Source organism: Paenibacillus sp. F4 (genome assembly GCF_002894905.1).
In the GTDB taxonomy this organism is placed as follows: Bacteria; Bacillota; Bacilli; order Paenibacillales; family Paenibacillaceae; genus Paenibacillus; species Paenibacillus polymyxa_B.
This window is the reverse complement of sequence record NZ_POVS01000008.1, coordinates 171,595-215,912: the sequence shown is the minus strand read 5'-3', so window position 1 is coordinate 215,912 and position 44,318 is coordinate 171,595. Positions and strand designations below refer to the sequence as shown.

General features: G+C 46.0%; 52 protein-coding genes (1 of these 52 running past the window's edge). 5 read left to right on the top strand and 47 right to left on the bottom strand.

Annotated elements, in window-relative coordinates:
- Window positions 1-136: 136 nt before the first annotated feature.
- From C1T21_RS06935 to C1T21_RS06880, 12 genes are all read right to left on the bottom strand, one after another.
- Window positions 137-1,144, bottom strand: coding sequence for an HRDC domain-containing protein (locus tag C1T21_RS06935; protein WP_103047728.1), 1,008 nt, complete (start codon window positions 1,142-1,144; stop codon window positions 137-139).
- Window positions 1,145-1,310: 166 nt separating this feature from the next.
- On the bottom strand, window positions 1,311-2,189 hold the full coding sequence (locus C1T21_RS06930; RefSeq protein ID WP_103047727.1) for an ROK family protein: 879 nt from the start codon (window positions 2,187-2,189) through the stop codon (window positions 1,311-1,313).
- 225 nt (window positions 2,190-2,414) lie between these two features.
- A complete protein-coding gene (locus tag C1T21_RS06925; RefSeq protein ID WP_013309415.1) occupies window positions 2,415-3,311 on the bottom strand; it encodes a 5'-3' exonuclease in 897 nt (298 codons plus the stop codon).
- A 75-nt stretch (window positions 3,312-3,386) separates the two neighbouring features.
- Window positions 3,387-3,749 carry an arsenate reductase family protein gene (locus C1T21_RS06920; protein WP_103047726.1) on the bottom strand — a complete coding sequence of 121 codons (363 nt, stop codon included), beginning with the start codon at window positions 3,747-3,749 and terminating at the stop codon, window positions 3,387-3,389.
- Window positions 3,750-3,792: 43 nt separating this feature from the next.
- A complete protein-coding gene (locus C1T21_RS06915) occupies window positions 3,793-4,752 on the bottom strand; it encodes an RluA family pseudouridine synthase (RefSeq protein ID WP_103047725.1) in 960 nt (319 codons plus the stop codon).
- Window positions 4,753-4,773: 21 nt separating this feature from the next.
- The gene (locus tag C1T21_RS06910) at window positions 4,774-5,337 is read right to left on the bottom strand and encodes a cob(I)yrinic acid a,c-diamide adenosyltransferase (RefSeq protein WP_061829140.1); all 564 of its coding nucleotides are present in this window, start codon (window positions 5,335-5,337) and stop codon (window positions 4,774-4,776) included.
- 18 nt (window positions 5,338-5,355) lie between these two features.
- Window positions 5,356-5,925, bottom strand: coding sequence for a type 2 periplasmic-binding domain-containing protein (locus tag C1T21_RS06905; RefSeq protein ID WP_069291480.1), 570 nt, complete (start codon window positions 5,923-5,925; stop codon window positions 5,356-5,358).
- Window positions 5,926-6,026: 101 nt separating this feature from the next.
- Window positions 6,027-6,233 carry an aspartyl-phosphate phosphatase Spo0E family protein gene (locus C1T21_RS06900; protein ID WP_061829138.1) on the bottom strand — a complete coding sequence of 69 codons (207 nt, stop codon included), beginning with the start codon at window positions 6,231-6,233 and terminating at the stop codon, window positions 6,027-6,029.
- A gap of 114 nt (window positions 6,234-6,347) precedes the next feature.
- Complete coding sequence (locus tag C1T21_RS06895) at window positions 6,348-7,559, bottom strand: aminotransferase class I/II-fold pyridoxal phosphate-dependent enzyme (RefSeq protein ID WP_061829137.1); 1,212 nt, start codon at window positions 7,557-7,559, stop codon at window positions 6,348-6,350.
- Window positions 7,560-7,571: 12 nt separating this feature from the next.
- Window positions 7,572-8,072: an Lrp/AsnC family transcriptional regulator gene (locus C1T21_RS06890; protein ID WP_013370105.1), complete on the bottom strand. Its 501-nt coding sequence runs from the start codon at window positions 8,070-8,072 to the stop codon at window positions 7,572-7,574.
- A gap of 142 nt (window positions 8,073-8,214) precedes the next feature.
- Window positions 8,215-8,601 (bottom strand): spore coat protein, encoded by a 387-nt coding sequence (locus tag C1T21_RS06885; protein WP_029516490.1) that lies wholly within the window; start codon window positions 8,599-8,601, stop codon window positions 8,215-8,217.
- Between the two features lie 31 nt (window positions 8,602-8,632).
- Window positions 8,633-8,869 carry a hypothetical protein gene (locus C1T21_RS06880; RefSeq protein WP_061829136.1) on the bottom strand — a complete coding sequence of 79 codons (237 nt, stop codon included), beginning with the start codon at window positions 8,867-8,869 and terminating at the stop codon, window positions 8,633-8,635.
- Between the two features lie 113 nt (window positions 8,870-8,982).
- Here C1T21_RS06880 and C1T21_RS06875 point away from each other — a divergent pair, with 113 nt between their 5' ends.
- Entirely contained in the window at window positions 8,983-10,221 is a 1,239-nt protein-coding gene (locus C1T21_RS06875; protein WP_103047724.1) for an NAD(P)/FAD-dependent oxidoreductase, read from the top strand.
- A 71-nt stretch (window positions 10,222-10,292) separates the two neighbouring features.
- On the opposite strand, the gene C1T21_RS06870 is transcribed toward C1T21_RS06875, so the two are convergent.
- From C1T21_RS06870 to C1T21_RS06855, 4 genes are all read right to left on the bottom strand, one after another.
- On the bottom strand, window positions 10,293-11,546 hold the full coding sequence (locus C1T21_RS06870) for an MFS transporter (protein WP_103047723.1): 1,254 nt from the start codon (window positions 11,544-11,546) through the stop codon (window positions 10,293-10,295).
- Between the two features lie 118 nt (window positions 11,547-11,664).
- Window positions 11,665-12,372, bottom strand: coding sequence for a hypothetical protein (locus tag C1T21_RS06865; protein ID WP_103047722.1), 708 nt, complete (start codon window positions 12,370-12,372; stop codon window positions 11,665-11,667).
- A 54-nt stretch (window positions 12,373-12,426) separates the two neighbouring features.
- A complete protein-coding gene (locus C1T21_RS06860) occupies window positions 12,427-12,840 on the bottom strand; it encodes a DUF350 domain-containing protein (protein WP_103047721.1) in 414 nt (137 codons plus the stop codon).
- Between the two features lie 58 nt (window positions 12,841-12,898).
- A complete protein-coding gene (locus C1T21_RS06855; protein ID WP_103047720.1) occupies window positions 12,899-15,268 on the bottom strand; it encodes an endonuclease MutS2 in 2,370 nt (789 codons plus the stop codon).
- A 152-nt stretch (window positions 15,269-15,420) separates the two neighbouring features.
- Here C1T21_RS06855 and C1T21_RS06850 point away from each other — a divergent pair, with 152 nt between their 5' ends.
- Window positions 15,421-15,780: a phage holin family protein gene (locus C1T21_RS06850; RefSeq protein WP_023987773.1), complete on the top strand. Its 360-nt coding sequence runs from the start codon at window positions 15,421-15,423 to the stop codon at window positions 15,778-15,780.
- Window positions 15,781-15,930: 150 nt separating this feature from the next.
- Here the strand turns inward: C1T21_RS06850 and C1T21_RS06845 are convergent, their stop codons facing one another.
- From C1T21_RS06845 to C1T21_RS06805, 12 genes are all read right to left on the bottom strand, one after another.
- Entirely contained in the window at window positions 15,931-17,955 is a 2,025-nt protein-coding gene (locus C1T21_RS06845) for a DNA repair protein (protein WP_103047719.1), read from the bottom strand.
- A gap of 209 nt (window positions 17,956-18,164) precedes the next feature.
- Complete coding sequence (gene pheT, locus C1T21_RS06840; RefSeq protein WP_103047718.1) at window positions 18,165-20,612, bottom strand: phenylalanine--tRNA ligase subunit beta; 2,448 nt, start codon at window positions 20,610-20,612, stop codon at window positions 18,165-18,167.
- A gap of 28 nt (window positions 20,613-20,640) precedes the next feature.
- Window positions 20,641-21,672, bottom strand: coding sequence for a phenylalanine--tRNA ligase subunit alpha (gene pheS, locus C1T21_RS06835; RefSeq protein ID WP_269321413.1), 1,032 nt, complete (start codon window positions 21,670-21,672; stop codon window positions 20,641-20,643).
- 111 nt (window positions 21,673-21,783) lie between these two features.
- Entirely contained in the window at window positions 21,784-21,909 is a 126-nt protein-coding gene (locus tag C1T21_RS27815; RefSeq protein ID WP_258012388.1) for a hypothetical protein, read from the bottom strand.
- A gap of 213 nt (window positions 21,910-22,122) precedes the next feature.
- Window positions 22,123-23,973, bottom strand: a complete 1,851-nt coding sequence (gene abc-f, locus C1T21_RS06830) for a ribosomal protection-like ABC-F family protein (RefSeq protein ID WP_103047734.1) — start codon at window positions 23,971-23,973, stop codon at window positions 22,123-22,125.
- Between the two features lie 365 nt (window positions 23,974-24,338).
- Window positions 24,339-25,340, bottom strand: coding sequence for a polysaccharide lyase family 1 protein (locus C1T21_RS06825; protein WP_258012389.1), 1,002 nt, complete (start codon window positions 25,338-25,340; stop codon window positions 24,339-24,341).
- A gap of 477 nt (window positions 25,341-25,817) precedes the next feature.
- Window positions 25,818-25,988, bottom strand: a complete 171-nt coding sequence (locus C1T21_RS27260; RefSeq protein WP_180984564.1) for a hypothetical protein — start codon at window positions 25,986-25,988, stop codon at window positions 25,818-25,820.
- A gap of 265 nt (window positions 25,989-26,253) precedes the next feature.
- Complete coding sequence (locus C1T21_RS06820; protein ID WP_103047716.1) at window positions 26,254-26,976, bottom strand: hypothetical protein; 723 nt, start codon at window positions 26,974-26,976, stop codon at window positions 26,254-26,256.
- 10 nt (window positions 26,977-26,986) lie between these two features.
- Window positions 26,987-27,112 carry a hypothetical protein gene (locus C1T21_RS27810; protein WP_258012387.1) on the bottom strand — a complete coding sequence of 42 codons (126 nt, stop codon included), beginning with the start codon at window positions 27,110-27,112 and terminating at the stop codon, window positions 26,987-26,989.
- Complete coding sequence (locus tag C1T21_RS28430; RefSeq protein WP_180984563.1) at window positions 27,109-27,633, bottom strand: accessory gene regulator ArgB-like protein; 525 nt, start codon at window positions 27,631-27,633, stop codon at window positions 27,109-27,111. Before C1T21_RS28430 ends, C1T21_RS27810 begins: the two co-directional genes overlap by 4 nt.
- Window positions 27,584-28,297: a hypothetical protein gene (locus C1T21_RS06810; protein WP_103047714.1), complete on the bottom strand. Its 714-nt coding sequence runs from the start codon at window positions 28,295-28,297 to the stop codon at window positions 27,584-27,586. The genes C1T21_RS28430 and C1T21_RS06810 overlap by 50 nt, the downstream gene beginning before the upstream one ends.
- Window positions 28,298-28,362: 65 nt before the next feature.
- On the bottom strand, window positions 28,363-28,698 hold the full coding sequence (locus C1T21_RS06805; RefSeq protein ID WP_103047713.1) for a YolD-like family protein: 336 nt from the start codon (window positions 28,696-28,698) through the stop codon (window positions 28,363-28,365).
- Between the two features lie 160 nt (window positions 28,699-28,858).
- Here C1T21_RS06805 and C1T21_RS06800 point away from each other — a divergent pair, with 160 nt between their 5' ends.
- Entirely contained in the window at window positions 28,859-29,494 is a 636-nt protein-coding gene (locus C1T21_RS06800) for a hypothetical protein (protein WP_103047712.1), read from the top strand.
- Window positions 29,495-29,951: 457 nt separating this feature from the next.
- Here the strand turns inward: C1T21_RS06800 and C1T21_RS27255 are convergent, their stop codons facing one another.
- Window positions 29,952-30,113, bottom strand: coding sequence for a hypothetical protein (locus C1T21_RS27255; protein WP_167438774.1), 162 nt, complete (start codon window positions 30,111-30,113; stop codon window positions 29,952-29,954).
- A 121-nt stretch (window positions 30,114-30,234) separates the two neighbouring features.
- On the opposite strand from C1T21_RS27255, the gene C1T21_RS27250 reads away from it, so the two are divergent.
- Window positions 30,235-30,372 carry a hypothetical protein gene (locus C1T21_RS27250; protein ID WP_180984562.1) on the top strand — a complete coding sequence of 46 codons (138 nt, stop codon included), beginning with the start codon at window positions 30,235-30,237 and terminating at the stop codon, window positions 30,370-30,372.
- A 108-nt stretch (window positions 30,373-30,480) separates the two neighbouring features.
- Window positions 30,481-30,606, top strand: a complete 126-nt coding sequence (locus C1T21_RS27805; protein WP_258012385.1) for a hypothetical protein — start codon at window positions 30,481-30,483, stop codon at window positions 30,604-30,606.
- Between the two features lie 177 nt (window positions 30,607-30,783).
- On the opposite strand, the gene C1T21_RS06795 is transcribed toward C1T21_RS27805, so the two are convergent.
- The 18 genes from C1T21_RS06795 to C1T21_RS06710 all read right to left on the bottom strand — a co-directional run.
- Window positions 30,784-31,401, bottom strand: coding sequence for a glycoside hydrolase family protein (locus tag C1T21_RS06795; protein ID WP_103047711.1), 618 nt, complete (start codon window positions 31,399-31,401; stop codon window positions 30,784-30,786).
- Complete coding sequence (locus C1T21_RS06790; protein ID WP_103047710.1) at window positions 31,401-31,667, bottom strand: phage holin family protein; 267 nt, start codon at window positions 31,665-31,667, stop codon at window positions 31,401-31,403. The genes C1T21_RS06795 and C1T21_RS06790 overlap by 1 nt, the downstream gene beginning before the upstream one ends.
- 1 nt (window position 31,668) lies before the next feature.
- Window positions 31,669-31,968, bottom strand: coding sequence for a hemolysin XhlA family protein (locus tag C1T21_RS06785; protein WP_258012384.1), 300 nt, complete (start codon window positions 31,966-31,968; stop codon window positions 31,669-31,671).
- 79 nt (window positions 31,969-32,047) lie between these two features.
- On the bottom strand, window positions 32,048-32,251 hold the full coding sequence (locus C1T21_RS06780; protein ID WP_103047709.1) for a hypothetical protein: 204 nt from the start codon (window positions 32,249-32,251) through the stop codon (window positions 32,048-32,050).
- 16 nt (window positions 32,252-32,267) lie between these two features.
- Entirely contained in the window at window positions 32,268-32,747 is a 480-nt protein-coding gene (locus C1T21_RS06775; RefSeq protein WP_103047708.1) for a hypothetical protein, read from the bottom strand.
- Window positions 32,748-32,760: 13 nt separating this feature from the next.
- A complete protein-coding gene (locus C1T21_RS06770; RefSeq protein ID WP_103047707.1) occupies window positions 32,761-35,340 on the bottom strand; it encodes a hypothetical protein in 2,580 nt (859 codons plus the stop codon).
- A gap of 14 nt (window positions 35,341-35,354) precedes the next feature.
- Complete coding sequence (locus C1T21_RS06765; protein ID WP_103047706.1) at window positions 35,355-35,996, bottom strand: hypothetical protein; 642 nt, start codon at window positions 35,994-35,996, stop codon at window positions 35,355-35,357.
- Window positions 35,980-37,167 (bottom strand): baseplate J/gp47 family protein, encoded by a 1,188-nt coding sequence (locus C1T21_RS06760; RefSeq protein ID WP_103047705.1) that lies wholly within the window; start codon window positions 37,165-37,167, stop codon window positions 35,980-35,982. Before C1T21_RS06760 ends, C1T21_RS06765 begins: the two co-directional genes overlap by 17 nt.
- On the bottom strand, window positions 37,157-37,525 hold the full coding sequence (locus C1T21_RS06755) for a DUF2634 domain-containing protein (RefSeq protein ID WP_103047704.1): 369 nt from the start codon (window positions 37,523-37,525) through the stop codon (window positions 37,157-37,159). The genes C1T21_RS06760 and C1T21_RS06755 overlap by 11 nt, the downstream gene beginning before the upstream one ends.
- Before the next feature lie 13 nt (window positions 37,526-37,538).
- Window positions 37,539-37,934, bottom strand: coding sequence for a Gp138 family membrane-puncturing spike protein (locus C1T21_RS06750; RefSeq protein ID WP_103047703.1), 396 nt, complete (start codon window positions 37,932-37,934; stop codon window positions 37,539-37,541).
- A complete protein-coding gene (locus C1T21_RS06745; protein ID WP_103047702.1) occupies window positions 37,931-38,719 on the bottom strand; it encodes a phage protein in 789 nt (262 codons plus the stop codon). The genes C1T21_RS06750 and C1T21_RS06745 overlap by 4 nt, the downstream gene beginning before the upstream one ends.
- A complete protein-coding gene (locus C1T21_RS06740; RefSeq protein ID WP_103047701.1) occupies window positions 38,712-39,044 on the bottom strand; it encodes a phage baseplate plug family protein in 333 nt (110 codons plus the stop codon). Before C1T21_RS06740 ends, C1T21_RS06745 begins: the two co-directional genes overlap by 8 nt.
- An 8-nt stretch (window positions 39,045-39,052) precedes the next feature.
- Window positions 39,053-39,592, bottom strand: coding sequence for a phage baseplate protein (locus C1T21_RS06735; RefSeq protein WP_103047700.1), 540 nt, complete (start codon window positions 39,590-39,592; stop codon window positions 39,053-39,055).
- Window positions 39,592-42,018: a phage tail tape measure protein gene (locus C1T21_RS06730; protein WP_103047699.1), complete on the bottom strand. Its 2,427-nt coding sequence runs from the start codon at window positions 42,016-42,018 to the stop codon at window positions 39,592-39,594. Before C1T21_RS06730 ends, C1T21_RS06735 begins: the two co-directional genes overlap by 1 nt.
- Window positions 42,019-42,208: 190 nt before the next feature.
- Window positions 42,209-42,514, bottom strand: coding sequence for a hypothetical protein (locus C1T21_RS06725; RefSeq protein WP_103047698.1), 306 nt, complete (start codon window positions 42,512-42,514; stop codon window positions 42,209-42,211).
- 33 nt (window positions 42,515-42,547) lie between these two features.
- Window positions 42,548-42,946 carry a phage structural protein gene (locus C1T21_RS06720; protein ID WP_103047697.1) on the bottom strand — a complete coding sequence of 133 codons (399 nt, stop codon included), beginning with the start codon at window positions 42,944-42,946 and terminating at the stop codon, window positions 42,548-42,550.
- A 13-nt stretch (window positions 42,947-42,959) separates the two neighbouring features.
- Window positions 42,960-43,961 (bottom strand): DUF3383 family protein, encoded by a 1,002-nt coding sequence (locus C1T21_RS06715; protein WP_103047696.1) that lies wholly within the window; start codon window positions 43,959-43,961, stop codon window positions 42,960-42,962.
- Window positions 43,962-43,974: 13 nt separating this feature from the next.
- Window positions 43,975-44,318 carry the 3' portion of a phage neck terminator protein gene (locus C1T21_RS06710; protein WP_103047695.1) on the bottom strand. 139 nt of this gene lie beyond the right edge of the window, so only the last 344 of its 483 coding nucleotides appear in the window; its start codon lies beyond the right edge, outside the window; the stop codon is at window positions 43,975-43,977.

Genomic DNA, 44,318 nt, shown 5'->3' with positions numbered 1-44,318 from the left:
AACTGGCTGCTTAGAACTTGAAAGGTGTTTTGATCCCTGTCTCAGAAACAGGGGGCAGTCCCACTGGCTGCTGCTTTTTTAGTTTGTTGGAACCGAATGTACTTTAATACTTTAACTTTATCCAATCGGTTCTATATTATCCAACATGTCGGTCGGGTACCTCCTGATGGCGAAATCGTATACGGATCAGACGCAGACGCTCATAAATTTGATCCAGTCCTGTTTCCGTCGCTTTTTCTTCCCCATACACTTTCAGCATGATGGGCTTGAGCAGCGTATCCCCCAACTCTTCATAAGCAGACCATATGGCTGCCTGCTCCTCCTCAGATACATTCACCAATTCCTTGCGGATCAGCTTCTCCATATCAATTCCATCCCTATCCAAATGCTCGATAGCTTCAATCATCTCTCTACGATGCAAACCTGTCTTCATTCCGATATGCTCCAGTGAAAGACCGTCAGAAATACCTTCGATAATCGTTCTAGTCAGGCTGAATTTATTCAGCTCCTGCCTGTACTGGTTCTCTTTTTGTTTGTACAGCCATGACAAAAAAACTTCTTCTTCCAGCGTCTCTGTTACCCAGTTCAACGGAAATGGTGTAGTCCGGTCATTTTGTGTCGTAATAGCCAATAGCTCCGTCCCATATTGCGACACCTTACCCTGACCCATACCAGGTAGCTCCAACAATTCTTCTTCGGTATGGGGAAGATAGACGCTAATGAGTCGAAGTAGCCGATTCGTAGCGATAAAATAAGGTGCTTTTCGCTCAGTTGCTGCCTTTTGCCGTCTCCACATCGTCAACTGCTCATACACATCATCACGTGGAAACAAATCACAATAGCAATACAGCTTTTGCAGCGTTTGTCCACGTCCTGATGATCCTTCTTGCTCATGAAAAACGCCATGGATTAAGGGCCTGTAGCCCTCAGCCATCTTGAGCGCCAGCTCATGACGGTATACATGCAGTAATTCCTGCCACAAGCTGCCCTCATACCAAAGGTCGTCCATATTTTCATCCGGGACATGGTTTGTGCTCCAGCCTGCACTCCATCCCCCTTCATGTTGCCCAATCCATACCTGAGCAAAGTCCTCATAGCCCTGTTCATTCCGTTTGGACAAGCGATTTAAAAATACAATCTCCATGATTTCTTCCTCCCTCATATCGTTGAATTACAGTCCCGCACAACACAAAAACGCAAAAAAAAGCACCCATCCTGCGTATTCGCAAGAAAGGTGCTTCCCTTTTTGAGCCGTACTATGCTGTTGCCTATATGATAACCGTACCTTGGAGCGCCGTCAACCATAAATTCTAATGATTCAGCTTTTCCTTTGCCAATGCCAGAGCACCGCACAATCCAGCATTGTCACCCAATCCCGGAGATACGATATATTGCTCAATATCTGTTGTCAGACTCGAATGCTGTACGTATCCGTTCAAAAGTTCTTGTAGCTTGGTACGAATGAGCGGGAACAATTGGTCTTGCTTCATCACTCCCCCGCCCATAATAATTTTTTGCGGTGAAAGGATTAATACATAGCTCATTAAAGCCTGTGCCAGATAGTACGCTTCCATTTCCCAGGCTGGGTGGTCAACAGAAAGCTCATGTCCTTTAACCTTCCATCTTTTTTCGAGCGCAGGACCTGCTGCCAGTCCCTCCAAACAATCTCCGTGATAAGGACATGTCCCCTCATAAGTATCTTCTGGGTGACGACGTACCAGAATATGCCCCATTTCCGGGTGGGATAATCCATGTATCAGCTTTCCACCAACCAAAGCACCCGCCCCGATGCCTGTACCTATCGTAATATACAGACAGTTGTCCAATCCTTTGGCGGCACCCCAAATAGACTCACCAAGTGCTGCTCCATTCACATCCGTGTCAAACCCCATAGGCACATCAAAATGCTCTTTAAGTTTGCCCATCAGATTGTAATTTCCCCAATGCGGCTTTGGCGTTGTTGTAATATAGCCATATGTATCACTGCCTTCGATAGGATCAATCGGCCCGAACGAGCCTACACCCAGCGCTTCAATGCCCTTGCCTTCAAAAAATGCGATGACATTCTCCATAGTTTCTGTTGGGGTGGTCGTTGGAAAGCTCGCACGCTCCAGTACCTCCCCCCGTTCGTTGCCAATTCCACATACAAATTTGGTACCGCCTGCCTCAATTGCTCCCAATACTGTCATAGCTGCTGCTGTCCCCTTTCAATCATAGTCCGGTTCTCTCTCACTATATTCACCTGAAATGTGCCCGAGGTCAATCCCCTTATCGCAATTGTATATAATCCTTCACATGACTATGTAACTCCGTTGACATAACGGTATACAAATAAGGACACTAACGCATCAAGCGTCAGCATCCCTATATAACTTACATTACCTGAATTGTACATACGAAGCCTAGCAGCTTCATTATGATCCGGTTGCGACACCCATCAATGTACACAAGCTTTTCATTTCAAGCTGCTCAAACTTGTCTACAATTTGCACGTGATCCAGCGTCAGCAGACAGCTATCCAAAGCACATGCTACAGGTACACCACAGTGAATTTCAGCAAGTTTGCGTGAAAGATGCAGCATATCCAAATCACTCTCAATTTTTTTGCGGACCGATGGTGTTAATTGATCCAAATTCTCCAGAATACCTTCAATGGAGTCGTATTCCTGCACCAGCTTGAGTGCCGTTTTCTCACCAATACCTCGTACTCCTGGATAATTATCGCTTGCATCCCCCATCAGACCTTTAAGGTCCACCACTTGGCGCGGCTTAAGCCCTTTTTCAGTCAGCAGGGTCTCCGGGGTGTATACCATATAATTGCCGTGCCCTTTTTTCATAATAATGACCCGTGTCCGCTCATCCACCAATTGAAGTAAATCATGATCTCCCGAGAGAATCATTACATCCATGTCCTCATTTTGCGAATAATGGCGTGCAAGCGTACCGATACAATCATCGGCTTCAAAGCCTTCCGCTCCAATGTTGGGAATGCCGAGGCTGTCCGTCACTTCACGAATTAATGTAAATTGGGGAATCAAATCATCTGGTGCGTCGGCTCGGTTTCCCTTATACGCAGCAAAATGTTCCCCACGGAATGTCGTGCCGCCCATGTCCCAGCAGCAAATGACATGTGTAGGATTAAACGTTTGGACTGCATCCCAAAAATATCGAATAAAACCATATATGGCGTTCGTTGGCACCCCAGCTTTTGTACGACGGATATAACCGTTTGCGGCGGTTGCATAATAAGCGCGAAATAGTAGGGCCATGCCGTCAACCAGCATTACGGATTGTTCATTGCGTTGTGTCACAGATTGTATTGCTCCCATTCATCATAATATTTAACCCCCACAGTATAACATATCGTGAGGGGAAATTGGGCGTTACTAAGCTCCCCATGTCCCCTCAAAAGTTTCCTCTTTGAAACCTACCGTTACTTTGTTCCCGTCTGTAACAATCGGACGTTTAATTAATCTTCCATTCGAGGATAAAAGCGAGATTTGCTCTTCACGGCTCATGTCTCCAAGCTTATCTTTCAGCTTTAACTCTTTGTACACCTCGCCGCTCGTATTGAAAAACTTTTTCAGCTCCAGCCCGCTTTTACTAATCAAATCTTCCAATTCCTCCGGGCCGGGCGGTTGTTCAAAAATAGGAATCAGTTCCGTCTCATGTCCCTTGTTTTGCAGCCATTTCACTGCATTACGGCAGGTACTGCATTTAGAATACTGATATACTTTCAGTTGGCTCATCGTTAGAATAACCTCCACTTGGTTTCAATCGCTTATTTATATTTTATTCTGGATGATATTGCGCTCTTAATAGCTCCTGCATTTCAGCCATATCTTCAGGCAGCGGAGCATAGAACTTCAGCCGCTCCCCGGTTACAGGATGCTCCAAGGACAGCTCTGAGGCATGCAGAGCCTGTCGAGGCATCTTGGCATCAAGCTGATCATATCGCTCACGTTGCGCAGCGTCATCGGGTGTAATCCGATACATTTTATCTCCGATCAACGGACAACCGATATAAGTCATATGCACTCGAATTTGGTGCGTACGCCCGGATTCCAACTTTAGCCCAATGCGACTTCCCCCGTTCCACACTTCCTCCAGCTTATACAGCGTAAGGGCAGGATAACCATCCGGGGTCACCATACGTAAATGCGGATCATCCGGGTTGCGGTCAATCGGTCCGTCTACCTTTCCTTCCTGCAGCTCAGGCCGTCCATGCACCAGAGCTGTATAGCGCTTATCCACCGTTCCCGCAATCATTTGCTCAGAAATATGCTGGTGTACATACGGATTTTTGGCTACTACCAGCACACCCGTCGTCTCCTGATCAAGACGATGAACAGGACGAAACCGGAACAACTCTCCCTTGGCCTGCCAATAATGCACAACCCCATTAGCCAGTGTTCCTGTGTAATGACCGTGAGTCGGATGGACAATCATGCCCGCCGCCTTGTTCACCACTAACAGATGTTCATCCTCAAACAATATCTCAAAAGGAATGGGTTCAGGTAAAATATCATCAGAACGCTCGCGCTCCATACGAATTTCTACTCGATCCCCGGACTTCACCTTTACGCTGATGTACACACGTGTCCCGTTCAGCATAATACCTTGCTCGGTCAGCTTGAGTTTGGATATTAACTTTCGAGAAATGTTCATACGTTTTTGTAAAATAGTCTTCAACAGCATGCCCTCCTCCTCAGGAGGGATCGTATATACGATAGGTTCATAATACAAGCTCATCACAAATTCCCGGTTGCCTCCTTATTTGCGGAACACTTTTTTGCTGCGCACATATTCGACATCGGGCACACCCTGACGGACATTCGCTGTACGAGCAACGGCAAAGAAATAATCAGAAAGGCGGTTCAAATACCGACGTACCGCCGGATTAATGTCCGTATGTTTACCTAGTGTTACAGCACGGCGTTCCGCGCGTCGGCAAACCGTACGGCAAACATGAAGCGTTGAGGATAATGTGCTACCACCCGGTATAATAAAACGCTCCACCTTCGGATTTTCCTCCTGACATGCATCAATCCAGCCTTCCAGACGCTCTGCCAGCTCGTCTTTCACCTTATATTTGCTTTCACTAATTTTAACAAACGCCAAATCCGAACCACAATCAAACAGCTCCTGCTGTATTTCTTCCAATTGAGTCCGAATATCCGTAAACTCTTCCCCTTCGGCAAAGCTAATCGCTTGTCCTACAAAGCTGTTCAGCTCGTCAATTGTACCGTATGCCTCCACACGATCATCATCTTTGGACACTCGACCGCCGATCACAGAAGTTTGTCCTTCATCACCTGTTCTGGTATAAATCCCCATTTTATTCTATCTCCTTTATCATTCCGTAAGTGCTTTCAGCACCTTGATGGCTTCTTCCTTATTGCTTGTACGAGGCGGCACGGTAGCAAATAATGTTTTGGAGTTATATTTTAGCTCCTTAAACATCTTCATCTGCTCCACCGGAATTCCGAACAAATGAGTTTCCTTGCTTACATCTGATCCTTCTTCCTCCTGCCCCTTCTTCTTAAATACGCCGCCCTCGAACACGCCCCGAGCGTACGTCTTCTTGTCAAAAGCATCATCTAACGGCAGATTCGAGCCATTCTGTCCATACAGCTTCATGTCTTCTTCCGGCAAAAGAAACAGATCATGCTCCCCGGCCGCATATTCTACAACCAGCTTCTGCTGGTTATACAGCGGACTGACTGAAATCTCAATAGTCGGAGCCTGTTCGCCCAGCTTATCCTTAAGCTTTTGTGCCAGCTCTTCACGGATGACTGAAGCATCCCCTTTATCCATAATAAAAATGGAGAAGCTGTCCTTGTCCCGTCCCCCACATCCAGCCAATAATACAAGTGCAAGCATTCCGATGATCCATGGCGATAGCCTTTTTAGCCCTGCTCTCATATGTACGCCCCCTCTTCCATGCCATTAATATATCATAAGTTGTGAACGCAAAAAAAGAAGGCCCGACGGCCTTCTTCTTACATTTGGCTGACTTCACACGGTTAAACCTTGCATTCCGTACCATACAGCTTCATATATTCATTGATTTTCAAATCGAGCTTGCAACTGATCTGGATAACAAGATCAGAGGTGAAGGACTGCTCTTCCTGAAACGTCCGCATCATCTCATTGCGCAGGAACAAAATTTCATCTTCCAGGGAAATGTCGTATCCTATTGAACTAGACGAATTATATCCAACATATGACATGAGCATTCCTCCTACAATTGAAAAATTGAACTTCCTGCTTCCGATTTCAAATTATAGCATAGAAATTTAGAAATAAAAGACTATTTTTTATGAATTACCCATAAAAAAATAATTTTAACCTTCTTTTCTTACTTTTTCTACAAAATGACCAATCCGATCCAGTGCCTCCGTCAGCTGAGCAACAGAAGTCGCGTATGAGCAACGAAGATAGCCTTCGCCTCCCAAACCGAACACATTACCCGGTACAGCCGCAACTTTAGCCTCTGCCAAAAGACGCTGTGCAAATTCATCTGAGCTGAGTCCCGTGCTTTGAATACTAGGGAAAACGTAAAAAGCACCTCTTGGCTCATGGCACTCCAGGCCGATTTCCCGGAACCCTTCAACCATCAGGCGGCGACGCTGATTATAGGCTTCTACCATACGATCTTTCTCACCCAAACCATTCCGCAAGCCTTCCAGTGCCGCAACTTGCCCCATAGAAGGCGCGCACATTACGGTGTACTGATGGATTTTGAGCATAGCGGCAATCAGATCTGGATGCCCGCATGTATATCCAATACGCCAGCCTGTCATGGCGAAGGCTTTGGAAAAACCACTGACGAGAATCGTACGATCCATCATACCAGGCATAGCGGCAAAACTGACATGCTTCTCTCCATAATTCAATTCAGCATAAATTTCATCAGAAATGACGATCAAATCATGTTTTTCCACGACTTCGGCAATCGGAAGCCAATCTTCATAAGTCATCGTAGCCCCAGTCGGATTGCTCGGATAGCATAAAATCAACACCTTGGATTTAGGTGTAATTTTTGCCTCCAGTGCCTCAGCCGTCAGCTTGAATTCATCCTTAGCAAATGTTTCAATACCTACTGGAATCCCGCCTCCAATCGAAGTGATTGGAGAATATGAAATGTAGCACGGCTCGGGCACGAGAATTTCGTCGCCAGGTACAATTAACGCACGCAAAGCAAGATCAATCGCCTCGCTTCCCCCAACGGTTACGATAATCTCATTTTTGGGATCATAACGGACTTCAAATTGCTCATTCAGATAATCACTAATCGCTTCACGCAGTTCTGGCGTTCCCGCATTAGACGTGTAGCTGGTAAAACCTCGCTCCAATGAATAGACACAGGCTTCCCGCATATGCCAAGGGGTTGTAAAATCCGGTTCGCCTACACCAAGGGTAATAATATCCTTGTTGCCACCCACCAAGTCAAAAAACTTACGAATACCCGAAGATGGGATCTCGCGCACCAACGGGGACAAATAGGAACTCATGGCTTTGTTACTGTCGGTAAATGCTTCTGTTTTGAGATTCATCATGATCTTCCTTTACGGCGAAATCATCAGACGATTATCTTCCTGATGGTCCTCAAAGATAATTCCGTCCTGCTTGTATTTTTTAAGCGTAAAATTAGTCTTGGTAGACAAGACCGAATCAATAGGCGACAGTTTTTCCGACACAAAATTAGCGACCTCACGGAGATTGCGGCCTTCAACCTCTACCAGCAAATCGTATGCTCCGGACATGAGATAGACCGATTTAACTTGCGGATACAAATAAATCCGTTCAGCAATCCCTTCAAAGCCTCTTCCACGCTCGGGTGTAATCTGTACTTCGATCAAAGCGGTAACCTTTTCGTCGTCGACTTTGTCCCAATTGACTACAGCGGCGTATTTGACGATCACATGTTGGTCTTCGAGCTCTTTAATTGAGGTTCGAACATCCTGCTCGTCAACCCCCAGCATAGTAGCCAATAGAGTCGGTGTTCTTCTTGCATCTTCTTTTAACAATTCCAGCACTTTTAATTTCAATTCATTCAGCTCTGTCATTCTACATAGGCCTCCATCGAAAGAGATTACTATACATCATACAATACGCACTTTAAACCTGCAAAGAAAAACCGTCCACTCCGGTAAACCCGGCAGATGGACGGCTGTTATGGGAATCTGCTTCAAAAACGGAAAATCCCGTTTACATATAATAAGGGTTGTTTTGATGAGTAGACTGGCCTTGCTGGTGCATAGATTGACCATATACTCCCGCAGATGCCGACTTTTGCTGAATGAACTGTTGGCATTCTTGTTGGGTCTTGCGAGCTTCTTGAATCTGTTTGTCCAAATCGATGCGCAGTGCTTTAGTCGGAGTGGCATACATATTGTTTTGGCTCATCAGATGATACAAATCACCTTGCAGACGCAATGTATCATTCGTAAGGTCGGTGAACATCTGACGCACAGACGGACAATTGGATTCTGTCGTCGCCGTTGTGTACTCGCGCACTGTACGTTTCATATCAGCAAGAATGGTATAGAGCAAATCTTCTTCGGGCATAAATGACATATTATTTTGTGAATACATTCTGTCAAACCTCCTTTATTGTAAATCCAAATTACTGCTGCGGTTGCATTGGGGCAAGCTGCTGATGCTGTTGAAGAGCATTAGAAAGCAGATTCAAGTGGTGCTCATGAGTTCTTGCCAGTTGCAAACAGGCTTGTTGGATGGCTGGGTGCTGAATAGAAGCCGCTGTCGCCGCACTTTGTTTGAGTAGTAGTTCTTCATTGGAAATGGAGTCCACGATGTACTCCAGCTCTTTACCTGACAAGGGTTGCATGTTCGTAGATTGCATAATTTCTGTGCCTCCTTGAATGTTTTGTTGCACGCTGGTTATCTTGTCCGTTTGGCGAAATACTATGTACACCTAAGAAATACTACATATTACCTTATGAGGAGTGCATTTATATGGAATTGATATGCGGGAATACATATTGGCCCAGTACCTTGGAGAAAATGTTAAATTTCCCGCCTTTGGCAGAGGATTTAAATTGTGATGTATTGATCATCGGTGGCGGGATGGGTGGATCCATCTGCTCCCGACTGTTGGGAGAACGACAGGTAGACGCCGTGGTTATTGACAAACGCAAGCTAGTACATGGAAGTTCTTCGGCCAATACCGGGCTGCTGCAATATAGCAATGATAAGACCTTAACTTCCTTCATCAATACGTTTGGTGAAATGAACGGTGTACTGTTTTACCGTATGTGTAAAGATGCTCTGGATCAGTTGGAAAAACTGTCTACCACGCTGGAAATTGATCCGTCTTTTTCACGCCGAAGTAGCCTGTACTATGCAAGTACATCGGAGGATGTGCAGACACTTCAGGAAGAGTACAAACAGCTAACCCGGTTTGGATTTCCCGTCGAATACTGGGATGATCAACAGATTGCTGCCCGATTTCCTTTCCGAAAACCAGCAGCCTTATATACACGCGAAGATGCCGAGGTTAATCCATTTTTGTTTGCCCAAGGACTGCTGCGATCTGCCAGCCGTCTCGGTGTACGCTTATATGAGCACACGGAAGCCAAGCATTTTGAATTTAACGAAAATGAGGTCGTTTGTCATACCAGCGGTGGGATTATCCGAGCGAAAAAAGTTATTTTTGCAACAGGTTATGAAACACAAGAGATTAAAACAGACCGCGGAGCCGTTCTAGAAAGCTCATATGCTATCGCCACCAATCCAATCGGAGATACACCCTTGTGGCATGAACAGTGTCTCATCTGGGAAACTGCTCGTCCTTATCTATACATGCGCTCCACACCGGAAGGACGCATTATTATTGGTGGTTTAGACGAACCTGTACTGGACGCCAATCAACGTGAAATCAGGCTGCTGCACCAACAGCAAAAGCTGCTACAAACATTACAGGAATTTTTTCCGGGTATATCATTTCAGATCGACTTTGCATGGGCTGCTGTATTCGGCTCCTCTCATGACGGCTTGCCGTATATTGGTCCACATCCGCGTTTTCCCAACTGCTACTTTTTAGAAGGTTACGGGGGAAATGGAGCAGTCACGAGTATGATGGCCGCACAACTTTTGGCTGATGAACTGACGGGCACACACCGACCTGAAATGGAGCTTTATTCTCTGACCCGTACTACCAAGCCCTCGCCCGAAACAACGGAACCGATGGTTTAACATATGGAATACAAAAAGAACCTTCTTTCCCTATAAGCGGGTCTGAAGGTTTTTTTTAAATGTATTTTAAACTATTCGGTTTGCTTGTCCCAGCGTTGTGCGTGGGAATGAGACTTGCTCTGCTTTGTCTTTTGTTCCATTTTCAGCACACTTCGCATAAAAAACCATCCGAGCACTGGCATCAATGCCAGTCCAATCAACAACCAGATCATCGCCGTGGGAGCCTTGCTGATACTTAGGACACCCAAGAAAATGAGTGTTCCGGTCAATCGGCCTACCATTAAGCATAGTTCGCGCAGTACAACCAGTTCCACTCTCTGATTGGCATCTCCTTTACTCGTACCCATTAAATCAAAGCTCGCCGAAATCATGGGAATTAAATACAAGGGCATAAATAAAGCGGTGCCGATCCCCATAATCAGTAGTGTGCTATACTCCATACGCCACAATAACGGTAGAAGCGCGATCACCAACAACACGGCACCCAACAGCATACCCGCCGAACGATAGTGTGGCTTGAGCCATTTTCCGACAGCCCAAAAGCTGAAAAATGAAACCGCCGATGTAATAAGTGAAAACTGCGCCAGCTTCCATTCCTGTTGAGTAGCTACATACACGAGCAGCGTAATCAGGAAGGCAAATACCCCTTCACGGATGCCCTGGGCAACAAGCGATAACGACAACGGACGCCACATACTCCCTTTTTGTGACAATCGCTGCTTGGGCTCCTTCCAATTGTAATTTCCTGTCGGCTTGCGCTTGCGAAGAAAGAAACTAAGCACCACTCCTACGACATAAAAGGCCAAGGAAATACTGAATATCACGCGGTAACCTGCGTCATCCTCCATACGGGCAATAATCCAACCAGACAGCCAAGGACCCACTATACCGGAAAACGAGCCCAGCAGACCCACCCACCCGTTAAAATGATCACGACTTGCCTGATCCGTGACTTCGAAAAAAATCACATTAAACGCCAGCCAGAATAAACCTAATGCTGCACCCAGCAACATCCCGAGCGGCCATATGTAGTTCACAGCCTGCGGTCCCGTATATAACACGATCAGATAAAATAGGCCGGATAATGCGGTCCCCACGCGCAGGGCATTCATTTTATTATGTTCCTTGACCCACTTTCCAGCCACCCAGACCATAATTCCCAGTGCAATTTGTTGACTGACATTAAACCAGCCGATCATCGCGTAATCCTGCTTGCTTTTCCACAAATACACGTTAAGAAATGTGCCTGACAATGCTGCTGCAAACACAAACAATCCATTCAAGCTTAATAGCAGAATGGATTGTCCGTTCAGGTTTGATTTCAATGCAGTTCCCCCTAACCGAAAAATCACCAATCAGCTTATTTCAAGCAGCTTGTTGTTCAAAGATTTCTTCGATTTAAGATGCCCGCATTGAACTTGGGCCTATCCGGGGGATTGCTATTTAATTGTTGGAAATACCGCTGAGCTTCTCCAGCATCCGCAGTCGGTCATTCTCTGACAGTGTCTGCTGTACATGGAAGCAGCTAGGACACACATAAACATTCAAGACGAACGGCAAATCCAGAACAGGCTTGCCAAGCGCTGGAGACATCGACGGTTCAAAGCCTTCTCTGGTTACGGTTTGCGAACCCGCATGCAGCATGTACTCTCCACATTGGGAACATTCAAGAACCTCATCTTGTCTGTCGAGTATTTGTTCAGCGCCTTGTTCATAAGCCATCAGATCCGCACCGCTTTCTTCAAATTTTTGCAAAGTATGCAGCACAGGCAACTTATGAAGCTCATTATCCTGTAACAACGGTGCATCAACCGGTTTTTCAACTACGATTTCATCCTCTGCCTCATATAAAATATCCTGCTCCTCATCATCACCGAGCTGAATACTCAATGTACGATAACCCTTCAGGTCTTCTTTTCCATGTGAGTGGGGCGCAGGGGTTACAGAAGCCACATGATCATGTTTCGTCTCTTCATGTCCATGCTCAACGGCATGTCTATGAACAGGTGGAGAAATAGACTCATCTTCATCATCGGTGATGTCAGAGTACCCTTTCAGATCATTATGGCAATAAGGACACTCTTCCTCAGGCCCTAATTCTTCATCCCAAATAATTTCCATGTTACACCATGGGCAAATAGTCATTTCCAAGCTTTATCATCCTTCCGTTCCAAGCGTATACCAAGCTCTAGTATACAGGATGTGTCAAGTTACACTGGCACCGATCACATAAGATAACGATATTGAAATAATCATGGAGAACAAGCCGACAGCACGGTTATCCTCTTTAATCTGTTCATCGATAGAAAATACCGGTGTCAGAAACTCAAAAAGAAAGTACGCCGCAAGTAGCAGTAAAAAGCCAACGAACGACCAAATCATCGTATCATACACACTGGATTTGGCTTCCATTGCAAAGCGGAGTACGTTGCAAATACCGAACATTTTCCCTCCCGTAGCCATGGCTACCGAAACATTGCCGCGCTTGATCTCTTCCCAGCATTTATAGCGGGTCACCAGCTCAAAACACGACAAAAATACAATTAGCTCCAGCACGGCCACCGAGAAATAACCCAGCATCATCCCCAACGGATGTGACAGCAATTCATCAATCGCCATCTTCACTTCGTCCCTCCCGTTCTACCAAGCGTTCCCGGGCAAAGCCGGCAACCCATTGCTATTCCAATTCAGCAACTGTTACGCCTGTGCCGCCTTCATTGTAATTACCGATACGGTAGCTTTTCACATGTTTATGCTTGCGGAGGTACTCCTGAATACCGGTTCTCAGGACACCCGTACCTTTGCCATGAATAATGTGCACCTGACCTAGATTGGCCAGAAACGCTTCATCCATGAATCGGTCCACTTCCATCAAGGCTTCCTCCACATTCGCCCCCCGAAGATCAAGTTCACTTCGTACGTTATCATCCCGTGTCCGCTTAACGCCAGTCACTGGTTTTTGAACTCTTGGAGTCGTTGCTTGGGCAGGTTGCAGTAGTTCCAGATCATCCAGACTGACTTTCATCTTCATGATCCCCAGTTGAACCACAGCTTCCTTGGTACCGGACAGTTCAACCACGTGGCCTTTTTTATTCAGACTGTGAACGGATACTTCATCACCAGCCATGATAGAACGAGTACGTGTAGCGGCCGGGCGTTTGACGGTACTTTTCTTGCGTTGCTTCGGTTCAGCCTCATCCAGTTCTCTGCGAGCTGCAATCAGCTTATGTTCCTTAACCGAGGCCCCTTCTTCCTGAGCCAATTTACGCAAATCAGTAATGATTTTCTCTGCTTCACTACGAGCCTTATCCACGAGAACTCTTGCTTCGTCCTCAGCTTTTTCCAGCATACGGTCCCGTTGAGACTCCAGCTTATCCAACTCCGTCTGATGACGGCTACGCAATGCTTCCATTTCCTTACGTAGCTGCTCCGCTTTTTCTCGTTCTTGCTCAGCTGTTAAACGGTTCTGCTCCAGTGACGCGATCATGTGCTCGACGCGCTGGTCTTCTTCCGTTACCTCACCACGGGCATAGTCTAAAATACGTCCTGGCAATCCCAATCGTTCAGCAATAGCAAATGCATTACTTCGTCCGGGAACACCGACCAGAAGGCGGTAAGTCGGGCTTAATGTAGCGACATCAAACTCCATGCTTGCATTAATAATTCCTTTACGCTCATAGGCATACGCCTTCAATTCACTATAGTGAGTCGTGGCAACCATACGGCAACCCATGGCATGTATATGCTCCAAAATGGATACAGCTAGAGCCGAGCCTTCCGCGGGATCCGTTCCTGCCCCCACTTCGTCAAGCAATACAAGACTTTTTGGCGTCATATTTTTCAGGATGCTAATGATATTGGTCATGTGACTGGAAAATGTACTCAAGTTTTGCTCAATGCTCTGCTCGTCACCAATATCGGCATAGATTGCATCAAATACACACAGCTGGCTTTCATCCTCAACAGGTACAAACAGTCCAGACATCGCCATCAAACTAAGCAGACCGATGGTTTTCAGAGTAACGGTTTTCCCCCCTGTGTTCGGTCCGGTAACGATAATGGAGGTGTATGAATTGCCCAGCTCCACATCAATGGGAACAACCTGCTCCAACGGAATTAGGGGATGTCTGCCCTTTTTCAGCTTCAAGTACCCGCGGTCATTCATTAAAGGCAAGGTTGCCTTCATTTCACGGGCGAGACGCGCTTTTGCAAAAATAAAATCAAGATTGCCCAATATGTCCACATCATACAACAACATATCTGCTTGTTCTGCGACAAGTGCGGTTAGCTTCTGTAAAATGACTTCAATTTCACGCTCTTCTCTCAGCCTTGTTTCCCTCAGCTTATTGTTCATGGCTACGATGGATTCAGGCTCGATAAACAATGTTGCACCAGACCCGGATTGATCATGAACAATTCCGCCAAAATAAGAACGGTATTCGGCCTTAACCGGGATCACAAACCGATCTCCACGAATCGTTATCAACTGATCTTGAAGCATTTTGGAGACAGTTGAGGAACGAATCATGGAATCCAGCTTTTCACGAATACGCACTTCTCCCGAGCGCAGCTCCCGACGGATTTGAGAAAGCTCTGTGCTGGCAGAATCCAGCACCTCTGCATTTTCATCAATACAGCCTTTAATGGAGTTTTCTAAACCTCTCTGCTCCGAAAGCTGCTCACTCCAATACAGCAATGTTTCGACAGGATTTTCCTCATGCAAACTTGCCACGTATACCTGTATACGGCGTGCGGCCTGAACTGTTGTCCGAATGCCAAGCAACTCCTGCGGGCTTAACGTTCCGCCAATACGGGCACGCTTCACCGCCGGAGTGATATCCACTACTCCGTTAAATGAAGGCACCCCTTTGAGTCGATCAGCAGCATAGGCCTCATCCGTGCCTTTCAGCATTTTCTTGATATACTCCAAATCATCGCTGGGCTGTAGTCGAAGGGCTGTCTGTTGTCCCGTTGCCGTTTGGGCATAGTGACTTAGTTTATTTAGAATTTTTTGATATTCAAGGGTTTTAAAAATTTTAGAGTCCAACTTCACTACTCCTTTCACATATATATATATTATACCGAAAGCAGCAAACTTACGCTATTTGCCAACTCTGTTTTACACATAAGAAAGCTCTTCATGCCACACACTAACCTTTGTCTAACCCTGTAAATTCAAAAAACAAAGGAGGTTATTCCGTGAGCATTCTCGGGCACATTGTACGTTTCATCGTTGCCGCTCTGGTGCTGATGGTCGTAAGCTGGATCGTTCCCGGATTTAGTGTAGGCGGCTTTTGGAGCGCGCTGATTCTTGCCATTGTCATTGCCTTGGTTGGTTATATCATCGAGGCAGTGTTCGGCCGACGTGTTTCTCCATTTGGACGCGGTATCGTAGGTTTTCTTGTGAGCGCTCTGGTGATCTGGATCGCTCAATATGTGGTGACCAATGTCAGTGTTTCCGTTCTGGGCGCATTGCTCGCTGCATTGGTTATCGGGATTATCGACCTGTTTATTCCGGTATCGACACCGTTTGAAGCCGGTCGCAAAGACGGGAAATAATTTCAATAGACACTCCCGACAAAACTGTCCCGAAGCAGATTTCGTCTGCCAAAGGACAGCTTTTTGTCATATAACTTCTGAGTGGATACAATAAGCAAACAATCCCCGGCGATGAGCAGCCGGGGATTGCCTTACATTTTTAATCCGTATCTACTGATCCTGTTCGATAAGTTCAATCCATTCATTGTACTCCGTTTGAAGCTTAGTGTATTCTTCCTGTAATTGACGTAATTCTGTAGAAATCTTCTCCGTATTTTCCCGATCTACGTCCTGTTGTACTTGTAACAGTCGAAGCTGATGCGCCGCCATTTCATATTTTTGACCCACTTCGTCCAATTCAGACTGCAAGGCCATTCGTTCCTGCTCTATGGACTGCTGTTCAGCTTTCGCTGTTTTTGCAGCTTCAACCGCCAAACGAGTCTCCTCCTGAAGCTGTTCCTTTTGTTCAACGGTTACGGCTATTTCCCGTTCCCAAGATGCAAATTCTTCCTTACGGGCAGCATCTTCAGCTTCCAGACGTTCCGCTTCTGCCTTCAACTGATCGTATTTAAGTTGCCACTCTAGAGATTCTTCCTCAGCACGTTCCAGTTTACTCCGCCGTTCGTGATCTTCCTGTTGAAGCTGCTTAATATTCTGCTCCAGCTGTCCAGCTCGGCTCTTCATGCTTCCATATTGCTCCTGAAGCGATTGATACGCCTTAGCTCCCTCTTGCTCTCGGACTTTCGCTTTCTCAAGCTCATCCTGAACGCGAATCAGCTCAGGTGAAAGCTCCTTGATTCTCGCTTCGAGTTGAACTAGCCGTTGCTGTTGTGAAGCAAATTTATCATTAATAGCTTCGAGCTCAGCCGTTGCGTGCTGTAATTGCTCCTGTATCGCTTCCTTCTGTTCACGTGCTTCCAGCAGGGAGAGCTCCAGCTCATCAACTGCCAACTGGCGTTCTTCTGCAAGTTTCTTCCATGACTTCTCGCTTTCAGCTAGCGTAGCCAACTCACTTTGCAGCTTGCGAGAAGATACGTGAGCTTGCTCCAGCAGCTTCTGCATCCGCCGCTGTTCTTCCTCCAGCTTAGCCGTCTGCTGCTGCGTAGCCTTAGCTTCAGCTTCTAATTGATCATATCGGCTTTGCAGTTCTTCACGCACAAGCGTATCTGCCTGCTCTCGCTCTATCGCAGCCTGTCGCTGTGTTTCCAGCACAGACTCCAGCTCGGACTGTTGTTGCTTCAGTACTCTTGCTTGTTCTTGAGCCTCTCCCAGACGAGAAGCAAGCTCTGTACTGCCTGCCTGTACTTGTTCTAATTGTTCCTGAAGCTCCTCAACCCGAATCTCCTGCTCCAGTGCAGCTTCATCAGCTCGTTTCTGCGCTTCCTGATGCTGGAGCTTTTCTTCATTCAACGCCAATTCAGCCTGTTTACGTTCCTGCTCCAGCTGCTCATTCAGCCCGGAGCACTTGGTCTGCCATTCGCTTACTTTCTTACTATGCTCTTGCTGCAAAGCAGATCGCAGCTTGTCCAGTTCTGTACGCTTTTGCTCCTGATGAGTCTTCTCTGCAGCTGACAGCTTGGTTTCAGCCTGTTTAGCCGCTTCAGCTACTTCCTTCTTCATCTGCTCTTCTATTTGCCGGATACGGGCATTAGCCGCCTCCTGCTGCTCTTTCAGCTTGCGAGAAGCTTCTTGACGAGACTCCTCCAATTCACGTTTAGCTTGTTTTTGTCCATTTTCAAGTTCAGCCGCTTTTTTCTCCTGCTGTTCCAGCTTTGTCTTCAATTGGGCAATCTCTTTGGCTGATACAGATTCGGTTTCCATCAGCTTCTTCTGCGTTGCTTCCTTTTCTTCCTTTAGTTGAACAAGAGATTGATGAAGATCTGTATTTTTTTGCTGCTGTTCCCCTAGAGCCGTCTGGAGTTGCGCCAGATCTCCTCGGAGCTCTGCTCGTTCCGCTGCTAAGCGGTTCATATGACTCTGAATTTCCTGGATTTGTACAGCTTCTTCTGCCATATGAACCGCAGCCAGCACGGCAATTCGGGGCATATCCAGACGCGAATGAGCTTGAGAAATGCTGTGCATGCGCTCATCCACGTAATTGGCAACCTGCTTCATATAATCGGTATTGCTGCCGACGAGTTTATAAGAAGTACCGTAGATCTCTACAGTGACGCGAGTACGATCTGGTGTAGTCACAATTATGCCCTCCTTCAATACTACTGTATGTTGATTCTAAGGTGTGTCCGGTACTATGGTAACCCGCCTTCCGTGAAGCGTTCAACCTTATTAGTCCGGCTTCCCCGCAGCGGGTAAATATCAGAGTAAGAGAGCTTCTATGATGATAGGCCAAAAAGCCGTATCGAACCTCTGTCACTAAGATTCGATACGGCTTCCCGCATTTCCTGCTACTTTCTCAATTCCGCTCCAAAAGTTTGTTCCAGAGACGTAACGACAGGAGTATGGGCCGCATTGATCTCTTCATCCGTCAACGTATGTTCCCAATGACGATAGGTCAGAGAGATAGCTACGCTCTTCTTATCTTCACCAAGCTTACTGCCTGTAAATACATCAAATACTCGGGCATCCTGCAACAGCTCTCCGCCTGCAGCGTGAATAACACGAAGCAGTTCACCTGCCTCAACGTCTTTATTTACCACGAGGGCAATGTCACGTTCCACGGATGGGAAGCGAGCCAGCTCTCTGAACTGAATATGAGAGTTGGCGTGTTCAACGACCTGTTGCAACGCGATTTCTGCTACATACGTATCGTTCAGCCCATAAGATTGTTGAAGCTCCGGATGAATCTGCCCAATGGTACCGATCCGTTGAGAGTTTCCATTCACATCCAGCCATACCGAAGCGGAACGGCCCGGATGGTAGCTTTGTGGTTGGTCAGCCACATAACGAATGCTGGCACTCAATCCGAAATAGTCAAACACCGTTTCAAGCGCGCCTTTAATATCAAAGAAATCAACCTTTTCAGCACCAATATTCCATTGTTTTTCACGGCGTACCCCAGTCAGCAGTAGACTAAGCACTTGAATTTCCTGCGGCTGACGGGTTAATGTTTGTTCCTCTGTATAAAATACCGTTCCCATCTCAAAAATCGCCAGATTGTCTTGCTTGCGATTCATGTTGTACACCGCTGTATCCAGCATCTGTGGAATGATACTCGTACGCAAAACACTACGATCTTCGCTCATAGGCATAGCCAAACGTACCGGATGGCTACCTTCTGTCAGGGCATTAAATAACCCCGTACTTTGCGGATGTACAAAAGAGTAACTGATCGTCTCCTGCCAACCACCATGAGCCAGCAATCTGCGCAGGGAGCGGCGCAATGATTGCGATGCTGTCAAAGCTCCCGGAGTTGTAGGACCTTCAATCGGCGTGGTCGGGATATTGTCGTAACCATACAGACGAGCTACCTCTTCGATTAAGTCCACGTCAATAGTAATATCTCCACGGCGTGTAGGAACTTGAACTTCCAGTACCCCTTGCTCTGCGTCGCCACATCCGAAATGAAGTCTACCGAAAATCGTTTTCACCTCAAGCAGCGACAGTTCGGTTCCCAAATATCGGTTTATTTTATCTAGCGACAGCTTGATAATGCGATTTTCAGCTTTTGCAGACGCTGATTCTACGATGCCCTGGTGTACAGTGCCTCCCGCATAACGCTGAATCAGCGCAGCTGCACGATTCACAGCAGGCACAACAGCTCCTGGATCAATCTCTTTTTCAAAACGCAGACTTGCTTCTGAACGCAGTCCAAGTTGACGAGACGTTTTGCGAACTGTACCGCCGTCAAACTTCGCAGATTCCAGCGCAATGCTGACCGTCGCATCCGTAACCTCGGAGTTGGCTCCACCCATCACGCCTGCCAATGCAATGGGTTTCACACCGTCTGTAATCAGCAGCATATGCGGCTCCAGCTTACGCTCCTGATCGTCAAGTGTAATCAATGTTTCGCCTGCACGAGCGAGTCGAACTTCAATATTTCCATTTTCCAGCTTATCCGCATCAAAAGCATGCAATGGCTGACCGTATTCCAGCATGACGTAGTTCGTAATATCTACGATGTTGTTGATCGGACGAACACCTGCCGCCATCAGACGGTTTTGAATCCATAACGGGGAAGCCCCTACTTTTACACCTGTGATATAACGGGCCGCGTAGTGCGTACACAGTTCAGGAGTATCTACCTTCACAGACAGATGATCTGCCGCTGCATCGCTAATTTCCACCAGATCCTTAGCCGGGTCAGCCAGCGAAATGTCACGTCCCAGAATCGCACTCACTTCATATGCTGCTCCGTGCATGCTCAGGCAATCCGAACGGTTGGGTGTCAGATCAAAATCCAGCACCTGATCATCCAGCGCCAACAGCTTCGTAATTGGCATACCAATTTCAGCATCCTCAGGCAGCACCAAAATACCTTCTTGCAATTCCTTTGGAAGCAGCTTGTCATTCATGCCTAGTTCTTTGGCCGAGCAGATCATGCCCATGGATACAACACCACGTAGCTTGGCCTTTTTAATGTGGAAATCTCCCGGCAACTTTGCACCTACAACTGCAACAGGAACCTTTTGACCTGCATCCACGTTTTTAGCACCACACACGATTTGCAGATCTTCCTCTTGACCTGCATCGACAATACATACATTCAGCTTATCAGCATCTGGATGCTTTTCCTTGCTTTTAACATAGCCGACAACGACACCAGTAATTCCTTGATTGCGCTGCTCGACCTCATCAATTTCTATGCCCGAACGGGTGATTTTCTCTGCTAGATCCTCCGCGCTTACCTGATCCAGCGATACATAATCGGACAGCCACTCGAATGATACTTTCATATGGGTTCACTTCCCTTGATATAGTTGTTTATTGACGCGCAAACTGTTTCAGGAACGACAGGTCACTGTTATAAAAATGGCGAATATCGTCGATACCGTATTTCAATATAGCAATCCGCTCTACACCCATACCGAATGCAAAGCCGCTGTACACCTCGGGATCAAAACCGCCCATCTCCAGCACTTTCGGATGGACCATACCACAGCCTAAAATTTCAATCCATACACGCTCGCCATTTTTCTTCACAAAAGTCACGTCTACTTCAGCGCTCGGCTCTGTGAACGGAAAGAAGCTTGGACGTAAACGGATTTCGGTCGATTCTCCGAACATTTCGCGTGCAAATTGAAGTAAGGTTCCTTTCAAATCACTCATACGAATGTCTTTTCCAATGACAAGCCCTTCAATTTGGTGGAATTGAAAAGAATGCGTTGCATCGTCATCATCACGTCGGAATACCGTACCCGGACAGATAACCTTAATAGGCGTTTCGCCCTTCATCGCTTCCATTGCACGAATCTGAACCGGTGACGTATGGGTACGCATCAACAGATCCTCGGTCAGGTAAAATGAATCCTGCATATCCCGTGCTGGGTGATTTTTAGGCAGGTTCAATGCTTCGAAGTTATAATAATCCGTCTCTGCCTGTGGACCTTCAGCCACTCGATAGCCCATACCTGTAAAAATATCCTCGATTTGCTCAATCACTTTGTTGAGCGGGTGCAGTCCACCTTGCGGCAACGCGCGTCCAGGCAGCGTAACGTCGATCTTTTCCGCTTGCAAACGCTCATTCGTTTCTGCTTTCGTGAACTCGTCCTGCTTACGGTTAACGACTTCTTCAATCGCCTCGCGCACCTCATTGGCTACCTGTCCAACAACCGGACGCTCTTCCGCGCTCAGCTTGCCCATACCGCGCAAGATTTCAGTCAATGCGCCCTTTTTCCCCGAATATTTGACCCGTAAATCAGCCAGCTCCTTGGGTGTTGCCACCTTCTCCAATACTTCCAGTGCTTCTTCCTTCAAGGCCAGCAAATGTTCCTTCATTTGGATGGTTTCGCTCATCGCCTGTTCAGTCCCCTTTCTTCATATCCAGCTTTTCAGACAACAAAAAAAGGTCTTTTCTCCCGGTAAGGGACGAAAAGACCGTGGTACCACCCTCGTTAGACAATAAGCTCAGCTCACCCGGCGTTCTGCCTTACGGCAACTAGTTACAGGTGATTGTTCATGCTGTGCATCATCGTCTCGCTCTGCACGTTGTAACGGTCGTGAACCGGTATCCCCTACTTGCACATTCGCCATTTACATGGCGCCTGAGGTTCAAGGAACTGCTCCGGAGCGAACTTCAACAGCCCAGTATTTGCAGAAACGCTCTCAATCCTACGGCGCTTCCTCCCTGTTCAATCGGACACTGTCTACTCTTCTCCATCAAGACATTTTCAAAAATTCGAACTATTGTTCATTATTATATGCAAACTACCGCGCTTTGGCAAGCAGGGCATACGTTTCATTCCTTTAGATATCGAGATCATCCAACCGCTCCAGATTTGCACGAATGCGCCTAATTTCGCTCAACAACTTCTCATTTTCGTCATTCGTGCCCGTCATTCCCATCAACTCTGTAAGACGCAATTGTAATCGAAGCCGTTCCTCACGCCGCTCCTGGTCTTCTGGCTCCCGTTGACGGCTCCGCTCATCTTCTTGCTTTTCGTCGGCTGTTCCCTCATAGATTTCATATCCGCCCCCCGGCTTCATATCAAGTAACCGAGTTGCCGTGCACCTCACCAGCTCCCGATCATGTGAGACGAGCACCAGGGCTCCATCATAGTTACGCAAAGAATCCTCTACAATTTCACGGGTTTCAATGTCAAAATAATTCGTCGGTTCATCCAGCACCAGCAGATTGGCTCCACTAAAGTACAGACGCAGAAAAGCTACCCTGCATTTTTCTCCCATACTGAGTGTCCCGATCTTTTTAAACACGTCCTCTTTCGCAAAAAGAAAGCAGCCCAACACCGTTCTCGCTTCTGTTTGCGTCATCGTCGGGAGCGCAAGCAGACTGTCTAGCAACGTTTGATCCTCTGGGAGCTGCTCCAGCTCCTGTGAAAAATATCCGATGTTCAACTGTGGGTTGGCTGTGATTTTTCCTGTCTGCGGCTCCAGTTGACCTGTTAATAACCGAAGCAGCGTGGTTTTACCAATTCCATTGGGTCCCCGAACAGCCAGACGGTCTCCACGTGCAACGATCAGATTTAGATTTTTCACAATGATACGGTCGTCGTAGCTAAAGTCAACCTGCTCAGCACGCAGCAAATATTTTGCCTGAAACCCGCTGTCACTTAATTTCATGTGCAAAGACGCAGCCTCACGCGGTTGCTCTACTCTATTGGCCTCCAGTCGCTCCAGTTCCTTCTCCTTCGCATGATAACGGGAAATATTTTTTTTAGCTTTGGCCTTATAAAAGCTCTGCGTGACGGCCATCTCAACCTTGGATGCGCCACGATGTGCCTGATGAAACCATTCCCTGTAATTTCGAATCGTTTCCTCCAGCGCCTGTTTCGCGAGCTCCTGCTTCCGATAGCTGGCTTCCTGCTCTCGCAGTTCTCGCTCCTTTTGCGCTTTATATTCCTTATAGCCGCCTTTATAGCGCCCAATACCTGTCGAAGTGAGCTCAACTATACTCGTAGCCACCCGATCCAAAAAGGCTCTGTCATGCGATACAAACAGCAGTGTTCCCGGATACGTGGACAGCCACTGCTCCAGCCAAAGCAAGCTTTCGGCATCCAAATGATTGGTCGGCTCATCCAGCACCAGCAGCTTCGGCTGCCTGACCATGAGTCCGGCTAATCGCACTCTCGTCTTCTGTCCGCCACTAAGGTCACCATAAGCAATGGACCACGTCTGAACAGGCATTCCCATTCGAGTGAGCGCCTTTTCCACCTCAGACTCCCAGGCAAAGCCTTGCAGGCGTTCGTATTCATCCATCAGTTCGCCGTAACGCTCCAGATGATGCTCCATATCCTCCCCAGCATCGGCTAGGTCAGCTTCCAGCTGTCCCAACGCTTGCTTGAGACGCCAATGACGAGGGCTGGCCTGCTGTGCGGCCTCCAGTGCGGTTCGAGACCAAGCCACCGTATCCTGCTGCTTCAGCCAGCCCCGCTCTTCCAGTGGCAAATCATGCTCTACTTGACCAGAGGTTGGCGCTTCATCCCCCAGCAATATTCGCAATAGTGTCGTTTTACCTGCTCCATTTCTTCCAAACAGTGCGAGCCGTTCTCCTTCCATCACATCCAACGACACATTCTCAAATAAAGATGTCCCGCTCCAATCCTTGACTACATTGCGAATACGCAAAATCGTTCTCATACCGATCATCCTTTCCCAGTCCGGTTTTTTGATCCCGGAAGCAATAAAAAAAGCCGCAGAAGGCTGCGGCTTGCATACAAGGAATATAGAATGACTGTTATGAATCGTTTCAGAACATACGCTTATGAAAAATAACACCGTAAACGAATAAGCCAAATCCCGTTTCGGAATAAACGCATACATCCCTACATTCATTTTCAGACACACTTCTCCCGTTGCAGCTTACAGCCGCCTGCCAGTAACTGTGCAGTTAAGTGGGAAAATCAGTGTGCTTACTTCATCGGACGTATGGTTACCTTCCTTTTCATGGGATACTTACTTGCAGTCAGTATAGCAGATCACAACACATTTGCAAATAACCCGCGTTATTTTCCAAATACCAAAGTTGTATTGGACGAACCTGCATATTTCGTTACAAACTCTTTAGTATATTCAGGAGTCTGAACCTGATAGCTATAGTTTTTGCTTGGATTCCAGCTGGTTACACGCGATTTTTGGTTGTTGATGGCGGGAAAACTCCCCACATCTTTAAACTCGCCATTGGCTTTATCATCAAGAATACCGCCCTTTTCACTACCTTTTCCAAAGTAGTTGTACTCAGAATAGATTCTTGCATTCGTAGCAATGGTGTAAGCAAGCTGGAAATTATTAATATAATTATTTTTAACATGGAAATATCCATATCTCATAAGTCCTGGGCCACGTACAAGTAAGTTTTCAAAGTAATTATTGGCGATCGTGATATGGGGCATGCCATCATAATTTTTATTACCATCATCAGGGTATCCCAAAATGAGACCATATTTATGATTAGCAAATTTGGAGTTACTAATGGTTACATAATCAGCCGATTGACCTATGTACAAAAGTTTGTCCAGATCCGAGCCATTCGCATTATAATTGTGACCTGCAAATGTAACATGATCAATCCAATAATTTGTACCTGCAGTGAGATAAAGTTGGATGTCATCGTTACCATTAATGTTGGCACTGTGCTCAAAAGTTAAATTTTGAAAGATCACATTTCCTGAATTATTCGTTGTTTTCAAATGAATGTTAACCAGCTTGTTTTGAGCATAAGAACCAATGAGTGATTTGTTGGAACCAATGTTGACCACGGTTTTAGAGGAGGCAGAAATATTTTTTTCGATTACCAGAATTTTAGGAGTTGAATCCCCTAACTGGTTTTTCAAATCGTTTAGATTATTGATATAGATGATCTGACCGCCTTTTCCCCCCGTTGTGGCAGGCTTAGTAGCTCCATTTTCACTTTTAGCTTGTCCGGCAAAACCAGTCATTCCATTCGTCGACGTATTTGGAAAATCAGCAGCGGCGAACGTAGAACTTGCTGAAAAAGTAAACAGCATCAAAGTTAATGCTAAAAACAGAAAAGAAATTTTCCTCATTGCAGCTACACCATCCCTTTTTAAGTTAAATCCCGACAATGCGACTATACTTATTTTTTAGTAATTGGTAAATAGTTCTTTTTATCTGTTTATTTATAGCATTTAAGCTAAATATTTTATATTTTATTTTTGTGCAGCAATGTAAAAATAGTTCGTAAGAACGCAAAAAGCCGCGATACCCCCGTCGGCACCCCAGCTATAATGTATTTATCTAGCTCCAAACAAAACAAAAAACCTTGTGTCACAAGGGTTCCGAACTTCTTAAAACAGTAAGCGGGTGATGGGAATCGAACCCACGCTATCAGCTTGGAAGGCTGATTTGCGACATATTCATATGGCTTCTTGATTACTCAAATGGCTGCGATTAAGCAAAATTGCTTTTTCTATCTATGTATATCTTAGTCTATATTATCAAACAGACTCTAAATATCTGCCCCATTATTGCCCCATGAATAAGCTGCTTACTTCAAGCAGCTTTTTTTTCGTCGGCATTATCAGTTCAATACTTACTGGAGGTTTAATAGACCTAATAATTAGCATAGCACAAACGAACTTTTCAATATCATCGTCTCTCAATTCTTTCTGCACCTCAATAATATGTTTTTGCATATGTCCCACACTCCGCTTTTTATTTATTTACCTGCATAATAATGATTCTTAAGTACCTCCTTTATCCCTAAAAGGCAAACGCATGTTCTCATTATAAATACAAATGCCATTTTTTACAACGTCTTAACCTTTTATATCAGCATCGTAACATGACATATATGCAAACAATGTCGTCTAATGTCGAATCGATTTGCGCTATCCTAGGGTAGATTGATCTTGACACCAAAAATAAAATATGTTAAATAAACCCGACCATAGGCCGGGTTTATTTGTTTTTGAGATATTTTTTTAGAGCCTTAAGTTTTGGATTGGAGATAGGGCAAGTATAATCCGTCCCTTCAAATTTTACCATTGCGCCAAAACTATGTTCGTCATATCCGGCTACCTTGGATACATTTATCAGGTGGCCCGGAGTGGCGGGAAATAAATAAGGAAAAGCCTCCTGGCAGTTGCGGATGGTTAGAGCGACTACATGGAAGCCGTTTGAGTGGTGGAAACGCGGCACATGATAATTCTTTTTAGGGCCCCACATATCCAGATAACAAATATCTTTAGCAGGAAAAAGACCTGACCTAGAATTAACTGTGCCCACAATAAAACGCTGATCATCCGGACGTTTTTTTGCGGCTTCTAATAGTTTAGCCAATATAACTGAATTAAGTTTGTTAACACTGGTATGCATGTCTGTTCCACCGAAAAAAACCTTACCTCCATAGTCGCCTATTTCCGCTCTGGAGACATTTTTTAAATTCACTAAATTACCAGTATCCAGACTAAGGAAATTGGGGAATCCATCGGCGAATTCCCCGTGTGTTGTTGGAGCAGTGAAGTTTCCATCCATTGTAATAAAAAAGGGTATTTCATAATTTGACTTCGGTATCCATCGTTCTACACACACTAAATCATTTTCAAAAAACGAATACCGTTCTCCGTATTGCCCATCTGGCAAAACTTCCGGTGCAAAAATCTCTCTGTTGTCGTTGTCCATTGGGTTTAAATCATTTCTTTAGTTTTAGTTCTTGCGGTACTGGCATTGCGCCTACAAGCGTTTTTTCACATTTAGAGGATTTTTCTGCATCTTGTACCAATCTTTTTGATACAAAACGTGCGATTCCCTTTTTCATCGTTGCTCACCTCCCTTCCACAAGGGTAATAAGAGAACGGTCTGTGCCGTGAAAGATAAAGCAATTACGGGGGATTGGATTAAAAAATTACTAAATACAATAACTAACGAAATCCATTTTAAATACGGATCCAACCCCGAAGGGTTAAGGTCCTCCGATTTGCGAGGGGCTATACAAAGGACAATTACTGCCGATATGGCCGTAAGAAGTAACGTGCCATCATGTCCCAAATGTATCAAAGGAATTGCTGCGAAAAGTGCAGCCGAAAAAATGGCACAGACTGTTAGAGATTTGAAATGCAGCCCTCCCGAAAATTTCCGCAGAACTACAAATGAGAAGAATGCTAATAGGGAATTTAATACTTCACCCACTATCCAACCAAATAGGATCGTTAGTATTAGACCCGAGTACCAATTAAGTTTTATACCTATGGAGTAAGTTAATACCTCCACACTTCCGGGTCCGTCTGGATCAGCTTTTTTTATTGCGGTTGCGATGCGCTTCGAGAGCTTTTCTAGCATCTTCCTCATCACTCCTTTTGGAGAAGATATAAGAAAGGGCAAAAGTGAATACAGACACCAGCAGTATTGCAAGTGGATTTAAATAGTATAACAGTATTACTCCCAAACTTATCGTTACTGTCGAAAACAGAGTGCTTGTTAAGACCATTTTGTTTTCTCTCGTTCTATAGTCTTCTCTCCAGATAAAATCATGGGGAGGCGCCGATATAAAGGAAAACCCAGTTCCATATAACTTAAAAAGTGCGGCTATAAGATAAGTGATAAGTATAGATGTACCTTGCAACAAAAACACTTGCAGATTGGCGTTTTCCTTTAATACGCCAATCTGCATCATGTCAAAAAACTTATATACATAAAAAATAGCCATTTGCATAGTGGCATAGGCACTTATGGCAACTCCCAATATAAAAGCAGACCAGTGCAATTTTATTTTTAATCCTAAACGAAAAAACATTGAAAATAGTGCATACTGCAAAGGTAAGTCCAACTTAGGTACGTTTAGTACAATCCGCATCAAAAAGGATACAAGAGATATAGCAACAGCAAAAAGGATAATCTTATACTTATAGTCCTTTATGGGGAGCATATACAATGCCAAAGGCAGCAAAAGAATAGCTAGTGCATCAAACACCCCAATAATTATATAAAGCAAATTACTTAACACCTCACACCGCCTATCTAATTAATCTACCTTAATTATATAGTGGCGCATGACGTAAGCAAGAGATTTTAAAAATTTGTCGAAACAATATCCTCTAGCTTAATCCAACTAAAATCATCTTCCCCACGAGATAGCTTTACTTCGCGTCTAGCCGTGTTGATTACTGTTATCACACCAGTCATGACCTCATCGTCAAACGGGCTAAATACAGTCACGCTGACAGGCTGGCGTGAGTTGTAAGAGTCTATTAGCGCCTGTTCAATCAATTGCACCTCTTGGTCATCCAGCTCCGGTTTACCGCGCCGCTGACGGTCTTTCATTAAACGTAAGTATCCCTCTTTATGTTCCGGCAGGATAATCCGTGAACTCTCCCATAATCCATTACCCTCAAGTTTCTTTCCCATTGAATCCGCCTCCTGTATTGTTATGCACAAATTATATAGCGAACATTTGTTCCGCACAAGAGTCTTTATATGCCACATCTAAAACTTTCGCACTAGAAAAATATTCCTAGGTCATATATACTAATTCTATAAAATTTTTGGTTAAATAGGGGGAAGAAAGTTGAAAAGGACATTAGGTATCACAGTTGCAGCTATCGCGGCAGTGGTCTTGCTTGCAGGATGTGGAGCTGATAAGACTACAATTAAGGATGAAACTCCTACACAGGCCAAAGTAGAAAGCCAGCCAGCTAAGGACACTCCAAAGGCTGAACCAGCGGCTACTAAAGAAGGTGCTGCGCCTGCTGAAGCAGAGAAAAAGGCCGACGACATTTGGACATATTACAACGATGCAAAATGGACAGACACGTGGAATGGTGTTAAATCTAGTATTGAAAAAGTAGTAGTAACGGATCGCGCCCCTAAAAAAGAGAACCCAAACGATTTCACTGCATCTGCTGTTGGGGTTAAATTTAAAATTGAAAATACCACCAAAAACCTATACACCACTTACCCAGACCAAGCCGAAATTGTTACTTCAACTGGTGAGCAATTAAAACCCGAAATGGTATTGTCCGACCACATAGGCGGGGAAATTGAAGAAGGCGTTATAAAAGAAGGAAATGTAATTTGGTTCCTGAAACGCGGCCATGCCGCAGATATTAAATGGGTTAAAATCAAATGGTATGTAACTGAAGGTGATGGACTGGGTATGGATCAAAAGAGAAAAGAATACTCAGTTAAACTTGAGCTTAAATAAACTCAAATAAAAAAGCCCCGGAGCAATCCGGGGTTTTAATATTTGACTATAGGCAACAAAGGCAATTACATTGCCTGTATAGAATAGATATGATAACATAAGAATAGAAATAAGGGAGACGCAACTCTCCCCTAGAACAACGAAGTGTGCCTTCGCGGCGCGCATATATTACTGTGATTACAGCAAAACCCACCGTAGGCGACCAACCTTTAGCGGTGGGTTTTGCGCTTGTTACGTCTACGTCTGATCCATCGGAAAAACTTGCGAGAACTAAACCAAAGGCTTAGTACCGTTGCAGTTACTTTCAAGAGCAGATAAAGCGTACCAAGTGCAGTCATGGCGGCAATCACCTCCTTTACAGAAGGCTGCGCCGTGACCCCCACCCGTTGTCCAATCCAGATTATACCACAAGTCCTCATGTCGAGGGCTTTTTTTTATTTAAAAGAGCAGTGAGGCCTTATCCCTCCTGCTCTTTTGCTTGTGCAGTCATCCTATTTACCAACACACTTACTGTACATTTCTCTTGCTCTGCCTTCTCTTGGAGCCATTCCAACAATTCCGGCTCAAAATAGATAGCCTCTCTAATCTTCTTATCTTTTTTCGGTGGTCTTCCAGCCATAAAATCACACTCCTGTTATGCGAATTTTACAGCATTTAAAATATTTTTGCAACACTCAATAAAACTATTTACAAAGCATTTTAAATGCTGTAAAATAGAATATGTAAGGAGGTGATATAAATTGAGAGCAATAGATTGGGTCTTGCTCTCCACAGCACTCACAAACCTGATAACTGCAATTATCGGTTTGGTCAAAGTGTTTAAAGAGAGCAAGAAAAACAAAAAAGGAACCAAACGACGCGTGCGGCGCAAACGTTAAGGATTCCTTGGTAGAGGGCGGCTTACATAGCGCCTTCTATACCCAATCATAACATAACGGACTTATATAAACAATCTGGCGGCGGCCTTACGTGGGAGGTAGGAAGGCATGAATAACGAACAATTTATCATTTGGCTTCGTGCTAAATTTGCGGAAAGAGTAAAAACCGGATGTACACCAATGGAGAAGGCTGTTAGATGCATGAAGACGGCTCGTGAGTTTGTGGGTCTGTAAAATGCGGGGCTATATGCCCCTCTATAGGAGGTAACTCTATGTATGATGCAATCTTATGGACCATATCCTTATCTGGCTGGGCAATAAGTATTGTTTCGCTGTTGTTAAGTATCCGCAATTACTTTGAATAAAAAAATGTCCCAGCCGACCAATTAAGGTTAGCTGGGACATTTTGTTCTACTTATTAACTGTTGCTGTATTGGTCTTACTGTTCCAGTCTACTTGAGCGCCCCACGCCTCACCCACAGCCCGTAGCGGAACATACGTCGTACCGTTAATCATCTTAACGTCAGCGATAGTCTTACCATTTACGATTACATTTGCTTTTTCCATAATTTCATCCTTCTCCTTTGTAATATCTGGCTTGTTATACAAGGCTAGCTCTGCCTCTCTGCGTCGCACCAGCCCAGCCAGTACCCTGCCACTGGACTTATTGTACTTTGTGATGTTGGCGGCAATCTGCGTCACTGTGCGACCTTTACAGAGTGCCTTTAGACTACCCGCGCCGCAGTTGTAGCAGAAGCTTGTGAGTGCGTCGAACTGGTTTTGTGTGAGTTTGTCCGTTACCGGGACATACGACGGGTTGTTTACATACGCCTCGTATTTGGCTAAATCCTCCACCAACATAGCATCGGCCTTAGCTTGTGTTATGGTCATGCCTGCTTTAACGTCCTGTCCATAATGGCCCCAACCTATGGTCCACCACTTTTCCGTTTGCACTGGCTTGTAGGCTGTTAAGCGGCATCCCTCAAATGATTTAATCAGGCCTATGCCAGCTTTCGATATTTTACGCATTATTCGTCAGCCCCCTTTTTGGTCTGTTTGACCAGTTGGTTGCCGTAGACAGCAAAAGCACCAGCCAGCACACCCTGGATAACTGCCTGTGGCCCCCATCCTTGCATCCATACCGTAAGCAGCACAGCGACACCAGATACGATATATACGATGCTCCAGTCCGGCACTTTAGGTGTTCGCTTAATTCCGATACCGATAACCCAGCAAACAGCCACAACGATTAACAATTTAGGGTCGATTAACGACCATACAGTATTCCAATCCATTTTATACGCCTCCCATTTTAAGTACGGTGACAATTGCGCCGATCACTACAGCAATAGCTGACCCACTGATTGTGCGCCATAACCACTTTTGACCATCCTCAATCTTGTCCAGCCTATGGTGCGCCGACTTGGAAGATTGCATTGCTTCCCGCGCCAAATCTCGCGTAGCTTCCAAAGTGGCCGCCATAGCTGGTACGCTCTCCAAAGTCTTCTCCATCCGGGCAAGCTGTATTTGTATGCCCATTAGGGCCTTCGTCGTCTCTTCCACAACTGCGCTCACCTCACTTAAATTGTCTTCCATTGGTCCCCGTCCTTTCACATAAATAAGCCCCCGACCACTCCGGGGGCATAAAAATAGCGCATCCCTTTGGGTGCGCTGGTTACACTTGTTCTTTCGGTTGCTCAGGTACTGGATCGGCTGCAAGGTCTGGACGCTTGGAATAAATCTCTGCAAGCACCAAATTGCGGTCGTCCTCTTTAAGAGGATAGCTATCCAAAATCACAATAACGTCCGGTTCTCCGCGCTCCAGCCGGGTAATGCAGGCATTGGCACAGATACGGACTCTCGGCATAGACATAGCCATGTCAGTTCACCTCCCCTCATTCGCCTAACATAAGTTCGGTAATAACCAATTCTAAGTCCTTTAACCGCTGTCGTAGTTTGTCTCCCTCGCTTGGCGTAGCTGGTTTGGTCAGCTCTGCAATCTGTTCTGGCGTAAGCCCTTCAATCCATAGCTTCTCTGGCTGCTTAGGAGCAACATACACAGGCTGTTCCTCCGCTACCCTGCCCTTAGCCTGCCATTCGCCCATTGCGGAAATATACGCCTCCTGTGCCTCGTATACGGCACTCTCATAAGCCCTCCATGCGGCAAGGTTAAATTGAGGTTTGAACAGACCCGGCGTTGTAATCGGTACGCCAACCGTATATCCTACAAGTTCCGGCGTTGTCGGCTCAGTATCCTCGTTCTGATCGGTGTTATCCGGCTGGGCATAAAAAGGGACGACACCGGAAAAGGCATCGTCCACTACTTCATCTTCCAAATAGAAGCCATCTGTATTTACTTTTGGTACTACTTTCATGTGTTAGACCTCCTTATTGTTCAGCCAGAAACGGCGGCAAACTGTCCAAACTAACCCAACCAGTATTTGTTATCGTGATGCCAACTACAGCAAGTATCGCAACGTTGCCACTGGCTCCAATATTTATTCGCCCTAAAACATCGTGTCCACTGTCTGTATTCGCCGCCACTCCTGCCACGATTGTACGCGATGGTCTATATCCCGCAGGTAACTGGAAAACATTCGTATTCATAGCTCCTGGTTTAGCTACACCTTTTATGTGGACATACCCTGCCGAATCTTTCAAGTAAGATATCTGACTCAACGTTACGTCATGATTAGTCCAACCATTAAGCAACGTAGGCGTAAGCCATGCAGGATTATCTTTGTCAGCCTTCTTGTTCTCTACTACCGACAAACGCGCATTGACTTGTTGTACATCATCCACCAAGTCGGCTAAAAGCGTTTTTTCGTTGGCTGCATAGGAGCCTGTGAACGGTACGACTGGCGATGTGTCTGTCATAAGGTAGGTTGTCGAAAAGATGTCCGCGGGGTCGTATTGTCCCTCAACTAACCGCGCAAATGCTATTCCTATGGGTGCGAATACGTCTGTACCCGGTCTAATAATAACTTCCCATCGTGAATCCTTTTTGCCATTCTTGTACACACAAAGGATATTCCTCGGTTTGTACCTTAAAGGAAACTCGGCATTTATATAGGCGTAAACACCAGGCATAGTATTGATACCCGATCTTTCGCGCAGCACAATCCCCGTACCCACTTCAACCTGATTATCGCCCTCGGTAAAGGTTAGCTGCCCTTCTGAAATGACAGGATCAACTGTAGGTTTTGCGAGTCGGTATACAAGTTGGTACGGCGTATACCCCACGTAGGACGTTTGCGGAACGGATTGTGTGAAATTAGCTGCACCGACACGTTGTACCCAATACTTAGTACCTGTACCTGTCCATGTCGCCGTGGTCATGGATTGAGCATTTGCAGGAGTGATGGTATTAGCATCATAGGCTTTGTACCCGTAAAAGTACGCTTTGATGTCGTCTAACGTCGGCGTGTAGCTGTCAGCCCATCCACTGTCTGCAACAGAGATTGATAAGCCCACAATGCCGGATTCAGGGCTAAGGTGAGATTGATCCGGCCCGCTTAACGGGAAAACATGCTGAACCAACTTACCATCAAACTTTGTTATCCTCTCACTATCAACCACTCCATTAGTAACAGGAATCCTCACGACTTTGTAGCCCGTTCCTGACTCGAAGTAAATCCACGCTAAATTACCATCAAGCGTGAGCCCTTGCCACTTCTTGGACTTGAAGTATTGCCCGTCACGCTCAAAAACTGTATCCGCATTGGCTCCCGTAACTGGATCGGCGTACAGGTCTGTTTGCAACGCTAACATTGAGTCTTCACGCGGTTTGAATGGTTTGGCTGTGCTGCCGATATTGAGCATAAAACTTGTTCCTGTGAACGTTCCAGCGGTGTCCGTTTTGTTGGAAAGAGATATGTCCAAGGCGGTATTGTTCCCAGAATTGAAAGTCACGTTACCCCCTGCAACCCCGCCTGTGATTACCGCCTTTTGGTCTACACCGTATACTCCTAGCAACCCATTGTGCGTAGCAGATAGAGTATACGTAGTATTAGGAAGGACTTTCACAGATGCGGCAGCCCTCCATTGTTGAACCGTTGTAGTGGTCATACTAAACCCATAATCGTCCAAAATTTTAACATTAGAATCCGTCAATCCATTATTATTCACCCATGTATAGACGGGTGGTAGTAAATTTTCCCCGTACCGTATCACATACGGATTTCGCACAGGCATTACACTATCAACATAAGGATACTTAGCTGCGGCCTGTGCTGGCGTAAGGCTTGCGGCTGCTGCGTAGTCTGCCTCACTGATCTCGTACACGCGCACACTATCCATATTAAACGTATTACCAGCCGCACCCGTGCCTGTGATCGTGACGATGTGGAAATAATCTGTAGCCGCAAACCGCACAACGGACGGAGCAAAAGCAGAGGCCGATGTTACTTCGTTTCCTGCCGCTCCAGCAAGGCCGTTGATGGATATGGCAATCTTACTGGTGTTGCCGTTTTTCACATCTGCAACAGCAATGTACTTTCTCCCCGGCGTGGTCAAAAAGCTTGCTGAAGCTGTAGCAGGCACAGAACCAAGCGTAAGCTTAAATGAGCTGGTCCCGCTGGTTTTGTTAGCTGTATCCGTTACGATTGTGGTATTGGACGACCACAGGCCCACGCTTTCGCAATTACCCATACGGCCCAGCAGATTCACCAGCATTCGCCCGGTTATTTCGGACAGAGAAAATGGAGCTGCCTTCACAGCGTTAAGTATCTGTACACCTGCATTCAGCGTTATAGATTTAGTGTCTATGGTGTCAAAACGAGATTCAAAAATCTCCTTGTGAACTGCATTTTGTTGCAACTCCTGCATTGCTAAGTAAGCCGTATTAAGATGCCAGTTGAACCATTGTGCTGGAGGTTTCAGCCCCGGTATATACCCGGTGGTTTTCTGCGTTGTGGTCGGCTCAATACCTTCGGCAAACCACTCAGGCAGTTTTTTATTAAATGGCATTGTATTACTCCTTTCTAAATAGGCAGATCCGTATTTTTACCCGGTTCATAAACTGCGCCCAGCCTGCCGCCAATGACCGAATCATCCGTACTGCCCCATCCACGTTCGGTGTCGTATTCTTCCGGCAGGCTGCCAAATTCAAACGTTCCCGCCAATTCGATTGACTGAACGCTTACTCCGGCCGCAACCGTCTTTTGGATTATCTGCACGAATTGAGACAACTCTATGCCGGATTCGTTCAACTTTTCCAGCGGCAGGCGCATGAGAGATAACGCCGCTGGTTCCGGGTCCAGCGGATCACTAAATTTCTGCTGAATCTTAATTTCGCTGTAATCTGCGCCAACCGCAAGGGCAATAACCCGTATAATCGTATTTACGTCCCCTTTGGACAGGTTACGGGCTATCTTGCTTTTTATCATTATCCGGTAAATTTCATCAGTGGCCACCCCTCGAAGTTGTCCCACATTTCCACCGATAAGATCCAATGTAGTTCCCTTTGCAGTGGAGATATCTCGCCATTCTTCAATTGTTTTGAATGTAGTTTCTAATTCATTTATCGGGCCAGCTACAATTGAAAATAGTTTACCTATGTTACCGTTCGAATTTTTGGCAAACACATCAGTCAATTTCTTGATAAGGTCAACCGCTGAAATCATGCCGTGTCACCTCGATCCACTCCGCAGCAGTTTGAGCCACTTGTTGCACGTCCACAACCAAATTATGCGGCCCGTAACTCGTTCCGTTCGCGGAAAGTTCTATAATCACATCTTCCACGCCTGCAATGGAATAGGCAGCGGCAGCAAGACGCATCATGACCACATCCTCGCCCATGCTCAAGCCTGCGTAAACTGTCCCATCAAGGTCAGCACCACCAATAAACCTTACCAATTTCGACTTAACCTGATCGTCTCCGTCAGCGGGATACGCGGTGCTTTTATAAACCTGAATTTTTATGTGAACAGGCACAACCTCAGCACGACTAAATTTAATCGGCTGTAGGTTCCCACTAAGGTCCTTAACTTGCATGGAGATATCGCCGTGAGATTCAATGCCCGCAGCTCCAACGGATAAGATTGCGTTGGCTATGTCAGTGTCTGATCCACCAAGAGCGTAAACCTGATATGATTTTGCTGGACGACCAGCAGCATCAGGGACGATTTTATTGTTGATAATTACCGCTGCCGCACGTACTCCAGTTACGCGAAGCACCGCCCCCCGTATCGCATCGCCTGTCGCTGATCCGCCACCAGCTACGGATAAGCTGAATTTATCCCTAAATTCCGGGTCTGTTTCCTTGTCGCGTCCGCCAAGAATAGCAGCGGGATTGTTTACTGCTGTCACTTCCGGTACCGGGTTAACGATGATTGTTACTGTTCCCTCTGGCACATTACCGGACAAACCTGCCTCCATCGCCTCCACGGGAACCGTCATACTGCCGGAAGCTGGGAAAGTTGATTCAGCCGTGGTTTCAAACTGAATATCCGAATCGGTTGACACCAAAAAACCCGATGGCACTGTATAGCCGGACGTACCTGTAAGTGTTACGCTGCCAGTTGCATATTGCGAAAGGATACGTGATACCCCGACATGTGGGCCAAGACGGTCTAAGCTGGCCCCCTCTGCGGTGTTAACATAGGCGCTGTAATATACTTTTTCCGCAAGCCCCCAAACAGTAGCGAGAAACCATGCGAATATCCGCAAGATAATACCCAACGGAGAGAGGGCAGACGTATTAATTTTGTCGCCATATACCTCCTTGGCCTTGTCTTCCATTTCATCAATCAGGTCATCGAACCGTTTACGTTTAAAGCCCTTTTCATCCAGCATTAATGCTCACCCCTTCCTGCTGGATTATCTCGCCATTGGTCCCGGTTGCCTTGAACGTAACTGTTAGCAGCCGGGCCGCGCGGTCAACGGAAAATGTAACATCGTCCACGCTCTCTATTCGTTCTTCCTGCAACAATGCACGGGTTAGCTCATTTCTCATTTCTTCCTCGCTGGCGAGCTTTCCAAGGAACAAACGGAAAGCAAGTCCAATTTCAGGGTTAAGAAACCATTCCCCCTCATTAGTACCAAGGGCAACCCGGCAGCATTGTGCCAATTCCTCATCATCCTCAATCAATACCAGTTCCCCCCGGCTATCGAACTCCAAATCTCCATCAGCGGTAAGTTTGAATGATTGCAAGATTACATACCCCCTAACTAAAAGAAGCCGGGAATATCCCGACTATAACCGCGTCATTGCTATCATGTTGTCTTGCCGTGTCCGGCGTAGCTACCTTCCCGGCCAGACCATTACGTATTTCCCTGTCTGCAACGACCACATAAACCACATCACCCTTTTTATACTCAGGCACGTACTCCACGGCCTCACCTCCATCCTTCGGTTTCAGACGAAACCCCAGCCCCGGAACAGCTTGGATCATAGCAGGATCATCTGTACCTGTTCGGATTAAAGGTCGTACGCTTGCGGTCTTTTTGCTTTCATCAAAAGAAAGCACCTCGCAAGGGAAGGCCACATTAAAATCTGTGTACAGCTTCGACAGAAAGCCATCCAACAAAGCAGACATAGCGGCGGCAGGATCAACCTTCATAAAATCGCCTCCACTTCCGTTACAAAATCCCCGGTACGACTGAATGTATGGGAACCGCTGCGGACATGTGCTTTCCCGGTAAAACGGGAATAGGACAGGTTAAGCGCGCTTGCGGTGGTAACCCGGTGCTGGAGCTGCATCTTTATGTTAAAGCCCTTGGCCCCATCCTTTTCGAATCGTCCCGGCGTCCCAATCAATCCAGTTTTGGTATTGACCGCAAACACGTTATCCCCTCCACTCCGCAGATTACGAACGTACAGCTTGTTTTTGTTTATATAAACGCTGGTCCCGCAATCCTTAGCGACCTTTGCGATTATTTCCGTTACCTTGCCCTTGGCGGTGTAGCCGTCCTGATAACGGTAATCCTGGTTAAGATTAAATTGAGCGATAGGTAGACCGATATAGCTTGCCATCTGTTTAATAATTTTGCTGGCGAGTGTGTTTTCGGCAAAAGCAATTTCCTTTATCTCACGTTTGGAAAGGTCTTCGCTGTCCAACACGTGGATGGTGGTAATCTTGTCCACGCCCTCCCAAACCGTGTCCACGTTGGATATGTAGCCATGCAGCAACAGGCCGACATCATCCCTGTATCCAGCATTAAGCATGAGCACCTTACCGCGTTTAATATTGTTTATGGTTGTCTCTGCCAAATTCCAAATTTTGATTTCTGATTCGTTCGGCAAGGTATCGGTATCGAAAGGGACCTTGCCCTCAATGTTGTACTTGTCGGAGGAAAATTTCATACCAGCGGTCAAGACCTCTATCACGCGTCCAAAATTACGCATCGTCCTCATCCTCTTCCTCTATAACATAAAGAAACACGCTCACACCGAGCGTGTCCCATGTTACGGCTGTACTGTTTTCGGATTCGTCATAGGGAACGATGGGTACTTTCGGGAATCTGTCGTCTTGCACATCATAGAACAGCGGTATGCCGTATACGATCTTTTCCCCGTAAACCAATACTTCTCCGTCCAATTCCAAATCCACAGTAAAATAGTCAAAATCCGAATTGTAATGAACCTCGAAGGTGTACATTTGTTCAGCCAGCTCAATATCGAAACGGTAAGGGATGTTTTCCTTTTCTATATCAATATATTCGTAGTCCATAAGTCACCTCACGCCCAAGGACTGCCCTTTTTGAATTTTACCTTCTGTACCTTTTCCTTTTCCTTTTTACCCTTACCCTTTTTACTTTTCTTGCTCTTGGTCTTGTCCTTTTTGCCTGATTTCTTTTTGTCCTTTTTCTGCTTCACACCACTATTTACTATCTTCGCCGCCTGAGATTTAACAGGAAGCGGCAGCTTACCCACGTAGGAGGATTGAGCGACAAGGACCTCAGTAAGAGTAAAGGAAACGGCGTAACCGTCTGCGTTTGTATAGTCGTGGTCAGTAGCTAGGCCGGATATAATTCCAGTGAAAGCTGTACGCCCCACGTACTTTACAATCTGTCCAGTATCACTAGCCTTTTTAAGATATGTAAGCACACGCGCCGCATCCGGCCCGGATATAACCCCATTAAGGGGCATTGTCCGGGCTTTACGCTGCACATGGTCCACCATATCTATTCCTTTTTCGACGGGTTGCGAAGTAATCTCCACATCGAATGTGGGTGACTCTTTCTCAATCCAAATGTAGTGACTATCTATCATTGCCATTACATATTCACCTCCGGTGTAGGTAGCCCCATCCGGCGGAATGCTTCTTCAAGGACCTTTTGCATTTGGCGGCGAACTTCCTCGCCCACGTCTCCAGCGACCGAAGCACTGGAAGCGTCTGCCCGAAGGTCGATGTTTACATTAAAATTAAATGCACCGCCTGCGCTGCCCCCTCCGCCTACACGGGCCGGGGCTAATTTACGAGCTGGCGAACTTGTTGGGCTATTTGTGGATGGTATAATCTCGTCCGTCATGCCAGTTGCAGCAGCAGCCACACGATCCTGAGTTCCCTCAATCCCTCTCGCCAAGCCTTCGCCTGTAAAGAAACCAAGCTCCATCATTACGCGGGAAGGTGAATGAATATCAAGTGCGCTTTTGATACTGTTTTGTATACTGTCACCGATACCCTTAACCTTGTCCACTACGGCATTAGCCATAGACATAATCCCGTTAATCATGCCTTCGATTATGTTCTTACCTACTTCAAAAAGATTGATGCCTTGAAGGTAGCTGATAATTTGGTTCCAGATACCAGTTATTTTGTTCCAAATATTTGTAACAGTCGTCGAAATGGTAGAAAGAATGCTATTCCACACGCTTGAGAGAAAAGACTTCACGCCATTGAAAATATTCGACGTAGTTGTCTTTACATTGTTCCAAGCGTTGGTTATACGGCTCCATATTGACGATACAGCCCCGCTAATACTTCCGGTTATCCCAGTCCAGACAGTAACTAGCCACATCTGAATGGTCATGAAGGTCAGAACAGTGAAAGCTTTTATCTCATCCCAATACTTTACGACAGCGGCCACGGCCCACCCAATCGGTCCAGTCAAAGAAATTAAGAAGGTCGGCCCCCATTGAACAATGAAATTAACAATGGCATTAAAAACATTTGGAACAGTCGTGGTGAAAAAGTTCATAGTTGCAGCAAAGGCAGTTTTGATCCCAGCCCATGCCCCATTTATGATATTTCTAAATTTTTCAGATTTTTTGTAAGCCACAACAAATGCTACAACTAATCCGGCAATTAGAGCCACCACCAGCCCAATCGGGTTAAGGGTCATTGCCACGTTTAAAGCCAATTGAACTGCTGTCCATAAACGTGTGGCAACTGCAATTGTAGTTACGACAGCTTTATAGGTTACTAACGCGGCTGCAATGCCTGCTATTTTAGGCGCTACACCCTCGAAACTCGCCATTTTTTGTACAACACCCGCAATTGTATGGCCCACACTTTGAAGTGTGGGCCATAGCTCTTGTGCTTTGGTTGTAAGCCACTCAATGGCCTTGCCTACCTTATCCCCTATAGCAGCGCCAAACGCCTCTATTTGGGGCTTGTGGTCGGACACCCACTGTCCAAAGCGATTGAGGTATGGTAGCAGCTTTTGACCAACAGGTATTAAGATCCCAGTTTCTATCTGCCTACCAAACATCGCTAAAGCCTCACCAGGGCTGTTAAACCTGACCTTGTTTATCTCATTCATGGTGTCCTTGGTCATGTCAAACTGTTTCCTAGCTCCACCCATAGCGATAATCGTTTTGGCCTCCAGGTCTTCAAACTGCGACCCCATCAAGGCCACCCCTATGGTGTTTCGCTCTACCGGATTTTCGATATCCGCCAACATCCGGGTAATTTGCCGGAAGGAATCACGTGCCTTTGGTCCACCCTCTGCAAATGTACGAGACATTTTATCTGCATCTAGTCCAAGCATCTGGAAAGCTTGTGTTGTGGTCTTGGAACCGTCTTTCGCCCTAATATTAAATTCTTTGACTGCGTCCCCAACTTTATCTAATTGGAAGGCGCTACCACTTCCCGCAGCGAGTGTATCAAACATATCGTTAGCGGAGAACCCCAGGGTTTTAAAGGAAACGGAATACTCGTTAGCTGTGTCAAGCAGCTCCCCAGTTTTATCAAGCCCCTTTTGCGCCCCCTGCGCCAACAACGTCATGGATTGCTCGGATGTAATACCAAACTGTCGCATCATGGTGTCAGTCGTCTTTACAGATTCCCCAACCTCAAAATTAAAGGCTCGGCCCAAAAGCATTGCATTTTTGGTTGTTCCCTCCAGCGCCGCCCCTGTCTGTCCTGTTATCTGCGCCGTGGTGCTAATAGCGCCGCTCAAGTCCTGCCAATTTTCCCCGAAGTTTTGGGAATACAAATTCTTGGCTATTTCTTTCGTTGCCAACATTTGTTGATCCGTTTGCCCGGTGGCCATTTGCATCTGAGACATATTCTTTTCAAAGTCAGATGCAGCCTTTACAGATGCTATGGCAAAAGCACCCATAGCCGCTGTTGCAGCAGCTCCGAAAGCAAACACCCCACCGCGTAAGCTGCTCAGTTGGTCCTCAGCCCGGCGTAACGGACCCTCTGCAATCTTAAAACCTACGGCAAACATTAAGTTACCTATTACGCCGCCAGCCATATATTCACCTCACAACAAAAAGAGCGCCCTATATAGGCGCTCAAATCATTTTTTATTTGCTGCTCTGTCCTGCTGTTTCAAATAGATATCCAAAGCGGCGTTAGCTTCCGCTATATCGTCATGATCCATTTCATTCAGGTCAGAATAGTTTATGTTCATGTCTGACAGGAGCAGCCGCCAAGTACGCCAATTAGCCCTCGCTCGTCGCTCCGCTTCCTTCTGACTTATCATCTTCATCCACTCCGTTCATGAACTGCATTGCAGCAAAAATAACCTCGTTAAACTCCTTAACATCAGTGCCGAAGTCTTCAATTTTCATTTTTGGTTCAACTACAACATGCTTCAGCACTTCATCCGCTGATTTTTCATCCGATGCAATGCCGAATTTATTTTTAACCCGGTCAGATATTTGAGCAACGGCACGGATACCTGGGAACTGGAACAAATATTCTTTACCTGACGTAGAAGTGAACTTTTTTTGTTTGAAATTTGACATGGTTTATCGTCTCCTTAAATTTGAGTTATTGGATTAAAGAATTTCGTGGTTTGTGAGCTGGATTTCATATTCGCGGTCATCGGCTTCGTTACCGTACTTCCGTGCGGCAGGCTTTTTTACCACTCCGGCCGTACTTGTAATGGTTTCTTTTGGGGTGCCGTTGTAAATAACACTAACGTCCACGACCTCACCAGTAACGGCCAGTTTGTCCATGTATGCCACTTGCGGACTTGTTGCAAGCAATGTGATTTTGAGTGTAGCGAGTGGGTTATTTACCTTCGTTACAAGTACATCCCCTTGCGCTCCGACCTTGAAGGTATTGGAATCTTCGTCTTTTTCCCACTCTACCAAGTCCTCAGAAAAACCCGTAAGAAAAACCCCTCCAACAGATGTGGAGAGGTCCATAGGATCATATGTGGTTGTTTTAGGCAATTAAATCAACTCCTTAAATCTGGATTAATCCAGTGATTTTTGACTTATGAATTGCTCCATCCAGTTCAAATGTGAATTTTGCATCGTTGTACTCACGTTTTTCCCGGTCTGCTGGGTCTACCTCAGATCGAGGTTTAAAATCCGTTGAGTATAAGGGCAAACCATCATCATCTTTGGCAATCATCCCTTGCTGATCGGCACGCAGCAAATTCGTCTTTACGACTGCTTCAATCTGAGCAATACCAGAGTTAGAAAAGCCCACTTTGTCCTGGCGGAAGAACAATTTTTGCACGCCCAACTGAATATTAAGTATGAGCCAGTCCCGACATTGCATAATATCAATGTATTCCCCTGACACCGTTACCCCTTCGGACGTTTGATCGTCTCCAGCCTTAGTGACATAGGTGTTCGCTCCCAGTGCATGAATAGCTTGCAATTCTGTTTCGGTTATGTCCATAGGCGCGATACCTTTAAGCGGTTTGAACTTCCAAGTCAATGACCCGGCTGGCTTTTGTCCGGCACTGCCGATCCAAGCTGCGTCAGGATAATTGGTTATATCCTCATGGTAAAAGGCTATTGTACGGGTATACTTCTTAGCCTTGATTGAGGCCAGATCCGTTTTACTGCTTGAAGCTATAAAAAATAACCGTGAATCATCCAGTTCCACCGCATCACCTATCGCTGTGACATCTGCCAACGTGCGGCTAGTAGATACAAGATAGTACCAGTCTTTCGAAAAAATCTTTGGAAGAAAGTCTGCCAATGGGTCCCCGGTCTTGTACTGCATAACCGCAATAGATTCCGGCGAATTACTCCCCTGGTTGAATAGAGCATAAGCAGCTTTATAAATCTGCGACGTATTCGCAAAGTCCTCTAAAACAGCGTCCAGATCATAGTACAATTTAAATTCAGTAGCCGCTGCAGCAGCACCGATAATAAGCGGCCTACCCAATCCGGTTTTAGGAGTAGGACGAAGAATATTAATAATTACTTGCACGTCTCCACGTACCGCCAAAACAATCAGCTCCTTACGTTATTATTTTGTTTGCAATCTTCACTTTTTCGATGTACTCAAGGTCCTGATCCGTAACGGAAGTTGTACGAAAATCCACATCAAAGCCCATGCGCCGTTCCCACTCATTCCCAACCACGATATCCCGGTTGTCCAGTGGCCCTATGTTGTAAACCACTACATCCAGTTCTTTGAGCCGATTACGCCCAATAGTCCGTAGCCAGTCCTGAACACGAAGCGCAATGTTAACGGCTGTTATGTGGTCCTCAGCAGACGACATAAAGGAGACAGTAAATTCTACTGTCTCCCTCTGTACAAGCCTGTTATTTTCCTGCGTGTATACTGGTTGCCCTCGCCCCT

Excerpts from the sequence above, each read along its gene's own strand:
- C1T21_RS06935 (WP_103047728.1), bottom strand. The coding sequence starts at position 1,144 with ATGGAGATTGTATTTTTAAATCGCTTGTCCAAACGGAATGAACAGGGC.
- C1T21_RS06930 (WP_103047727.1), bottom strand. The coding sequence starts at position 2,189 with ATGACAGTATTGGGAGCAATTGAGGCAGGCGGTACCAAATTTGTATGT.
- C1T21_RS06920 (WP_103047726.1), bottom strand. The coding sequence starts at position 3,749 with ATGAGCCAACTGAAAGTATATCAGTATTCTAAATGCAGTACCTGCCGT.
- C1T21_RS06915 (WP_103047725.1), bottom strand. The coding sequence starts at position 4,752 with ATGAGCTTGTATTATGAACCTATCGTATATACGATCCCTCCTGAGGAG.
- C1T21_RS06910 (WP_061829140.1), bottom strand. The coding sequence starts at position 5,337 with ATGGGGATTTATACCAGAACAGGTGATGAAGGACAAACTTCTGTGATC.
- C1T21_RS06905 (WP_069291480.1), bottom strand. The coding sequence starts at position 5,925 with ATGAGAGCAGGGCTAAAAAGGCTATCGCCATGGATCATCGGAATGCTT.
- C1T21_RS06900 (WP_061829138.1), bottom strand. The coding sequence starts at position 6,233 with ATGTCATATGTTGGATATAATTCGTCTAGTTCAATAGGATACGACATT.
- C1T21_RS06895 (WP_061829137.1), bottom strand. The coding sequence starts at position 7,559 with ATGAATCTCAAAACAGAAGCATTTACCGACAGTAACAAAGCCATGAGT.
- C1T21_RS06890 (WP_013370105.1), bottom strand. The coding sequence starts at position 8,072 with ATGACAGAGCTGAATGAATTGAAATTAAAAGTGCTGGAATTGTTAAAA.
- C1T21_RS06885 (WP_029516490.1), bottom strand. The coding sequence starts at position 8,601 with ATGTATTCACAAAATAATATGTCATTTATGCCCGAAGAAGATTTGCTC.
- C1T21_RS06880 (WP_061829136.1), bottom strand. The coding sequence starts at position 8,869 with ATGCAATCTACGAACATGCAACCCTTGTCAGGTAAAGAGCTGGAGTAC.
- C1T21_RS06875 (WP_103047724.1), top strand. The coding sequence starts at position 8,983 with ATGGAATTGATATGCGGGAATACATATTGGCCCAGTACCTTGGAGAAA.
- C1T21_RS06860 (WP_103047721.1), bottom strand. The coding sequence starts at position 12,840 with ATGGCGATTGATGAATTGCTGTCACATCCGTTGGGGATGATGCTGGGT.
- pheT (WP_103047718.1), bottom strand. The coding sequence starts at position 20,612 with ATGAAAGTATCATTCGAGTGGCTGTCCGATTATGTATCGCTGGATCAG.
- pheS (WP_269321413.1), bottom strand. The coding sequence starts at position 21,672 with ATGAGCGAAACCATCCAAATGAAGGAACATTTGCTGGCCTTGAAGGAA.
- C1T21_RS27815 (WP_258012388.1), bottom strand. The coding sequence starts at position 21,909 with ATGGCGAATGTGCAAGTAGGGGATACCGGTTCACGACCGTTACAACGT.
- abc-f (WP_103047734.1), bottom strand. The coding sequence starts at position 23,973 with ATGAGAACGATTTTGCGTATTCGCAATGTAGTCAAGGATTGGAGCGGG.
- C1T21_RS06825 (WP_258012389.1), bottom strand. The coding sequence starts at position 25,340 with ATGCTGTTTACTTTTTCAGCAAGTTCTACGTTCGCCGCTGCTGATTTT.
- C1T21_RS27260 (WP_180984564.1), bottom strand. The coding sequence starts at position 25,988 with ATGCAAAAACATATTATTGAGGTGCAGAAAGAATTGAGAGACGATGAT.
- C1T21_RS06820 (WP_103047716.1), bottom strand. The coding sequence starts at position 26,976 with ATGGACAACGACAACAGAGAGATTTTTGCACCGGAAGTTTTGCCAGAT.
- C1T21_RS27810 (WP_258012387.1), bottom strand. The coding sequence starts at position 27,112 with ATGAAAAAGGGAATCGCACGTTTTGTATCAAAAAGATTGGTACAAGAT.
- C1T21_RS28430 (WP_180984563.1), bottom strand. The coding sequence starts at position 27,633 with ATGCTAGAAAAGCTCTCGAAGCGCATCGCAACCGCAATAAAAAAAGCT.
- C1T21_RS06805 (WP_103047713.1), bottom strand. The coding sequence starts at position 28,698 with ATGGGAAAGAAACTTGAGGGTAATGGATTATGGGAGAGTTCACGGATT.
- C1T21_RS27255 (WP_167438774.1), bottom strand. The coding sequence starts at position 30,113 with ATGGCTGGAAGACCACCGAAAAAAGATAAGAAGATTAGAGAGGCTATC.
- C1T21_RS27805 (WP_258012385.1), top strand. The coding sequence starts at position 30,481 with ATGAATAACGAACAATTTATCATTTGGCTTCGTGCTAAATTTGCGGAA.
- C1T21_RS06795 (WP_103047711.1), bottom strand. The coding sequence starts at position 31,401 with ATGCGTAAAATATCGAAAGCTGGCATAGGCCTGATTAAATCATTTGAG.
- C1T21_RS06790 (WP_103047710.1), bottom strand. The coding sequence starts at position 31,667 with ATGGATTGGAATACTGTATGGTCGTTAATCGACCCTAAATTGTTAATC.
- C1T21_RS06785 (WP_258012384.1), bottom strand. The coding sequence starts at position 31,968 with ATGGAAGACAATTTAAGTGAGGTGAGCGCAGTTGTGGAAGAGACGACG.
- C1T21_RS06780 (WP_103047709.1), bottom strand. The coding sequence starts at position 32,251 with ATGGCTATGTCTATGCCGAGAGTCCGTATCTGTGCCAATGCCTGCATT.
- C1T21_RS06775 (WP_103047708.1), bottom strand. The coding sequence starts at position 32,747 with ATGAAAGTAGTACCAAAAGTAAATACAGATGGCTTCTATTTGGAAGAT.
- C1T21_RS06770 (WP_103047707.1), bottom strand. The coding sequence starts at position 35,340 with ATGCCATTTAATAAAAAACTGCCTGAGTGGTTTGCCGAAGGTATTGAG.
- C1T21_RS06765 (WP_103047706.1), bottom strand. The coding sequence starts at position 35,996 with ATGATTTCAGCGGTTGACCTTATCAAGAAATTGACTGATGTGTTTGCC.
- C1T21_RS06760 (WP_103047705.1), bottom strand. The coding sequence starts at position 37,167 with ATGCTGGATGAAAAGGGCTTTAAACGTAAACGGTTCGATGACCTGATT.
- C1T21_RS06750 (WP_103047703.1), bottom strand. The coding sequence starts at position 37,934 with ATGAAGGTTGATCCTGCCGCCGCTATGTCTGCTTTGTTGGATGGCTTT.
- C1T21_RS06745 (WP_103047702.1), bottom strand. The coding sequence starts at position 38,719 with ATGCGTAATTTTGGACGCGTGATAGAGGTCTTGACCGCTGGTATGAAA.
- C1T21_RS06740 (WP_103047701.1), bottom strand. The coding sequence starts at position 39,044 with ATGGACTACGAATATATTGATATAGAAAAGGAAAACATCCCTTACCGT.
- C1T21_RS06735 (WP_103047700.1), bottom strand. The coding sequence starts at position 39,592 with ATGGCAATGATAGATAGTCACTACATTTGGATTGAGAAAGAGTCACCC.
- C1T21_RS06730 (WP_103047699.1), bottom strand. The coding sequence starts at position 42,018 with ATGGCTGGCGGCGTAATAGGTAACTTAATGTTTGCCGTAGGTTTTAAG.
- C1T21_RS06725 (WP_103047698.1), bottom strand. The coding sequence starts at position 42,514 with ATGTCAAATTTCAAACAAAAAAAGTTCACTTCTACGTCAGGTAAAGAA.